At 43.1% G+C, this 57,671-nt stretch carries 57 protein-coding genes and 1 other annotated feature (2 of these 58 cut by a window edge); of the genes, 25 read left to right on the top strand and 32 right to left on the bottom strand.

What is annotated here, in order from left to right; all coding sequences use genetic code 11:
• The 24 genes from EIH25_RS06580 to EIH25_RS06465 all read right to left on the bottom strand — a co-directional run.
• Positions 1 to 691, bottom strand: the start of a protein-coding gene (locus tag EIH25_RS06580; RefSeq protein ID WP_124099924.1) for a SpaA isopeptide-forming pilin-related protein. 3,089 nt of this gene lie to the left of the window's left edge; the window shows 691 of its 3,780 coding nt (coding positions 1-691); its start codon is at positions 689 to 691; the stop codon falls past the left edge of the window.
• A gap of 408 nt (positions 692 to 1,099) precedes the next feature.
• Positions 1,100 to 1,978, bottom strand: a complete 879-nt coding sequence (locus EIH25_RS06575; protein WP_124099922.1) for a hypothetical protein — start codon at positions 1,976 to 1,978, stop codon at positions 1,100 to 1,102.
• Between the two features lie 165 nt (positions 1,979 to 2,143).
• Entirely contained in the window at positions 2,144 to 2,740 is a 597-nt protein-coding gene (locus tag EIH25_RS06570) for a hypothetical protein (protein ID WP_124099920.1), read from the bottom strand.
• A 152-nt stretch (positions 2,741 to 2,892) separates the two neighbouring features.
• On the bottom strand, positions 2,893 to 3,180 hold the full coding sequence (locus tag EIH25_RS06565; RefSeq protein ID WP_124099918.1) for a hypothetical protein: 288 nt from the start codon (positions 3,178 to 3,180) through the stop codon (positions 2,893 to 2,895).
• Positions 3,181 to 3,385: 205 nt separating this feature from the next.
• Positions 3,386 to 4,147: a hypothetical protein gene (locus tag EIH25_RS06560; protein ID WP_124099916.1), complete on the bottom strand. Its 762-nt coding sequence runs from the start codon at positions 4,145 to 4,147 to the stop codon at positions 3,386 to 3,388.
• Complete coding sequence (locus EIH25_RS06555) at positions 4,131 to 4,469, bottom strand: hypothetical protein (protein WP_124099914.1); 339 nt, start codon at positions 4,467 to 4,469, stop codon at positions 4,131 to 4,133. The genes EIH25_RS06560 and EIH25_RS06555 overlap by 17 nt, the downstream gene beginning before the upstream one ends.
• A gap of 15 nt (positions 4,470 to 4,484) precedes the next feature.
• Positions 4,485 to 4,691 carry a hypothetical protein gene (locus EIH25_RS06550; RefSeq protein ID WP_124099912.1) on the bottom strand — a complete coding sequence of 69 codons (207 nt, stop codon included), beginning with the start codon at positions 4,689 to 4,691 and terminating at the stop codon, positions 4,485 to 4,487.
• A gap of 9 nt (positions 4,692 to 4,700) precedes the next feature.
• Positions 4,701 to 5,609 carry a conjugal transfer protein TrbL family protein gene (locus EIH25_RS06545; RefSeq protein ID WP_124099910.1) on the bottom strand — a complete coding sequence of 303 codons (909 nt, stop codon included), beginning with the start codon at positions 5,607 to 5,609 and terminating at the stop codon, positions 4,701 to 4,703.
• 8 nt (positions 5,610 to 5,617) lie between these two features.
• Entirely contained in the window at positions 5,618 to 6,055 is a 438-nt protein-coding gene (locus EIH25_RS06540) for a septation protein SpoVG family protein (protein ID WP_124099908.1), read from the bottom strand.
• Positions 6,056 to 6,071: 16 nt separating this feature from the next.
• Complete coding sequence (locus EIH25_RS06535) at positions 6,072 to 6,413, bottom strand: hypothetical protein (protein ID WP_124099906.1); 342 nt, start codon at positions 6,411 to 6,413, stop codon at positions 6,072 to 6,074.
• Positions 6,414 to 6,425: 12 nt separating this feature from the next.
• The gene (locus tag EIH25_RS06530) at positions 6,426 to 8,519 is read right to left on the bottom strand and encodes a VirD4-like conjugal transfer protein, CD1115 family (RefSeq protein WP_124099903.1); all 2,094 of its coding nucleotides are present in this window, start codon (positions 8,517 to 8,519) and stop codon (positions 6,426 to 6,428) included.
• Positions 8,516 to 9,754 carry a MobP3 family relaxase gene (gene mobP3 / locus EIH25_RS06525; RefSeq protein ID WP_124099901.1) on the bottom strand — a complete coding sequence of 413 codons (1,239 nt, stop codon included), beginning with the start codon at positions 9,752 to 9,754 and terminating at the stop codon, positions 8,516 to 8,518. The genes EIH25_RS06530 and mobP3 overlap by 4 nt, the downstream gene beginning before the upstream one ends.
• Positions 9,747 to 10,238, bottom strand: coding sequence for a ribbon-helix-helix domain-containing protein (locus EIH25_RS06520; RefSeq protein ID WP_124099899.1), 492 nt, complete (start codon positions 10,236 to 10,238; stop codon positions 9,747 to 9,749). Before EIH25_RS06520 ends, mobP3 begins: the two co-directional genes overlap by 8 nt.
• A 223-nt stretch (positions 10,239 to 10,461) precedes the next feature.
• Positions 10,462 to 11,550, bottom strand: coding sequence for a DUF3991 and toprim domain-containing protein (locus EIH25_RS06515; protein ID WP_124099897.1), 1,089 nt, complete (start codon positions 11,548 to 11,550; stop codon positions 10,462 to 10,464).
• Positions 11,551 to 11,556: 6 nt separating this feature from the next.
• Positions 11,557 to 11,952 (bottom strand): type II toxin-antitoxin system PemK/MazF family toxin, encoded by a 396-nt coding sequence (locus EIH25_RS06510; RefSeq protein WP_124099895.1) that lies wholly within the window; start codon positions 11,950 to 11,952, stop codon positions 11,557 to 11,559.
• 86 nt (positions 11,953 to 12,038) lie between these two features.
• Entirely contained in the window at positions 12,039 to 12,335 is a 297-nt protein-coding gene (locus EIH25_RS06505) for a hypothetical protein (protein ID WP_124099893.1), read from the bottom strand.
• Between the two features lie 94 nt (positions 12,336 to 12,429).
• The gene (locus EIH25_RS06500) at positions 12,430 to 13,518 is read right to left on the bottom strand and encodes an ImmA/IrrE family metallo-endopeptidase (protein ID WP_124099891.1); all 1,089 of its coding nucleotides are present in this window, start codon (positions 13,516 to 13,518) and stop codon (positions 12,430 to 12,432) included.
• 1 nt (position 13,519) lies between these two features.
• Positions 13,520 to 13,723, bottom strand: coding sequence for a hypothetical protein (locus EIH25_RS06495; protein WP_124099889.1), 204 nt, complete (start codon positions 13,721 to 13,723; stop codon positions 13,520 to 13,522).
• Between the two features lie 17 nt (positions 13,724 to 13,740).
• Entirely contained in the window at positions 13,741 to 14,814 is a 1,074-nt protein-coding gene (locus EIH25_RS06490; RefSeq protein WP_124099887.1) for a ParB N-terminal domain-containing protein, read from the bottom strand.
• Between the two features lie 5 nt (positions 14,815 to 14,819).
• The gene (locus EIH25_RS06485) at positions 14,820 to 16,721 is read right to left on the bottom strand and encodes a hypothetical protein (protein WP_124099885.1); all 1,902 of its coding nucleotides are present in this window, start codon (positions 16,719 to 16,721) and stop codon (positions 14,820 to 14,822) included.
• Between the two features lie 73 nt (positions 16,722 to 16,794).
• Complete coding sequence (locus EIH25_RS06480; protein WP_124099883.1) at positions 16,795 to 17,106, bottom strand: type II toxin-antitoxin system RelE/ParE family toxin; 312 nt, start codon at positions 17,104 to 17,106, stop codon at positions 16,795 to 16,797.
• Positions 17,090 to 17,392: a type II toxin-antitoxin system RelB/DinJ family antitoxin gene (locus EIH25_RS06475; RefSeq protein ID WP_124099881.1), complete on the bottom strand. Its 303-nt coding sequence runs from the start codon at positions 17,390 to 17,392 to the stop codon at positions 17,090 to 17,092. The genes EIH25_RS06480 and EIH25_RS06475 overlap by 17 nt, the downstream gene beginning before the upstream one ends.
• Positions 17,393 to 17,490: 98 nt before the next feature.
• Complete coding sequence (locus EIH25_RS06470; protein ID WP_164489183.1) at positions 17,491 to 18,339, bottom strand: ParB/RepB/Spo0J family partition protein; 849 nt, start codon at positions 18,337 to 18,339, stop codon at positions 17,491 to 17,493.
• Positions 18,340 to 18,356: 17 nt separating this feature from the next.
• Positions 18,357 to 19,142, bottom strand: a complete 786-nt coding sequence (locus EIH25_RS06465; protein ID WP_124099878.1) for an AAA family ATPase — start codon at positions 19,140 to 19,142, stop codon at positions 18,357 to 18,359.
• 490 nt (positions 19,143 to 19,632) lie between these two features.
• On the opposite strand from EIH25_RS06465, the gene EIH25_RS06455 reads away from it, so the two are divergent.
• Positions 19,633 to 20,361 carry a hypothetical protein gene (locus EIH25_RS06455; protein WP_124099876.1) on the top strand — a complete coding sequence of 243 codons (729 nt, stop codon included), beginning with the start codon at positions 19,633 to 19,635 and terminating at the stop codon, positions 20,359 to 20,361.
• Between the two features lie 240 nt (positions 20,362 to 20,601).
• Here EIH25_RS06455 and EIH25_RS06450 read toward each other — a convergent pair whose 3' ends face one another.
• From EIH25_RS06450 to gpr, 3 genes are all read right to left on the bottom strand, one after another.
• On the bottom strand, positions 20,602 to 23,193 hold the full coding sequence (locus EIH25_RS06450) for a cation-translocating P-type ATPase (protein ID WP_124099874.1): 2,592 nt from the start codon (positions 23,191 to 23,193) through the stop codon (positions 20,602 to 20,604).
• 483 nt (positions 23,194 to 23,676) lie between these two features.
• Positions 23,677 to 25,116 (bottom strand): extracellular solute-binding protein, encoded by a 1,440-nt coding sequence (locus tag EIH25_RS06445; protein WP_124099872.1) that lies wholly within the window; start codon positions 25,114 to 25,116, stop codon positions 23,677 to 23,679.
• A gap of 277 nt (positions 25,117 to 25,393) precedes the next feature.
• The gene (gpr, locus tag EIH25_RS06440; protein ID WP_124099870.1) at positions 25,394 to 26,263 is read right to left on the bottom strand and encodes a GPR endopeptidase; all 870 of its coding nucleotides are present in this window, start codon (positions 26,261 to 26,263) and stop codon (positions 25,394 to 25,396) included.
• A 293-nt stretch (positions 26,264 to 26,556) separates the two neighbouring features.
• Between gpr and rpsT the strand changes: the two genes are divergently transcribed.
• The 4 genes from rpsT (at position 26,557) to rplL (ending at position 29,062) form a co-directional block, all read left to right on the top strand.
• Positions 26,557 to 26,811 (top strand): 30S ribosomal protein S20, encoded by a 255-nt coding sequence (gene rpsT, locus EIH25_RS06435; protein WP_124099868.1) that lies wholly within the window; start codon positions 26,557 to 26,559, stop codon positions 26,809 to 26,811.
• Between the two features lie 276 nt (positions 26,812 to 27,087).
• The gene (locus EIH25_RS06430) at positions 27,088 to 27,825 is read left to right on the top strand and encodes a hypothetical protein (RefSeq protein ID WP_124099866.1); all 738 of its coding nucleotides are present in this window, start codon (positions 27,088 to 27,090) and stop codon (positions 27,823 to 27,825) included.
• Positions 27,826 to 27,935: 110 nt separating this feature from the next.
• Positions 27,936 to 28,068, top strand: a sequence feature (ribosomal protein L10 leader region).
• 49 nt (positions 28,069 to 28,117) lie between these two features.
• Positions 28,118 to 28,627: a 50S ribosomal protein L10 gene (gene rplJ / locus EIH25_RS06425; RefSeq protein WP_124099864.1), complete on the top strand. Its 510-nt coding sequence runs from the start codon at positions 28,118 to 28,120 to the stop codon at positions 28,625 to 28,627.
• A 63-nt stretch (positions 28,628 to 28,690) separates the two neighbouring features.
• Positions 28,691 to 29,062 (top strand): 50S ribosomal protein L7/L12, encoded by a 372-nt coding sequence (rplL, locus tag EIH25_RS06420; protein WP_124099862.1) that lies wholly within the window; start codon positions 28,691 to 28,693, stop codon positions 29,060 to 29,062.
• A gap of 187 nt (positions 29,063 to 29,249) precedes the next feature.
• Here the strand turns inward: rplL and spo0A are convergent, their stop codons facing one another.
• Together spo0A and spoIVB are read right to left on the bottom strand one after the other, a co-directional pair.
• Positions 29,250 to 30,032, bottom strand: coding sequence for a sporulation transcription factor Spo0A (gene spo0A / locus EIH25_RS06415; RefSeq protein ID WP_124099860.1), 783 nt, complete (start codon positions 30,030 to 30,032; stop codon positions 29,250 to 29,252).
• A gap of 372 nt (positions 30,033 to 30,404) precedes the next feature.
• Positions 30,405 to 31,658: a SpoIVB peptidase gene (spoIVB, locus tag EIH25_RS06410; protein ID WP_124099858.1), complete on the bottom strand. Its 1,254-nt coding sequence runs from the start codon at positions 31,656 to 31,658 to the stop codon at positions 30,405 to 30,407.
• Between the two features lie 288 nt (positions 31,659 to 31,946).
• On the opposite strand from spoIVB, the gene EIH25_RS06405 reads away from it, so the two are divergent.
• The 4 genes from EIH25_RS06405 (at position 31,947) to rbr (ending at position 36,999) form a co-directional block, all read left to right on the top strand.
• The gene (locus EIH25_RS06405; RefSeq protein ID WP_124099856.1) at positions 31,947 to 32,573 is read left to right on the top strand and encodes a hypothetical protein; all 627 of its coding nucleotides are present in this window, start codon (positions 31,947 to 31,949) and stop codon (positions 32,571 to 32,573) included.
• Between the two features lie 160 nt (positions 32,574 to 32,733).
• Entirely contained in the window at positions 32,734 to 34,236 is a 1,503-nt protein-coding gene (locus EIH25_RS06400) for an MBOAT family O-acyltransferase (protein WP_279254433.1), read from the top strand.
• Positions 34,237 to 34,253: 17 nt separating this feature from the next.
• Positions 34,254 to 36,236, top strand: coding sequence for a DHHW family protein (locus EIH25_RS06395; RefSeq protein ID WP_124099854.1), 1,983 nt, complete (start codon positions 34,254 to 34,256; stop codon positions 36,234 to 36,236).
• A gap of 223 nt (positions 36,237 to 36,459) precedes the next feature.
• The gene (rbr, locus tag EIH25_RS06390) at positions 36,460 to 36,999 is read left to right on the top strand and encodes a rubrerythrin (RefSeq protein WP_124099852.1); all 540 of its coding nucleotides are present in this window, start codon (positions 36,460 to 36,462) and stop codon (positions 36,997 to 36,999) included.
• A gap of 84 nt (positions 37,000 to 37,083) precedes the next feature.
• Here rbr and EIH25_RS06385 read toward each other — a convergent pair whose 3' ends face one another.
• Positions 37,084 to 37,467 (bottom strand): hypothetical protein, encoded by a 384-nt coding sequence (locus tag EIH25_RS06385; protein WP_124099850.1) that lies wholly within the window; start codon positions 37,465 to 37,467, stop codon positions 37,084 to 37,086.
• A gap of 393 nt (positions 37,468 to 37,860) precedes the next feature.
• Here EIH25_RS06385 and EIH25_RS12425 point away from each other — a divergent pair, with 393 nt between their 5' ends.
• The 10 genes from EIH25_RS12425 (at position 37,861) to EIH25_RS06340 (ending at position 49,265) form a co-directional block, all read left to right on the top strand.
• Positions 37,861 to 38,001, top strand: coding sequence for a hypothetical protein (locus tag EIH25_RS12425; RefSeq protein WP_164489182.1), 141 nt, complete (start codon positions 37,861 to 37,863; stop codon positions 37,999 to 38,001).
• 271 nt (positions 38,002 to 38,272) lie between these two features.
• Entirely contained in the window at positions 38,273 to 40,306 is a 2,034-nt protein-coding gene (gene recG / locus EIH25_RS06380) for an ATP-dependent DNA helicase RecG (RefSeq protein WP_124099848.1), read from the top strand.
• A gap of 32 nt (positions 40,307 to 40,338) precedes the next feature.
• Positions 40,339 to 41,007, top strand: coding sequence for a lactate utilization protein (locus EIH25_RS06375; RefSeq protein WP_124099846.1), 669 nt, complete (start codon positions 40,339 to 40,341; stop codon positions 41,005 to 41,007).
• A gap of 297 nt (positions 41,008 to 41,304) precedes the next feature.
• Positions 41,305 to 41,871 carry a hypothetical protein gene (locus EIH25_RS06370; RefSeq protein WP_124099844.1) on the top strand — a complete coding sequence of 189 codons (567 nt, stop codon included), beginning with the start codon at positions 41,305 to 41,307 and terminating at the stop codon, positions 41,869 to 41,871.
• Between the two features lie 246 nt (positions 41,872 to 42,117).
• The gene (locus tag EIH25_RS06365) at positions 42,118 to 43,314 is read left to right on the top strand and encodes a type II secretion system F family protein (protein WP_124099842.1); all 1,197 of its coding nucleotides are present in this window, start codon (positions 42,118 to 42,120) and stop codon (positions 43,312 to 43,314) included.
• A gap of 26 nt (positions 43,315 to 43,340) precedes the next feature.
• Positions 43,341 to 44,819 carry a pilus assembly protein PilM gene (gene pilM, locus EIH25_RS06360; RefSeq protein WP_124099840.1) on the top strand — a complete coding sequence of 493 codons (1,479 nt, stop codon included), beginning with the start codon at positions 43,341 to 43,343 and terminating at the stop codon, positions 44,817 to 44,819.
• Positions 44,819 to 45,535, top strand: a complete 717-nt coding sequence (locus EIH25_RS06355) for a hypothetical protein (RefSeq protein WP_124099838.1) — start codon at positions 44,819 to 44,821, stop codon at positions 45,533 to 45,535. Before pilM ends, EIH25_RS06355 begins: the two co-directional genes overlap by 1 nt.
• Before the next feature lie 166 nt (positions 45,536 to 45,701).
• The gene (locus tag EIH25_RS06350; RefSeq protein ID WP_124099836.1) at positions 45,702 to 47,888 is read left to right on the top strand and encodes a hypothetical protein; all 2,187 of its coding nucleotides are present in this window, start codon (positions 45,702 to 45,704) and stop codon (positions 47,886 to 47,888) included.
• 12 nt (positions 47,889 to 47,900) lie between these two features.
• Positions 47,901 to 48,602 (top strand): prepilin-type N-terminal cleavage/methylation domain-containing protein, encoded by a 702-nt coding sequence (locus tag EIH25_RS06345; RefSeq protein ID WP_124099834.1) that lies wholly within the window; start codon positions 47,901 to 47,903, stop codon positions 48,600 to 48,602.
• Between the two features lie 18 nt (positions 48,603 to 48,620).
• Complete coding sequence (locus EIH25_RS06340; protein WP_124099831.1) at positions 48,621 to 49,265, top strand: type II secretion system protein; 645 nt, start codon at positions 48,621 to 48,623, stop codon at positions 49,263 to 49,265.
• Positions 49,266 to 49,410: 145 nt separating this feature from the next.
• On the opposite strand, the gene EIH25_RS06335 is transcribed toward EIH25_RS06340, so the two are convergent.
• A complete protein-coding gene (locus tag EIH25_RS06335) occupies positions 49,411 to 50,217 on the bottom strand; it encodes an A24 family peptidase (RefSeq protein WP_124099829.1) in 807 nt (268 codons plus the stop codon).
• 168 nt (positions 50,218 to 50,385) lie between these two features.
• On the opposite strand from EIH25_RS06335, the gene EIH25_RS06330 reads away from it, so the two are divergent.
• The 3 genes from EIH25_RS06330 (at position 50,386) to EIH25_RS06320 (ending at position 53,465) form a co-directional block, all read left to right on the top strand.
• Complete coding sequence (locus tag EIH25_RS06330; RefSeq protein WP_243113107.1) at positions 50,386 to 52,077, top strand: type II/IV secretion system protein; 1,692 nt, start codon at positions 50,386 to 50,388, stop codon at positions 52,075 to 52,077.
• 27 nt (positions 52,078 to 52,104) lie between these two features.
• Positions 52,105 to 52,314 carry a hypothetical protein gene (locus tag EIH25_RS06325; protein WP_124099825.1) on the top strand — a complete coding sequence of 70 codons (210 nt, stop codon included), beginning with the start codon at positions 52,105 to 52,107 and terminating at the stop codon, positions 52,312 to 52,314.
• Positions 52,315 to 52,394: 80 nt separating this feature from the next.
• Complete coding sequence (locus EIH25_RS06320) at positions 52,395 to 53,465, top strand: type IV pilus twitching motility protein PilT (RefSeq protein ID WP_124099823.1); 1,071 nt, start codon at positions 52,395 to 52,397, stop codon at positions 53,463 to 53,465.
• A gap of 39 nt (positions 53,466 to 53,504) precedes the next feature.
• Here EIH25_RS06320 and EIH25_RS06315 read toward each other — a convergent pair whose 3' ends face one another.
• Positions 53,505 to 53,858, bottom strand: a complete 354-nt coding sequence (locus EIH25_RS06315; RefSeq protein ID WP_124099821.1) for a helix-turn-helix transcriptional regulator — start codon at positions 53,856 to 53,858, stop codon at positions 53,505 to 53,507.
• A 144-nt stretch (positions 53,859 to 54,002) separates the two neighbouring features.
• Between EIH25_RS06315 and EIH25_RS06310 the strand changes: the two genes are divergently transcribed.
• From EIH25_RS06310 to EIH25_RS06300, 3 genes are all read left to right on the top strand, one after another.
• The gene (locus EIH25_RS06310) at positions 54,003 to 54,428 is read left to right on the top strand and encodes a hypothetical protein (RefSeq protein ID WP_124099819.1); all 426 of its coding nucleotides are present in this window, start codon (positions 54,003 to 54,005) and stop codon (positions 54,426 to 54,428) included.
• 202 nt (positions 54,429 to 54,630) lie between these two features.
• A complete protein-coding gene (locus EIH25_RS06305; RefSeq protein WP_124099817.1) occupies positions 54,631 to 56,241 on the top strand; it encodes a peptide chain release factor 3 in 1,611 nt (536 codons plus the stop codon).
• A gap of 144 nt (positions 56,242 to 56,385) precedes the next feature.
• Positions 56,386 to 57,671, top strand: the 5' portion of a protein-coding gene (locus EIH25_RS06300; protein ID WP_124099815.1) for a Tex family protein. Its footprint extends 862 nt past the window's final position; only the first 1,286 of its 2,148 coding nucleotides appear in the window; the start codon lies at positions 56,386 to 56,388; its stop codon lies beyond the right edge, outside the window.

Genomic DNA, 57,671 nt, shown 5'->3' with positions numbered 1-57,671 from the left:
TCATTTTTTTATAACACTCTTTCATATCATTCCAAAGTGCGGCGGTTGGAGCTTTAATACATTTAAGCAGCGTATTTTCATTAGCTGAAAGAGTTGTTGTGGAACTGTCAAAATACTTTCCGCTAATTGACCAGCTCAGAGCCTGAGAAGCTACAAGCTCAACTTCCCAGCTGTAGCCGTATTTGCAGGTGCCTTTGTATGCGTAAATAGTTGCATAACGTAAATTACGCAGTTGTGTTGAATCAGGATAATATTTATTTGCATTATTTTCTAAATCCAGTTCTTCCATGGTAGTGCCGTCAACATTAACAGTACCCAGCTGAACGCAGTAACAAAACTTTCCCTCGGCGTTCTTGAAGTAGTAAAAGTTATTTGCCCACTGATAGCGAAACTGGTTATTTGTGTTTGCCTGTGTAAGAGGGTCGTATGCGTTAGGCAAACCCGAGTTACGGAAGTCATAACCCCAGCCGCCGGATAAGGCGTAGGTTTTGTCCGTTGTCGTTTTACCGTCGTTATCACTCTGCGTCTGAGCTTGAACCGATATGGCGTACGCTTCGTCTGTAGTTACTGCCGCAAATGCCGTTATTCCTTCCGATAACATGAAAACGGTCATAACGATTGACATAAGCATAACCCATAACTTATTCGCCAATGGCGAATAAGTCGCTTTTGCTTTTTTTAATTTCTGCATTTTCTTTCACTTTTCCTTTCATATTTGATTTTATCTATGTCAACTCCTTGCGGAGATTATTTAAAACAAAAAAGAACGCCTGAAAACTTCAAGACGTTCTTAATATTGACAATATTCACTTTTTATGATATATTAATTACGGAGCATACCAAAAACGGTAGGCGGTTGTCCTCACTCTTAGGAGGGAGGTGATAGTCATGGTTACATATACTGAACTGTTCCAATTTGTCGGAATCATATTAAGCGTAGTTTCCCTCTGCTATCTTCTTTTTAGTAATAAAAGAAAATAACCGCCAGCGCCTGAGAAACCTGACGGTTATTTAACTTTAAGGCAACAAGGGCAACCGTCTATCGGTATGCTCCTTTTTCTACTTTAAATATATCATATCTGATTTGGTTTGTCAAGTGTTATCTTAACATATATATCTCCCAGTAGTCACCCTTTTCATTTGCCCTTTTTGCAGCATAAACTACAATATGTGAGTCTGGATGAGCTAGATATTGATCATCTATTGCATTTATTAATCTTTTTTTAGCCTCTCCATAGGTCAAATATGCTGAATGATAAGTTTCAGAAGGGTCATACGAGCTGTTGGAAGGGGTATGCCCATAACGTTTTTGAAGATAATCTTCCCAAGAATATCCCTCAGGCAACAAATCCTTATTTTCTTCAATCTCCTTAACAATTCTATCCTTGACTTTACTATTAGAATACTCCTGCATTTCCTTCACAAGCTTATCAATGTCCGACTGAGTAAGCTTAGCCGCCGCAGCTGTGGTGGTTGTTTTCTTTTTAGTCGTAGTCTGCTTTGCTGTTGTAGTTTTCTTTGCAGTCGTAGTTTTCTGCGCTGTCATGGTATTTCCATTACCGCCGTTATCGCTGTTCGGCTGAGTTTGAACTGTAGTCGGCGTCTGAGTGTAAGTATTACCGCTGGAATTACCTCCACCTGAATTGCTGTTACCTCCGCCATTATTCTGGGCCGTGGTAACGGCTTTTTTCGTTGTAGTGGTTTTCTCCGATTTCTCTTTAGAGGTCGTGGTTTTCTTTTTTGTAGTTTCGGCTTTCTTTGTAGTAGTCGTAGTTGCCGCCGATGAGACGGCAGTAGTCTGAGCCGAAGTGATTAATTCAGGCTGCCACTCGTCTTTTGAGGAAACGGCGGTTGTGGTAGTTGTCGTAGTTGTTATCTTAACGTCAGCTGTATCGTCTACAGAACCGCAAGACGTTAATGATGAAATAATCATTGTAAGCGATAAAACCGCTGCTGTAAGCTTCAATGTTGTTTTCATTGTATTTTCCTCCTATAATTTGTTTTCTTTTTCAATTTTATTATACTATCGTTTCCGAGGATTGTCAACATAAATTTTCCAGAATCAGTACGTTTTGACGGACTGCTTATCGCTTACTTGTGATATAACAAAGGCACTTTGCAGTAATTACAAAGTGCCGTAGCTTTATAGCTCTAATTCATCTTCGTCAGTTTCTTCTCTATCGCCCCCTTCTATTTCTTCCAGAAAATTTAAATATGGATCGGGACTATGTGCAACCGAATTCATTTCTCGTAGTAATTCATTTTCTTTACAAAGAGAAGCGTTTTCTTGTTTAATATTTCCTAGACATTTTACCAGGTCAACATTTTTCTCTTTTTCATTATTTAAGCGTTGGGTTAATTCGTTCACTTTATTTAAAAGCATTGTATGTTCACTCTTTATATTTACCCAATCTTCTAAAATGAAATTAACAGCTTCAGCAGTTTTATATATCTCTTTGGAATTAGCATTTAATGTTTTTATCTTTTTGCTGAGCATTTTTTCTCGTCTAGTAAGCTCATCAATTATTTTTTCGTGTTGCTCTGAAAGCGATTTACTTGTTTCCCCTCCATAAAATCCGATAGCGCCTTTGATTAAGTCATCGTCTATAACTGATTTTAAAGATTTATCATCAAAACTACCCAATTTTTGAGATAAACTTATTTTTGATATAATTATAGTCACAATTGGACCAAGGATGGCAGCAGCTGCAAGAATTATGCTTATTATAGTATCTGACATGAAACCTTCTCCAAATCTAAAGAAATAGTAAATAATTATGCATACTTCTGAAAGTATAATAGGTATATATTTCAATTTTTCCTCCATTGTATTATATCATATTATATACAATCAAAAAGCACCTTGCAGTAATGCAAAGCGCTTATTCTGACTTATCGCTCCTCTTCCTCCAGCATAGCTGCCCTCATGATCCTTTTGCGGTCAAAGGTCACAAGCTTTCTGTCGTACAGCTTGTAGTGATTTATCCGATCGGAATTTTTCTTTATGTACGCGAGAGCCTGCATAAGATTGTCTGTCCTGAGTACCGCTTCAGTACCCGGATCAAATTTACAGCGGTAGCTGCTCCGCCGTTTGCAGGAGTAGACTATGTATCTGCTGGTATTCCATGAATCGGATTCGTTAAAGGATCTGATATTTGATTTGTATTTGCTGCTGTTCAATGTAAAGCCTCCGTAATTAAAGTCCAATAAATATTTTAAAATACGGGAGCTAAATTGTCAAAAATAAGATAAGTTTTACCCGAAACAAATTATTAAAATTGAATTATAAATTTGTAGGTAATAAATAAAAGAGGAGCGAGATAATTGTATAAATTGACAATAATATAATATTTTATCTGAAAACTGAAAGCCGCCGTTAATCTATTTACCTAAAATTTACACTTTGATCTAAATACTCGACTATTGGAACGATAAGATATTTTTTGCTTATTTTCAAAGCATACTGTGCCAGATCCGGCCTTTTTTCAATAATCAGCTTAAAAATTTCAGTATCGCCTTTTAGAACCGCAAGACGTATTTCCTTTTTGCTTATTTTCAAGTCAGGAAAATCAGCAAGAATCAGACGGAGTATATCCTTTGAAGCGTAAAGAATTGCTTTTCTGATATGTGCAGCGCCGGGTACAGCTCCGCAGGTAATGCAAGCCTGACCAGTTTTTATATCGTTATCTTCACAGGCTGCAAGAAGCTTTTTCTGAACTCTGTGCAGAGGTCTTGTTCTCTTTTCTATGGCAGGAACAGCTTTGTCAGCTTTGTCAATTTCGGCAGGTTCCGGGATCTCCGCCGTTATATATTCATTCTCAGCTGTAAGCACATTATCTTCTTCAGACTCCGGAATAAAGTCTTCTCCCTCCGCTTCGGGAATTTCACCGAACAGCTTTTCATATTCATCAATTTTCTCATAGTTAATAAGCAGCTCCATTGCCTGCTGCTTTGTTAAGGGTATGATCTTGTAATCATATTTAAGCTCTTTTTCAGAATCATTTTCCTTCTGCAGCATATTCAGACTGAAAAACTTGTATTTGCGGTTACGGTACAGCTCGCCTTTTTCATATTTGTTCAGTAAGTACGACATAACCAATACTGCCGTTTCCGTATCATATTTAAACCCGTCAATTATCGTTTTCATTCAGTTCTCTCCATTCGTCTGAATATTGAAAAAGAAAAACCTTCTGAGCTTTTATGTAAGAAACAAGATTTTTAATCTCGTCAACAATGGATATGTTGGTTTCATGATTCCGTATACAAAACATTCCGCAGCCTATTGAACCTACAGTAAACATTATCATAGAAGACAGCAGATTACTAAATGACATATAAAATATAATCGACAGAACCAGCACGGCAAAGCTTCCCTTAACAGTTCCTCGCATTTCCTTTTTGCCTAATCCGGGAGTATATTCCTTTTCAATAGATACGTCGACCGGAAAATAGCATTTATTTTCATTCAAATCTTTACACCCCCTTCAGTTATAGTAACGCAGGACAAGATCCTTTATTATGCCCACGCAGGACGCTATAACAACGAATTTTATCGTATTGAATATCTTACCCTTTATAGCTTTTTCTTCGTCCTGATTGCTTATCAGAGATACGGCAAGTATCGCTATCCTCAGGGAGCCGCCGAGCGGAATTAAAACTAACAGCCCGTTTATGATACTTGATATAGTCATACGCACACCTTATTTCCTGAAAAACCTTTTAAACGAACCTCTTACGCTGCGAATCATACTGCTTGAATAATACGCTTTCATCAATAAATTTCCTCCGCCTTGTGAAGGGATCATAAACTCACCTAGCATTTTAGGACTTCTTAAAGCGGTTATCAAACAAGCAATTCCTAAAACGCTGCCAAGAAAAAGATTATCGTTATTGTCACCTGCTATCAAAATTGAAAAACCAAGTTGTGTAAGTGTTATCTGTACAAGTATTGTCACCATAACCTTTGAAACACTCATAACATAGTTTTTAAATATACCTTTATCTGAGTTGATAAGTCCTATTGAGCATATAGGCAATGCAATTTTTAAAATCCAAAGTTCTATTCCATTGCTAAGGCATTTGAAATAAAGTATCCAGAAAAGAACCGCAAATATAGCTACGAAAATAAATCCAAAAAGTAAATCGCCTATTAGATCTTCCGTCCAAACCCCAAATTCGTCAACAAGACCTTGCCAAACAGCATCACTGCCTAATGCATTTTCAACTGCTGTTAGCGCAGAATCCGACAAATTAATTACAATATCGGCAAACCAACTTAAGATCGTATTTCCGCAAACGGCTACAACTAATCCTTTGACAAATAAGGTAAGAAAATTGATCGGATCACTCTCAGCATCTCCGTCCGTGTATAAAACATATGTCTGAAAGCCCTTTACCAAAAAGAGAAGCATTAATAGCGATATACCTATTGAAGCAAAAACGTTAGCAATTGAACTTGTTACAGTCGAATTAGTAGTTGTGTTTATTAGTTCGTCTACACAAAATCCAGTTGAAGCCAATTCTTGAACTTTATCCTCAATTTGCTCCAGCAAAACCGGGGCTAAAAGTCCTAACAAGGCGCAAACCGCAATTAAAACCAGTGTCGTCATTTTAAAGCTCACCCCATTTCCAGATCAGGCTCTGTTCCGGCTTCGGCCTGTTGCAGCAAGCTGTTCCAGTCCTGATAATTATAATTCTGATTCAGCTGAGGCTTTAATTCAGCGCTGTTATCCAGAACATTGCTCTGTGCTTTAACCGAAGTGTTCTTCTCAGCCGCCTCCCTCTGCATATGTGAATCATATGCTTTAAGAATAGTACCGCATATTATGCTCCTTGCTTCCGGGGTTATCGGGTATGCTATATCCCTGTACTGTGTTTTTCCGTTTCTGTCCACATAGGACTGCTGAGGCATAAGAACCTTCAGCTGTCCATCGCTGCCCGGCATGATCCTGAAGCCTTGAATCGTAAAAACATTATCTATAGTAATTCTTGCAAGCGCTTTCAGCTTTATTTCAGGCTTATTAAAGCTTCGCTCGATAGAAACCTTTATTTTCATAAAATCCACTCCTATGTTATGTATAATAGCTCAGTATTAAATTAATTATTGTTGCTGCGATCTCGGCGGCAACAGTGGATATAATAGCTGTATTGGTTCTTTTCTGCCAATCCTTCTGATCCTGCTGATCCGCGCCGCCTTTTCTGATCTGAAAATATATTATGAAAAGAGTTCCAAAAGGTATCGCGAGGATCTGGATCCATGTTAAAACATCATTGATCAGTTTCGTAGTTCCGGTAGCTATCTTAGAGCTGCCGAAACCGGTATTGTTTGCCGCGAATACGCAAGGAGCAAATATAACCGCGGATATTAATACGGCGGCAAACGCCAATAATCTTTTTTTCAATATTGCTTTCATAACTAATTCTCCTTATAATCTTTTTTGCTTTTTAAGAAAATCCGTAAAATTTTTTAGCTTCCACATACCGGTATAGCTTGGCGGCTTATCGACATCCTGAAGCTTAGGTCTCTGAGCTTGTCTTAAAGCTCTTACCTTTTCATTATGCTTTCTGTTTCCTAAGCCAAGCATTTTATTAAATGCCCATTTGCTCAGATCTGGCGACTTTGTGATCTTGCAGCCGCTGTCACCGATCACAAGCATATATGGCCTTTTCAGACGCTTCAGCTCGTCGGGATATAGCAGATTACGTTCAGACAGATTCATTGAAGTAGATCCGCTGCTGTTATATTTGCCGCTGTTTGATGAGAGTGAATAGCTTGATGTTGTATATTTACCCAAGCTGTCCGATATAGCTTTGTTTGTGCCGGAATCATCGGTAGATTTAAGGTATATCTGATTTGTACAGTTGCCTTTGATTATTTCGCATATGTTATCGTTGTAATTCTCCTTCATCTGAGCAAAGCTCTGCAGAAACAGATTGAATATAATACCCTTTGAACGGGCTACCGTCAGTTTCATGTTGAAATCAGGGAATGGCGAAAAATTACCGAACTCGTCCAGATCAAAGTGCACTCTGCGAGGCAGCCGCCCTGATCCCAGAACATTGTTGCTGTAATCGTCCAAAGCTTCGTAAATCTGAGATACAAGAAGCGATACCAGCGGATAAAAAGTTGTCTTGCTCTCCGGAAGTATTACAAACATGGCAGTCTTTTTTGTCGCAAGGTCGGTAAGCTTAAAATCCGACTTGCTGCATATGTGATACAGCTGCCGATCAGTAAATACGGTAAGCGCCGTACAGGCTGAGGTATAAAAGCTGCCTCTTGTTTTGCTTGGGGCAACCTTCGCCTGCGCGAAAATAAGATTCGCAGGATGTTCCTCCCCTACGGCTTTCAGATATTCATTCAGCAGAAGTCCCTTTCCCCCTGGTCGCTCGGCGCACATTCGCGTAAGCCACTCATATACATAGCATAAATTCTGATTTTCAGGATGATCCATATTATCATAGGTGCAGGCCATCATTCCGGCAGCCAATACGGCAACCTTTCCATCGTGCCAAAGAGACTCTGTCTGTTCACTTTTCTTTCCGGCAATCATTGTAGCGTAATCGCGGCACAGCTGCATTGCTTTATTCACATCGCCGGATTTAAGCTTATCAATGACGGGCTGTAAAAAATTATAGCTCATTGATTTACTCATATCACGATAATCAAGCACTATTGCATTTACGCCCAGTCTTTCAAGCAGTCTGCATAAATATTGATAAAGTTCACCTTTGATGTCGGATACAAAAACCGATTCACCGGCAAGCAGCTGACATATTATTGACTGTATAACCAGATATCGTGATTTGCCTGAACCTGTTGAGCCTATGCACATAGAGTGAACATCGTTTATCAGAACATTTAACAGTTCTGTATGCCATTTTTTCCTATAACTGACAACTAATCCTCCGCCCGTGTTTTTCAGCGGTTCGGTATCTAGTCTTTTTAGCATTTTTGCCTGCCTTTTAAGATATAGCTCCGAGTGAGTATATTTGTTTAAAAGACAAATATATACCTTTCTGTGCGGCAGTTTTTGAAAAAGCTTTCTTTGCCTGAGTTCTCCATTGGATATGCGGTATTTCTTTACTTCATTTATATCCTGTTTTCCATGCTGCAAAAGATAGCGGAAAACAGGAGCTTTTAAGTTGATCTTTACAATCGGGTAATCCTCACAGAATTTATCGGCGGATAAAAACCACGCGGATCCGTGCTGATACTGCCCGACAGGCTTAGGTATCTGAATGTCAGGAGTAACGCTGTACAGCTCCGCGCGGTAATCGTCCTTTGTGTTTGAAAACAGCAGAAAGTAACACAGTATCAATGCAAATCCGGCAATACATATGAAAAGCATCCGAGCGTCCTTTTCAGCTTTGAGTATCTCAAAACAAGCTTGCGGAGGACAAGCTTTAAATTTATCTGTTTGCTTGGATATGAACAGATAAACGCCCGGAGCCGTAAAAAAGCTGATAGCGCAAGCTATCCCGAATAATATGATCAGCAGCGGTATTTTGCCTTTTTTCAAATTTCCAACCCCCTGTCCTTTCTTTGCTTTATAAGCTCTTTTATAGCTTCCTTTGACAGATCGCCGCTTTTAGACAAAGCGTTATATTCCGCAGCTCTCGCGCTGCTCTGCCTTATAAGCCTAGCCAGATTTGCAAACGCCGCCAGTATCCCTCCGGCTATATACTCCGCCTGCCGCTGTCCGGCTTCTCCGTCCTGAAGGCAGTCTTCAAACTGATAGTCTTTCATTGATTGTAAAAGAGCGTTTGCTATCATTTTTACCGCAATTTTTGAATATTTTCCGGCCTCATATTTCAGTTCGTTGTCCTTTGCCGAATAAAACTTAAAAACCTCAATATGAGCTGAAACAAAATTATCAGCCAACGCTTTTAGCTTATCATTGCTGTTAAGCAGCAGCTTCACAAAATTATCTACCATGACTTTACGCTCCGGCGCCAGACACCTGTACGCTAATCGGCCTTTGTGCTTCATCACTACCATTCTCACACGAAGATATTCCACCAAAATATCCTCCGCGTTAGGAGTGTTGAGAATATCAAAGCTGCTTAACCCGGAAACGTCAAATTGGACCGTTCCGTCAAGATAATCATTTACGTCACAGGTGTTTATCCTCTGAGAAGCTAAATATTCCTCAAATTCTTTAAGAATCGCTCTGCTGTCGGCTCGAAGTACGTTTTTTGCTTCATTCTGCGTCTTGAAAAATTCCTGGAACTCCGGCTTGTATGTTTTCTGAATCAGCTTTCTGCGGGTTTGCTTGTATAGCTTTGTATCAAAACTGTTAGGCTGGATCGCGTTTGATTTGTCCCACATTACTATGTGAGCATGAGGCTGTCCCTTCTTATTGTGAATTGCCGCTTCCCATTCAAGATTTTCATACTTTATCCCTCTTTCCTTGGCAATTACCAGAACCTGTTCCTTGACGTATTTTTTCCAGTCCCCAAGAGTGTTAAGTCCAAGATGAGCAGCCTGCTCTGAGGTAAATGAGATCACATCCCGGTATGTCGTCTTATATTTATCCGTGACCTCGGCAATCGTCTTCATGCCGTCTTCTACGGAAATAACGTTAAGAAACTGCTGATTAAAGCTGCCGAACAGCGCGCTTTCCTGTTCAGGCTCTTTCCACGCTCCCGGTCGGGTAGCTATGTATTCTACATGAGCCATGTTCTTAACGGTTCGGTTGCCGTCAGTCCGCTTGTTATATCCTCTCGCCTTATATATGAGAACGGCGCTACTCATCACTGCCGCCTATCGCGTTAAAATCGAATCCGTAAGGATTATCCTTAAGCCTAAGCGCTTCTTTCAGCAGCTCTGTGTTATTGAGCAGAAATCTTTCAACATCGCTGTCCTTCTGCGACATATATTTTATAGCCAAACGATTACAGCGGTTTACAATTTCAGATATATCCCCGATGTCAGATTTGTTATCCTCGTTTAACAGATTAGCGAGCTGAAGATAATAGCTTCCGCCGGTAATCTTGCCAAGCTTTATGATCAGCTTAATAATTCTCTCTACCTGCGGTTCAAGTATGCCGGATAAAACCGTCTGCATGATTTCAGTTAAGAAATCAATCTCTGTTTTATACCCTTCCATATTAAGCCCTTTGTCAATGTAACGCCTTACAAGGTCTGATACGGTAATATGTTCGGCGGCGGCTTTTTGTTCCAATCTTCCAGCCATATCTGCCGGAACTCTTACTGTGTATCTTTGCGTTTTGTCCATGTTATCCTCCTTTTTTGTAAAGTAAACCGCCTTTACATGATTGTCATACAATTGTCAGACAAAATATATAGTTGTCTGACGCGTCGAAGGCTTTGCCTGCGAGCTGTGCTAAGCTGTCGTATGACAGCTATTCCTGCCCTTTTGGGTAAAAATCTCGTTTCACTTCGATTTTTGCCCTTTCGGTGCGCTGCTCCGCAGCTGAAAAAATTGAAAAGAAAAAGGTTCAGACCTCCATTGTCGAAACCGCTTCGGGCTGAGCTGACTGAGGAAAAAACTCCTCGATCTTTTCAGGAGAATCGTGCTGCATAAAGCATTGACAAGCCTTTTCTCTGCACTGCTGCGCAAATTCCGGGTGCAGTGTTCCGGTCAGATATTCGTTAAAATCTTTGTACGGAACCGGAGGTCTGGAACGGCCGATTACATATTTGCTTTTATATATTTCAACGTATTTTAAAATCGCGTTTTGTCCTACGTTGTTCCAGCAGTGCAGATTCTTATCAAATTTGTAGTAGTCATTATCCAAGCAAAAAATTATCTGTCTGATTCGCGGATTATCGGAAAGATACTGCTTAAGAGCCAGATCGGACGTGCCGCCAAGCGCGAGCCGTGTGTCATTTTTCCAATCCAGGCCTGACAGCTTACACAAGGTTGCATGGCTCATCGCGTCGATTGGCGCCTCAAAAACAAAAAGACGGTCGCTTGTACCGTCTATCCTGAAGCCGTATTTTTTATCGCTGTTTAAAACCTCTCCTTTAAACGGCTCTTTGCCTTTAATTTCAACCGTGCCGCGCACATTCGCATATTTTATAGTACCGCTGTTGTCCTTACCGCAGAAAACTACATTCCGGTGAATATCCTGATATATGCTGCGGTCGTAAAGGCATTTATATACCACGTCTTTATCAATGCAGCGCTTAGTCATCAGAAACCAATAGAGATTACCGAACGTACCGTGAAAAGTTTCCGGCAGCTTTATTTCTCCTTTTGGCTTCGGCGGCTCATTGTTTATGCGCAGCTCTCTGGACGGAGTGATGTTGGCGCAGATAAGCAGCATTTTTATAGCTTCGGTTTTCTTTTGTATACCGCAGTATTTTATCAGAAACTCAACATTGTTTCCTTTTTCGCCTGTGTCATGCTCATACCAGCCTAAGCCGTTGCTCCAGATATATAACCCTCCTGAATAATTTTTCACGCGGAAAACATTGCGTTCGGCTTTAAGCTCATAGCCATACTGCATTGCCAAATCCAAAACGGAAGTTTCATAAGCGGCTTTCATTTCGTCCTGAGTAAAAGGATAATTGTTTCTGTTCAATTTTTATCACTCCATTTCCAGATCAGGCTGCTCCGGTTCTGCTTGATATTGTATTATGCTCCGGTTGATTTCAGAAAGTCTTGAATAATAATTATTGAAGCCGATAATAACGGACCGCAGATCACGATCTGTCAAATTTCCCAGCTTAGCGATCACCTCAGACTGTTTAAAGAACTCGATCTTGTTACAGCGGACAAACGACTGAAAATTCAATCCGGCTGCCTGACTTTCGGCAAGCCTGATACTGTACCTGTCATATGTACGTTCCTTAGACGTTACCTTAAGTCCGGCAAATTCATTATTATCTGAATTAACAAGAATACAGACCGCGGGTCTGAGCTTAGCCATTCCCGTGTTTTCCTCGTAGTGAAAATTCACCAAATATATATCTCCTATTTCCATTGCTTTCCCTCCGAACAAAAAAGGAAGAACACCAAAAATGTTCTTCCTTTAAGGATAAATATTAAGTTTACAGTGACGCAGACAAGTTAATTACGCGTCCGGTCTTTCAGCAGTTCTTCAGCAAGCTTATCGTTTGCCTCCGCTTCATCAGCAGTTTCATCATCTTCCGAATCTGATAAAATCATAAGCTGCATACTCAGATATTCTTTTTCAATCTTGTTCAGCGCAAAGCCTTTTTGCTGTTTTGCAAGCAGCGCCGGAACCTTATATATATCAGGTACGCTTTCCAGAATATCCGCGCCGTTTTTCAGCGCCTCTGCCGCTTCCTCCGATAAAGGCATTCCGTCCTTGAGCCGATTAGCCGCCTCAATATACTTACTCATAAATGTTTCCTCCTTGATTTTTATTCGGAGCCTTGCTCCGTCCAAAAAACTGAGGCGTTATATGTATATATTATGTATCAAAAATTATACGTTGTCAAGCCTCAATTGAATATTCTTCCGCCGTTTCAGCTTTCATTTCAGACACATACAGATTAACATAGCTGTCGATCTCCTGAATTGATTCGTTAAAAGCCCTGCCGGCATTTGAAAAAATTGTTTCAAGATTTTCAAAGGCGTTCTTATCTCCGTTTGCCTTTGACCCCATTTCTGATATAGCCTCTGTATATTGACGATAGCTGCCTGCAAGGTGCGCCTTGCGTATATCGTTTGTTTCTATACCAAAATGAGAATTAAGCATTATGTTATATATGTCCGCTTCAACCTCGCGCTGAGCGGAAAGCTTATTTTCGGCTTCTTTTGTTCTGTGCATAAGAAAATGCCCCAGCTCATGGCATAAAGTAGAAAGCCTCTGGGTATCCTCCAGCCTGTTATTCAAACCTATACCCTTTATCTCCGAGGTATAGCAGAAGCCGCGAAGCGTTATTGAATTATCTATTTCAATTTTTACCGGACAGTCAAGCTCATTTTCGATATATGCTTTTAGTCCCTCAAATATTTCAGCGTGCTGCTCTGAGCTGTAACCCATGGAATAAATCTGCGGATAATACTTTGACGGTATCGCCGTCTGAGAAATATCAAAGACAGTTCCCAGCCTGAACGTAAGCCCTGTTTTTGTTTCAAGCGTCCCTGCTTTGGCCGCGTTTTTTTGCTGTGCTGTCGCTTCGGACATTCTGATCCATTCGTTATTGACTTTATCTACACAAATAAACGTTATTTCAGCCGGCACAAAAATCTTCATACCCGTCTGACCGGCCTTTACTCCGAAATACGGAATATTGCCTTTATCGTCAAACTCGCCGTTTTCAACTGCTATTTCTTTTCCCAGCTCTTTGAACCGCGCATAGCTTCCGATAAAAGAAGCGGCTGGATTCTGAGCATAAATAAGCATGGTGTTTCTGACGCTGTAATTATGGAACCTGGAACGGAACTCGGCAAGCTCAGCAAGCTTTTCCGGACTGTCAGTATAGTTAAGAGCGATATTCTCAATTTCCTTTTGCAGTTTTTCTTTCTGAAGCTGTATATCCTTGGAATGCTGCATTCTTTTTTCATTTGAGACCTTCATGCTATGCCTCCTGTGCAAGATGATCCATTATCGCTATGACTTCATCTGCCGGAAGCTCAGATATATGCTTCAGATCATCACAATTCAGAATCTCTCCTTTGACCGCGTATTCTTCCGGCATTTCATAATAGCTGATCTCGTTATTTTCATCGACTGTCAGAGCCTTTCCGTTGTACCAGCCGATTATTTCATTGTCCTTTAGCATTTTTCGTACCTCCTAATTTATTTTTTTGATTGAAAATACATATTCAGCGCTTCGGTTACTATGCTATCATAATCAGCAACAGCGGAAACATTATGCTTTTGAAGTATTTGAGGTATTACAACCTCAGTAAGTTCAAGTGATTTCTCCACTTTTTCAGTCACAGATTTTTTACTCTTTATGTCGCCAAAATATTTGGTTAGCAACTTTGGTTTCAGCGTAACGGACATTGGCTTTTCTTTTTTCAATTTTTCGTCGCCTGAAATGATTTTTAAAATCTCGTTTCCGTTAGTTATATTCTTTCCGTTTTTGGTTGCATAACGCAGCCTCTGAGCTGCTTTGATCGTTATTGATAAAGTTTTATGACTGTCGTATATAATGTTAAGAGCAAAAAGAGTGTCAGCCGGCACAAACGACAGCTCATATGCTGCGGTGTATGGAATCGTGCCATTATCAACCTTTTCCAGCAGCTGATCGGACAGCTTTGATATGCGGATCAGGCGCTGGATTTCTGCCGCAGATATACCTGTTTTTTCTGAAATATATTCCCGTGCTTCAGACTTCTGTTCAATTTGAACAGAAGTTAAATTTTCCTCGGTTTCATCGGGCTTTGCGGCGTTATTTTCAGTGAAATTTTTTGTGTCTTCAGGAATAGAATAATCAAGCTGTTCAATTCGTTCCAGCTGTGCTATCTCGTCAAGCAGATCTGTCCTCATGCCCTGAGCTTTTATGCAGCTGTACCACTGCGCTATCGCTCTTGCCTTTACCGACACAGGTATTTCTTCAAGCGACCGCTGGCACATATTTGTTTCAATAGCGATCAGCTTTGCTTCTTCCTCGGATTTTGGGATAACCGCAATCGCCGGCACTTCCTGAATCCCTGCGATCCGACAGGCGTGTACACGATTATGTCCGGCAAGTATTTCATAGCTGTTGCCCTTGAAGTCCAGCGCGCGAACTATGATCGGAGTTAATACTCCCAGAGTTTTAATAGATTCAACAAGCCGGTCAAGCCGATCTCCGCTGTACAGAGGAAAAATATGATCCCTATAGCTTTTCAGCTTTGCCGGATCTATATATTGTATGCTGTTCATAAAAATCACCCTATTTCAAATTCCATTTCTTCTTCAATTATTTCTTCGGTAATCCGTTCCTGATACGGCTGAATATCAGAAACATTCGCTTCAGCTGATATTTCACCTTCGATTCTATTTTCAATCGTTTCATTTATTATCTCATCGACCGATTCAATCGCTATATCAGAAATTATAACCTCGACTGCCTCCTGGGGCAGCGGTTCCTTCTGAATAAAAGGATTGACTTCCTTTTCAAATTTTGTTGCTTGTTCCAAGAGCCTTTGATCGCTATAGGCTTTGTAAGCCGCCTCTGTCATAACCACAGGCTTAGTCAGATGACCCAAATAGTCCTTGAAATCCGATTCAGACAGAGGGGTAATATCATGTATGCTGTATAATTGATCGCTGTCATATGATTGTATAACAATATCCGCGGATTTGGTCTTATCATCATAATTTGTGTAAAGCCTTATAACCTCATTCGGTTTTTGTTTATTAAGAACATACATAACGCGGTTGGAGCCGGGACGCTCTATACGTTCTTTTATCAGAGTTTCGGATAAGCTTTCAGCCTCCTGTGCTGTTATTATCCTGGCTTTGTTAAGCATTTTACGGCTCTCGGGTGTAGGCTTGCGCTTTTTTACCTCTTTTTTCACAAACTCTATATCAGACTGCCGCATAGCTGATTTTTTTATTTCAGCCGGTTCAGTTGTCATTGCTGGTTTCCTGTCCGCTTGAAGGTTATCCGGAGACGAAGTCTGTTCAGCTTGGTCTATAAGCTGCTGTATTTCATTAATGGTTTTCTTATGAGCCTCAAGCTCATCTGATTTCATCAGACTTTCAATATATCTTTCCGGCTTTTCATACGCGGACTGCAAATAGCCTTTTATCTGAGCGATGTTCCGCAGATCGGAATAACTGTCAGTTACCGCTATTTCCGTTGATAACGCCTTAAGGTGCAGCTGCACATTTTCGCCCTGCGGAGCGAACCTCTCCCAGTATTCCTGAACATTTTCACCGAATCTTTTAAGAAACAGCGATTCATAAAGCCACTTATATTCCTGACCGTAATAATCGGGAACGGGGAAATCAAGCATATATGCTTTTGCAAACTTACATTTAATTTCATCAGTAAGCAGCATTTTCTCAAAATTCTGCACTGACAAAGCCAAATCGTGCGTTTTACCGTCAATAGTTATTTGCATGACTACAGTTTTTACTCTTGAAATAAAAGTACGTTCCAGCTCACTGCGAATATCGCTTAAAGCGTCTTCAATTACTTTATTATCAATTTTAACCGCTTCGTCAAAGCTTCCGCATACCTTCTGCACATTTTCCTCGTTTATTTCAAGGTTCAGCTCATGCAAAGTCTTTTGAACAGATTTGACGAGGTTCGGAGCAGCTATCAGCAGCCCCTGATTTCTTAACGGAAATTCGCTGCTGCCAATAATATCTTTAATTTTATTGAAATTTAAGATTTCTTCCGCTGAGGCTATCAGGTCCTTTTTCGATCTGCCGGAAAGCTGCTTTTCAAACTGCCGTGCTTCATCGGCAAGCTTTGTCTGTATATCCGGCAACGGTTTTTCCTTTAATATTCCTCTGGCTCGCAGATAATCAGGAATCAAATGAACAAGATTATTGAAATGCGCTTTTGCTTCCTGAAAAGGGAGGTTTAGAAGCCCTTTTTGGTTAAGCTCATACATGGGAATTGACATTCTTCCGTCCTGTTCAGGATAGCCTAAATTGTTTTCATCGTACTCATCGGCTTTTGCCAGCGCCGTCTGAGACAGAACCTGTTGCGCAAAGTCCTTGCCGATGATCAAGGCTCTTAATCCCTTTCCGGCCGCAAGCACAAGCTGATAAATTCCATGCGCCAGTTCGTGGCGTATTGTAACCTCGCCGTAAATTCCGGTTTCAATTGCCATTCTTTTCACTCCTTTTTTAGTGCGACATCATGTCGCATAAAAAAAGACGACTGATAATTCAATCGCCTTTTCTCTACATATTATAATTTGTTCTTCCGTCTATAACCCTTACGATCTTAACGGTTTTCATTTCATCGTAAACTAAGTAGAAAACAATATACTTATCTACGATCAGCTTCCGGTAATTGCTTCCGTCATATGCTTTAATTCTTGTTTCTACACCTTTCTGCGGAAAACTGCTCAGTCCTAAAATTGATCTGCTTATTTGCTGAACTATTCGTTTAGCGGCTTTTTCTGCGGTTAAAGCATTGCAGATATATTCAAACAAGCAGTCAATGTCTTTCTGCGCTTCATCAGAAATTACTACTTCATAATTTGAAATCATACTTGTCACTCATTTTTTTCAAAAATTCATCTGCCGGCGCCGTATTTCCCTCTTTTAAAGAACGCTCTCCCTCGGCAAGCTTTTCAAGCAGTTCACTGTAGCTGGCTGCCTGAAGTCTTTGCGGCGCGTCGAGGGTAGGTCTGAACGGAAGTCCGTTTTCAATGATCGTCTGGCGGATAAACATATTTATTGCCGTTGACATATCAAGACCCAGACTGTCAAAGATCATTTTTGCATTATCCTTATCCTGCTTATTAATCCGAACGTTGATCGTTGTTTTTTCCATAACTAACAGCTCCTTTGGTTTTGTTACTTTTATTATATCATTATATCAAGCTGTTGTCAATACATTGTGCGCACATATCAATTATACATAATGCAACATTATGTCGTGTTTTTATGATTTTTAAAATATTCGTCTAAAATGTTGAGTATGCTTTCTTTTATCTTATCAGGCTCTAGGGTGTCGGAAAAATATTTTGAAAAATCCTCTCTTTTAAAAGTTATCTTCTTCTTTTCAATTTTATTAGGATTAAAAATTGAAAAAAGAAAATCTTCGGTTAAATTAAAGTCTTGGCATTTGAGTTTTAAGATTTGTGAAATTTTAGGTGTAACCTTATATTCATTCTCATCTATAAACTCAGTGAGAAATTGCTGATTTAATTGTGAAAGATACGAAAGATTAACGCCTGCCACAAAGGTTATTTCACCACAGTCAACTTTTTCAAGCAAAGGTTTGATGAGATATGTAAGCCGTATATATCGCTGAATCTGACGTCTGTCCTGGGATTCTTTAAGCGCTATGCTTTTTACGCTTGAACACTCCTTCTGAATTTTATATGCGTAAGCACGTTCCGATGGCAGCAATTCCTCTCGCTGGATCAGGTTTGAATTAACCATGATAAGTTTTGCGGTTCGCTCGTCACAGTCTTTGATAATGCAAGGAATTGTATTAAGTCCTGCAAGCTTTCCGGCATTTGTTCGATTATGACCCGACAGGATCTGATATTTTGTGTTAAAAGGCCGCACGATCACTGGCGACAGAATGCCGTTCTCTTTAATATCCGCCGCAAGTTCCGCAAGCTTTTCAGCATGATATAGCTTAAAAGGCTGATCTTCAAATGGGATAAGCAAATCTACAGGAAGCTGTTTGATATTCTCGTTTTCAAAAAGTGTTTCAAAGCTTGAAAAGCTTGCGCGTGGTTTACTTTCTTTTGAGAAATCTATTTTCATTGCAAACACTTCCTTCATCAAATGCGACATAATGTCGCACTTTCAATTTCATTTGCAAGCGACTTATATTCTTCGCCTAATTTATTTTTGTAAAGCACGAGAGCTTTTTCTGTATATGTGCTATATGTAGCAGAAACTGATTTGCTTATGCGCGTTGAAAACAGCTTATCGTTAAATTGGTGTTTAAGCTGTTTGATAACAGCTTTTGACATATTTGTGTTATCGGCCATTGTAACAACTACTCCTGCAAGCTTCAGCTGAGGATTGAGGGTTTGCTGCACCTGCTGAGTCACGTCAAGCAAAAGATTTATCCCGTCTAAAGCAAATTTTTGAGCCTGCACCGGAACTACCAGACTATCTGCCGCAGCTAAAGCGTTCATCAGTAAAATTCCTAGCGAAGGCAAGCAATCAATAATAATATAATCGTACTCAAGATTTTCTTTCATCAATATTCTTTTCAAAACTGTTTCACGGCTCAAGGTCTGAGCTAAAAAAAGCTCAGCTGAAGACAAGTTAATGTCAGCCGGAATGTAGTCAACATGATTTGCTTCACTGTTACATATTGATTTATAAATGTCAAAAAAGGAGTTGTGGACTACAGACAGCATAAGTTCTGTAATTGTTATCTGATCTGCTGAATATTCATATCCTAAGTAGCTGCTCAGATTTCCCTGCGGATCGAGGTCTATAAGCAAGACTTTATATCCTTTCATTCCCAGAGCGGCTCCCAGATTAACGGCAGTTGTTGTTTTTCCTACTCCGCCTTTCTGGTTGGCGATTGCGATTACTTTTGTGTTCTTCATAAGATCAAGTCCTTTCAAATTCTTTGTGTTCTTCAGTTTTGGCATAGAAAAAGCAGCAGGGAAGAACACTTAACCTGCTGCTCAAGGAGCGACCTTGTCTATGCTGATGATAATATATCATCAAGTATGCCGGCGATCAGGATCACCGGCACAGTTCATGATATTTCAAATTTTATATTCAACGTCAATTGTTATTGATATTTTCATATGGTTTACCTCATTTCCCAAAATATTTATCTTAAATTACTTGAATTATTATAAAGTATTAATTTATACTTAGTGCTGGATAGAGTGACTGGCTACGAACCAGTAGGTCAGGGGTTCGAGTCCCTTGCAGCGCGCCATATTGAGAACCCTAACGCAGTTTGAACCTTAAAGTCCAAGCTGCGTTGCTTTTTTTTCGAAAATTCACAACAGTGAAGGAACTGAATACGCGCTGAACGCAGCGATGATTTATGCGCAGGTGAAAAGGAGCAACTGAAATAAAATTATGAAAACCGCAAAACTTTCATTAAAAGCTGTTATAATAAGAATAATCGGTTCAATTGCCCTATTGTGTATAATCGCTTTTTGTGTTTTTTGTATTTTATTTTTTAAAGGATTGATACCGATATATCCCGCAATAGACAAAAAGAATGTGGATGAATTCTGCGGAGGCGATTTATGGAGTAATGTTATCAACGAATTTGAAAATGTAGAAATAGACAGCATTTCGCCGCTGCACAGTCCCTCTAAAAATGATGTAAAAGAAAACTATTCTGTCAGGTTAGAAATTCAGGAAAAAGATAAAGATCAATGGATTGAGGATTCCATTGCAGTTTCTTCATATGTTTCACAATATCTATCTGATAATCCGCAATGTGAAATTAATGATTTTAATGGAATTACCGTAGAAATAGTATATGGTATGGACGCGAATTATGTATCCTTCAGCAACATATATAATATGGGTAAAAACAAAGAAAAACTTGATGATTTCAGCTGCATACGGATAACTTCATTGAATGAAGATTCACTATCCTTTTCAGATATAGCATATTTTAATAATGCAGAGTACCTTATAGTGAACGTTCCAATTGACGGCGATACGGATTTTTCAATTCTTGACGAATTGGATTCGGTTAAAGAAATGTATTTATTTGTCGGTGATGACGATGTGACGACTGTAAAACAGCAGGTGGAAGCTATGCGGCTGCCTTATACAGTTAATATTATATGAGCTTATTTTGTTTACCGCTCTGTTTTGTTGGCAGAGCGGTATTTTTATCTTGTTTGATATAATATATAATTCGCATAAAAATAAACGGACTGCTGCATTCAGGGATAATGCCCTCAATTGTTATTTTCATTGTCTGAATCACCGTTTAAAGTGTTTTGCTCTTACTTTTAACAGACGCCTTTTCAAAATATCACCAAATAAATTTCTGTGCCTCAACTAAAATTACTGCCTCATAAGCGGTTATTTTTTTATCCTGTAAAACACTGCTTTAATGATCTGTATTATTATCATAGAGCCGAAGCTTAATCCGTAGGTCGCGGCAAGAAGTCCGCCTGTGAGCTTTACGACCTTGAATAATCCCGATAGGGCAGGGATAAGAAGCACGCAGTTTATAAGGATCATTCCAATGACAAACGCAAGTATTCCGAACGAGTTATTGAACATTCTTCCGGTGAAAATAACAGGCTCGTCGTCCTTGCAGCTGAAGCCATGGAAAAGCCTTGACATACAAAGAGTTGCAAACGCCATGGTGCTTGCGGCTCCGGCGCCCGAATAATGATTGCCCAGCAGGAACGCCGCAATGGTCGCGATGCTTATAACCAATCCGGAATAGCCTATTCTCAGCATAAATGGCTTTGTAAGAATAGTTTCTCCTGCGCGGCGGGGCTTCTGCTTCATAACGTTGTCGGTGTGAGGCTCAAGTCCCAGAGCAATGGCAGGAAGCGAATCGGTAAGAAGGTTGATAAACAGCAGGTGTATAGCCGCGAACGGAACCGGCAGAGCGCACAGAGAGCAGAACAGAACCGTAATGATTCCCGCAAGGTTGCCGGAAAGCAGGAAAAGAATAGCTTTTTTAATGTTCTCATAGATATTTCTTCCGTTTTTGACGGCTTTGATTATAGTAGCGAAATTATCGTCTGCAAGAACCATGGAAGCGGCGTCCTTAGAAACCTCTGTTCCCGTGATTCCCATAGCTACTCCTACGTCGGCCTGCTTGAGAGCGGGAGCGTCGTTTACTCCGTCGCCGGTCATGGCAACTATCTTGTCGTTGCTCTGCCATGCCTTTACTATTCTGATCTTATGCTCCGGAGTAACTCTGGCGTAAACGGATTTATCCTTGACAAAATCGACCAGCTGCTCGTCTGTGAGCCCGTCGAGTGCCGAGCCCTCGACCGCCTCTGAATAATCGCTGAGGATACCGATCTCCTTAGCTATAGCCGACGCGGTTACGATATGGTCGCCTGTGATCATGACGGGCTTTATTCCCGCCGTCTTACATTCCTCTACAGCCTGCTTGGATTCGGCTCTCGGCGGATCCATCATCGCGATAAGCCCTATAAAATCAAGCTCGTACTCGTCCTCAACCGTTATGTCAGCGGCGTTGTACTTTTTGGAAGCGAAGCAGAGAATCCTGAGTCCCTGAGCGGAAAGCTCCGATACCTGAGACTTTATCTGCTCCTTTGTTTCATGAGAGCAGGTCATTCTGTCCGTCAGAACGTCTGCCGCGCCCTTTGTAAACATTATATTCTCTCCGTTTACAACGTTCAGGGTAGACATAAGCTTTCTGTCGGAATCAAAGGGTATTTCGCTGACCCTCGGGAAATTTTCTCTTATCTTGGCGTAGCTCAGACCTTTGGAAGCGGCGAAGTTTATAAGCGCGGTCTCGGTCGGATCTCCGATCTCAACCCCGTCCTTGCACTGGGAATCGTTGCACAGAACTGAAGCGATCATGAGATTTTTTTCTTCGGCAGTTTCCGGGTCGGAGTCCTCAGCGGAAATTATATGACCGTCTACTACGATTTTTCTTACAGTCATCTTGTTCTGGGTGAGAGTACCTGTTTTGTCGGAGCAGATGACGGACACCGAGCCTAGCCCTTCCACCGCCTGAAGCTTGCGGATGATCGCGTTTTCTCGGGACATTTTCTGCGTGCCGAAGGAAAGCACTATCGTTACTATAGAGCTTAACGCTTCGGGAATGGCCGCAACGGCAAGGGCTATCGCGAACATCAGCGAGTTCATAACCTCGCCGGAGTTTATCTTATCTGCCTGAATAAGGCTCAGTCCGAAAACAAGAGCGCATATTATAAGGATCGCAATAGACAGCTTTTTGCCGAAAGAATCCAGTGAATTTTGCAGGGGAGTTTTTCTTTCCTCAGCGTTCTGGATAAGAGAGGCGATCTTGCCGACCTCGGTATTCATGCCTATGTCGGTAACAATAAACTTTCCGCGTCCGTAGGTAACAAAGCTGCCTGAAAAGACCATATTAACCCGGTCGCCCAGAGGACATTCCCTGTCGATATCCTCAACGCTTTTGTCAATGTTCAGGCTTTCGCCAGTAAGAGCGCTTTCGTTTACTTGAACGGAAGCACATTCAATAAGACGTCCGTCCGCAGGTATCTGATCTCCCGCTTCAATAAGTACGATGTCGCCTACGGTAACTTCCTCGGAAGGAATAATTACAGCCTCGCCGTTTCTCATTACCTTAGCGTTGGGAGAGGATAGCTTTTTCAGATTGCTGAGGGACTTTTCGGCTTTAAGGGTCTGAACGGTGCCGAGTATCGCGTTCATGGTTATAACTACCAGAATAACTATCGTACTTTCAGCGTCCCCCATGCAGGCGGATACAACTGCGGCAATTATAAGTATTATTACAAGAAAGTCCTTGAACTGTTCCAGAAAAATAACCAGGGTGCTTTTTTTCCTGCCCTCTGAGATCTGATTTTTTCCGTACTTTTCAGAGTTTTTTTCTGCCTGCTGAGAGGTAAGACCGTTTTCGGAGGAACCGAACTCCGAATAAAGCTCTTCCGGTTTCTGGCGATAGCGTTCGCTCATTAACAACATTCCTTTCAATATTGATCCGCCGGTAATATTTTTCCCGTAAAACTGCCGAATAGTCGCGGCAGGGCAATTTATTGACGGACAGATGTCAGCGCAGTTTCCGCATAAAAAAACGAGACGTTTATTGGAAAAACTGCGCAGCGCAATTATTTCAATAAAAGTCTCGCTGTTTAGATATGCAGCGGGTCGGCAGACCGACCGTATTGACGCAAACATAAACAGAATTTTTTATAAAAAATTCCGCCAGCTACTCTCTTTTACTTTATTATTATATAGTAACCGTTTGATTTTGTCAATAGTGTTTTATAAAAAATAACTTTATAAAAATCGGGCTCAGCGGTATTCGGAACATGATACATACAGGCAGACAAAAAATTTCTGAGCCCTTTCCTGTTCCGCCGGTGTTTTCCGGCTGTAATACTTAATGCGCAAAAAAAGAGCCGCAGAATCGGCTGCGGCTCCTTGGAAATGGTTTTATTAGTCCTCGGTAGGAATTGCGGAAATGCTGGTGTTTGCTTCATTGATAAGATACTCAACAGCAACTTCGTTTTCTGAACGGCAGGCTGCCCATGTGGTTTCTCCGCCGCCGGAAATCATTGTTGCCTGAGAAACAGTCATCATAAGAGAGGAAAGATCGTCTGAAACGCCGTCCTGAAGATCGAATACAGGAGTTTCTGCCGCCATCTGGTAAAGCGTTTCACGCATTTCGATCATTTCATCAGTCCACTTATACTCGTTTTTAAGTGTATCGGTTGTGATCTGCTTGATATCCTCGGCCTGATTTGTAACCTGCTCGCAGTCAAGGTATGCCGCTACTCCCTCGGGATTAGGCGCGCCTGTGCAGATAACATAGCCGTGAACTCTGGCGGAAATGTAGGTAGTATCCGAATCCGGATCCTTAGGCATAGGAACAAACATTACCTCGCCTGCTTCAATGTCGCCGAAAGGCGTGCAGGACTCAGGAGGACACTCAATAGCGTAAAGTCCGATAGGAACAAACAGCGTCAGATAAGAGCCGAGACCTTCGCCGTTGGCGCCGTCGCCTCTAGTCTTCCAGTTGTTTTCGGAACGCGGGAATACAACGCCGTTTTTCTGGAGATTGTACATTCTTTCCTGAACCTTTTCTATCGCGGGATCAGACATATTCTGAACAAGCTTTCCGTCCTCAAGACCTATCATAGGAACGCCGCTGGTTTCGGAAAGAGCCTTGTTGTACCAGTAGCCGTCGAGAGCGTATTTATCCTGATCCGGGTCGGTGAAATCAAGGCACATCTCGGTAAATATATCCCAATCCCACTCTCCGTTTGCAAACAGCTCAGCAGGATCGTCGTAACCGTTTTCATTTATTGTAGTTCTGTTGTAAACACAGGCATATGTAGGCTGAGCCTCGATTGCGGCTATGTAATGCTTTCCATTAAACATAAAAGAGTCGCAGACGCTCTTTGAAGCCGCCCACAGCTCGGAATCGAGATCGATATAATCGTCGACAGGCTGGAACATCGCCTTGATAGCGCCTTTGGGGAATGTGTCCATATCGTCGGCAGGGAAGAAATCCGGAGATTCATTAGCCATTACAGCCGCGGCAAGATCATTATAGCGGTTTTCCCATGTTGTCTGCTTATATGCTATCTGACCGCCGTATTTCGTCTCAAAAAGCTGAATTGCAGGAGACTTTACTTTTCCTTCGGTCGGGTTGATATCATAGTGAGCCATCCATGTGATCGTTTTGTTTGACAATTCCTTGTCGGGAAGTTCGCCTGCGTGAGCGTCTACTATCTGCTTCTGGCTGTCGTCAAGATCCTTGCCGGGAGCAACAGAGCTGCCGTTAGAAGAATCTTCCTTATCACCGCAGGCAGCCATACCGGCGGCCATTGTCAGCGCAAGCGCAGCAGCCATAATTTTTTTTGCCAATTTCATTAAAAAATACCTCCTTAAAATATGGACCCATTGTCCTGCACAAAACACTATATTATACGCAAATATATACATAGATATTTCGTCTATTTCAATAATAACAAAACAATTATTTTTAGTCAATCAGCAACTTGCAATATAAATGGCTTGGATTTTTGTGGATAATGACAAAAGAATCATAGAAAAATATATGGTTACGTTTTCAGAAAACGTTTTCGGAAACGATTTCAAATTAATTCACAAAAAATTTACCGGATTGAAAACGGTCTGAATTCAGTATTTACATTATCAATGACTGTATTTCCTCGAACGTCAGAGTAGGATGAAGAGCTTTGTTGACAGAAGCCGCGATCATGGCGGAGGTCCTGCGGATAAGATTGTCGATGGTTTTGGGGGTTACGATCATGCCCTGGAATTCTTTCGGCAGCGGGTCCAAAGACGCCGCCTGCGCGATGGTAGCCATATCCGTAACGGTAGGCACTCCTACGGCGACGCACGGGATTCCCAGAGTTTTTTCGGAAAGCTCCTTCCGCGCGTTTTCAACGCCGCTTCCCGGAGATATTCCGGTATTGCACAGCTGCACGGTAGTTCCGAGGTGGCTCAGCTCCGAGCAGGCAAGAGCGTCTATAACGATCACCAGCTGGGGAGATATCTCATTGCAGACCGCCCTGACGGAAGCCGAGGATTCAACGCCCGTCTGCGCCATTACTCCGGTTGTGAGCACCGCGACGTCGGACAGGTCGGAGGTATCAAGATCCTTTGCAAGCTTCTTGATATGTCTTGTGGCAAAAATCTTTTCCGCCGCGCACGGTCCCAGGCTGTCGGGAGTAATCGCTCTGTTTCCGAGACCGACTACCAGCACTCTTTCCGGAATTTCGCAGAGTCTTTTGATCTCGTTTGCAATGCATTTTACTCTTCCGTCAAAAAAATCGCTGTATGAGGAAAAATGGCCGTCGGCGCTTTCGACGGTTATATATCTGCCCGCCGGCTTATTTAAAAGGCGCGCGGCTTTTTCGCTTTCGACCGTTATTTCCGTTACCTCAAGCTTTATGCTTTCATAGCTTCTCCTGAGCTGGGAAACTCCCTCAAGCTGTGTTTGCAGCGATACCTGCTGGGCTGATTCAAGCGCTAAGTCTGTGCGGAGCGACATATAAATTCCTGCCTTTCATTATAATATGTATACAGACATATACGGTTTTTGAACGGTCAGAGAGGCGGCGAGCCGTTTTCGTCCGGCATAAATAACAGTATTTCTGCATAATGCACAATTTTTTGTGCCTGAATCGGTGAAAATTTTTGTTAAAAGCCCTTGCATTTTAATTTGGTTTGTGTTATACTAAATCACAAGGCTTGTTTAAATGACTGCTGCATTTTCCTCTCAGTCGTGCAGTTAGTTTATCCGAATAAGTGCAAAATTATACAATGAATGAGGGAGGTGCCGATATGCCGAACATTAAGTCCGCAAAGAAGAGAGTTAAGGTTATTGAAGCAAAAACGCTGAAGAACAAGATGATCAAATCTGATCTTAAAACAGCTCTGAAAAAAGCTGACGCCGCTGTTGCCGAGAACGCTGACAACAAGGCGGAGGTTGTCAAGGCTGCTATTAAGAAGGTTGATATGGCTTGCACAAAGGGAATTCTGCACAAGAATAAGGCTGCAAGAAAGAAGTCCCAGCTTGCTAAGTCGCTTAACGCTTAATTTCCGCAAATCAGGAGCTGCTTCGGCAGCTCTTTTTTATTGTTATAAAATTTATAAATAATTTTATTATAAGCGAAATATTTTACGAAAATTTTTCGCCGCAGTTATAGCGTCTGCGGAGTTTTCAGTCTGACATTCAGAATAAAGGGTTTATTTCTTAAATATTTTATATAAAAATTGCGCCGATCTTATTGACTTTTATATATAAATATGATATACTTAGCAAAAGAAAATGGAAATGTTTATAAGCGAAACAATTTCGGAGAGGTAATGAATATGGCTGAAATGACTGAGCTTGAAAAAATCGATCAGGCGGAAAACTATTTCGCGCGTTACTATGAATTTGAGGACGCTATAAGAATAAACAAGGAAAACAGCGAATATCTGAAAACATATATACATGACAACGCTTATGTTGAAAAGAATTTCAATCTGAAAGCCAAAAGACTGAAATCCGTGGGTCTTTGCTTTGCCGCGGGCGCGTTGGTATTCGGAGTCATGACTGGGCTTCTGGGCTTGGATATGCTGTTTATTTCCGCGATAGGCGGAGCGTCGGCGTTTGTTCTTCTGGCGGTTTTCGGCGTATGCCTTCAGCACTTCCGGCTTTCGGAGGCAAAGAAGCGTCAGGCGGAGGTCAACGAGGGTATCGGCGAGCAGCTGGAGCTGCTTGATATCAGGGACGGTCAGCTGGTGCGTCAGAAGGAGGATTATTACAGGGAGCTTGAAAAGCGCGTGGACTTCATGTCCCTTGACTATATGAAAAATATAGGGCAGATAAGGTCTTATCTTGAAAGCGGAGAAGCCTCAACCTGCGAGGAGGCTGTGGACTGCTTTGAAAAAAATATGCTTATGCAGGAAATGTCCAGCCTGACTATGCACAGTGACAATATCTCCGAGCCGGCTGTCAATACCGAGGCGGCAAAGGAACGCCTGGGAGATCCGCTTATGCTTATAAAGAAAAACAGGAAGAGAAAAAAGAAAAAGGAAAGCGTTAAGAAAGAAAAATCGGCTTGAAGCTTTAAATAAGGCGGCGCAGCGAAATTTTCCACCGCCGCTTTTAATTTACAAAAAATTAATATTTGTTTTTGAAAATCTATTGACAGTCTGATTTTAATTTGATATAATATTTTTTGCATTCGTATCTAAAGACAGTCGGCGGCTGGAAAGCGGAAGTCCGACCGAGGAGGAATAGCAAATAATAGTTTTGCTTATACGTTCCTTTTGTCTTTTGACGAAAGGAACTTTTCTTTTTAGTGCGCTGCGAATATACGTCGTTTTTACGGCGATTCAAAGAGGTGAAATTATCATGCCAAGTGAAAAGGTTCTGCTCGCAAAGCAGGAAAAGGTTGAAAAGCTGACCGAGCTTCTCAAGAATTCCGCGGCCGGCGTACTCGTTGACTACAGAGGAATTACCGTTGAGGAGGATACAAAGCTTCGTAAGGAGCTGCGTGAGGCAGGCGTAACCTATTTTGTAGAAAAGAACACAATGCTTCGTTTCGCAATGGATAACGCTGGTCTTTCAGGACTTACAAACGTTCTGGAGGGTACGACGGCTATCGCCGTTTCCAGTGAGGATCAGACTGCTCCTGCAAGAATTCTCGGAAAATTCTCCGAGAGCTGCAACGGTGAAAAGTTCAACCTTAAAGCCGGATTTATCGGTGAGGAAATCTACGACGAGGCAGGCGTAAAGGCTCTTTCGAAGATCCCTTCAAGAGAAGTGCTGCTCGCTCAGCTTGTCGGTTCGCTCCAGGGTCCTATCCAGAAGCTTGCCGCTACATTGCAGGCTGTTGTGGACAAGGAGAACGACGCCGCTTGATTTGCGCGGCGTAGGCTAGGGGAATATTCCCGGAAATTTTAAATTAAAAAGGAGATTATTATCATGGCTTCAGAGAAGATTATGAAATTTGTAGAAGATATCAAGACTCTTTCCGTTCTCGAGCTTGCCGAGCTCGTTGACGCTATTCAGGAAGAATTCGGCGTAACAGCCGCTGTTGCTGCCGCTCCTGCTGCCGGCGGCGCAGGCGCTGCTGCTGAGGAGAAGACTGAGTTCGATGTAGTTCTCGCTTCCTTCGGCGACGCTAAGATGGCTGTAATCAAGGCTGTTAAGGAGATCACAGGTCTTGGTCTTAAGGAATCCAAGGAGCTTGTTGAGGGCGCTCCTAAGGCTATCAAGGAAGGCGTTTCCAAGGCTGACGCTGAGGAGATCAAGGCTAAGCTTGAGGATGCCGGCGCTACTGTTGAGCTTAAGTAATTCGGCAGTTTGAATATTGCAGATCAAGGGACGGTTATTCCGTCCCTTTTTTGTTGCATGGGTCGGCTTTGCCAGGCTGATTTCTAAATTCTGAAAAATCAAAAATAACGGGCGATTGATACTCGTTCCCGCGGAATTATCTGCGGAAACGGCTGTCAGTCGCCCGTTTTGCGTTAGCTCGTATAGCTTATGCCGGCATGGTGGTTTTATATTTCAGGCATATCTTATCCGTGATAAGCGCGATAAACTCGGAATTTGTAGGCTTTCCTTTTCCGGTGTTTACAGTGTAGCCGAAAAAGCTGTTGAGAGTGTCAATATCGCCTCTGTCCCATGCGATTTCAATCGCGTGTCTGATGGCGCGCTCAACTCTTGACGGCGTCGTGCTGAATTTTTTAGCAACCGCGGGATATAATAGCTTTGTAACGCTCTCAAGCATTTCCTTGTCATTGACCGACTGAATTATCGCTTCTCTCAGATAATGATAGCCTTTGATGTGGGCGGGAACTCCGATCTGATGGATAATGTCGGTAACTATGATCTCCAGATTAGGATTGGACTTTGCTCTTGAAAAGGACATATCGGAAACGATATCGGTGTCGATGTCCAGCATGGCTTTTATGCGCTCTCCGAGAATTTTTACGTCGAAAGGCTTAAGCATAAAATATGCCGCGCCCGCGGTCATTACCTGCTGTTCGATGAATGAATTTTCATAAGCGCTGGTAACAATAAACAACGGCTTTTTATAGGAAGAAGCCTGAAGCTTCTTTATAAGCTCGATAGCGTCCAGATTCGGCATTACCGCTTCTATGATAACCACGTCCGGAACTTCGTTTTTGATGGCGTCAAAAATAGTAAGACCGTCTTTGGGGCGGGTGATCACAAAGAAGCCCATTGATCTGAGGGCAGAAGCGCAGCTTACTCCGTACTGAGCGGAATCGTCACCGATAAGAATCTTGATTTTGTTTGTCATAATTATTTCCTCCGTAAATTTAAATGTCAGATTAAAGCTTGGGTCAACTGCATTGCTGTAAAATAAAATCGTCGACTATTTTGTAAATACAGAATGCTCAGTGCCGTTATCTAGGAACTTTACAAGAAAATATCAGCTGAGTTATTTCTTCACTAGAAATATTTTAGCACAGGTAAATATAAAAATCAATACTTTTTTAGAAAAAACGTCAATTTTTTATCGACTGCTTTGTGCAAAAATAACAACTAATCAGCAAGAAATATAACAATAATTAATAATTCTTGTTTATAAGACATGGTATAGTATTAACCGACAAAATTCTAACTTCAGAAAATGATAAGATTTGAGGGATTTCACGCTGTTGCGCGGTTGTCAGCCTGCAAGTCCAAGCTCCGTCTTTGAGCATTTTGACGAATTGCTGTACATTGAGTCGGCAAATATTCCGTAGCCCTGCTGAGGGTCGTCAATAAATACGTGGGTTACCGCTCCTACCAGCCTTCCGTCCTGAATAATGGGACTTCCGCTCATGCCCTGAAGTATACCGCCTGTTTTTTCAAGCAGCTCCGGATCGGTGATCTTAACTATCAGGTCATGCTCCGCGTCGTCGCTGAGATCGACCTTTTCTATGCTGATTTTATATTCTCTGGTTTCTCCGTCGTCTATCGTAGTATAAATCGACGCTTCGCCTGTGTGGACCTCCTGACGAAAGCCGAGTTCTATTGCTTTATGCTCGCTGGGAGAGGCGTTGAGCGTTCCGAAAACGCCTGATTCGTTGTTTAAAGCTATGTCTCCGACCGACGCTGACGAGGAAAACTCGCCCAGCAGCTGACCGGGGTCGCCCTTTACGCTTTTGTTGAAGCCGGTTATTTTCACCTCTCCGACAGTGCCGTGGGAAAGAGGCAGAGGAAGCTTTGTATCGGCGTCGCAGATGGGATGACCCAGCCCTCCGAAGGCTCCCGAGCTTGGATCGTAAAATGTAAGCGTTCCGATTCCGGCTGAAGAATCTCTTACCCATATTCCGGCTTTGTATGTGCCGTCGTGGTAGACCGGAGTAAGCGTGGCGGTTTTTTCATCGCTGCCGCTTCTGTACTCGACTGTGCAGGGCTTTCCCTTTGAACCGGATATAATATCGCTTATTCCTTTGTTGGTGGAAACGCTTACTCCGTTTACGGAAATTATAACGTCTCCTTTTTTGATGCCGCATTCCGCCGCGGGACAGCCGCCCTCCAGCTTTTCAAGGTCGATGACCATTACGCCGTCAGTGACGAGTCTTATTCCGAAGGGTTGTCCGCACGGAACAAGCTTTGGCCTTGATATCTGACCTGTTTGAACGTCCTTGATCGGAATCGTGCCGAAAAGCATTAAGGTTTTGTCCTCAACCTTTGTTACGGAAGCCTCCGAGCTTTTAATATTCACCTCTGTTTTTCCCTCCAATGATTCTGCTGCCTGAACCGATTGTCCGGAGGATTCGGCAGAAATTGAAAACATTGAATTGACTGTAAGCTGACCGCCGTCTGAAACATAGTAAAAATCCGGCAGCGCGCTGGAATAAAATCCGACCAGTCCCATGATTCCGAGCGTAACTATCCCGATCGCCGCTGCCGCGCTTTTTATTAACCTGCCCATTTTGATCATTCCTTTCTTTTTTCAGATTCCGTTTTTTATCCTTTATGATTTTATTGTTGACTGCGTCCGGTTTTTAATTCAGAGAGTCAGGCAAGTATATTTTTCATTGGAAGAACTGAAAAAAGTTTCTTTGGGATTTATTAATGGCGGTGTCAGAAAGCTAGGTTCTGCGGGTATGAGCGGGAGATTTCTTTAAAATTACCCTTGGACTTGATATTTTCGGGTATGTGTGGTACAATATTAGGGCGATACCGTATAAATATTTTAATACATATACAGAGGTGTATTATGTCAAAAAAGGACAGACTTAAAGCGCAAAGCGAAAAACAGCTTATTCTTAAAAAGGAACTGGAGCGTCAGGAGCTTGCCGAAAGGGAAGAGGCTTTTGCGGGCTCCAGCAAGGCTGGAGAAAAGCTGAGAAGAAAAGCCAGAAAGGGAGATAATATAATTACCCTCATATTAAAGCTGCTGATGATTCTACCGTTTGGATACTCGGCGTTTTACTACGGAGGAATATTTATTGTGGGAATAGCTACCGGCGAAATGGTAGGTATGCCTAAAAGGATCGCCGTATTTCTGGGGATCGGAGCGGCGCTGTGCCTGGCAGGATTATTTTTGGCGTTTTTCAGCAGATATATACTTCAGTTTGCCTTTGTCGCCGCCGGAACGGTAAGCTTTATGTACTCGGCGGAATATATAATTTCCGAAACGCAGAAAAAGCTTGAGCTGAATTATGTGTCCGATGCCGAGCTCCAGAAGCTGGATAAAACGTATATGACATATTTTTATCCTCTGATTATAATGACGGTCATTTCAGCGGCGCTGCTTGCTATATATATCGTTAAGCGTATCAGGAAAAAACGCGCGGAACAGAGGGAGAAGGACAACGCTCCTGTAAAGAGCATAATCGACTGACTTTTATCAATTTAACCTATCTGCGATGAACAGCGGAGCAGCGCTCCGTTGTTTTTTGTTTTAAAATATGTCAAAAATCATGAAAACTGCGGCGCAAAACTGTGTGATTTTATGGACTTATTTCTATTGACGGCAGAACCCGGCGGTGATATAATAAATTGTGTATCGAAATTTGGGGAAATACAGCGCCAGTATGACTTTCGGCTGGTTTTCCGGCATTGATATTGTAAGGAGTGTCGTCGTGGTTTTCGCGGATTTGTTTTTTATTTATTTCTTTCTGCCTCTGTGTCTGATTTTTTATTTCGCCACCAGAAAAACGGGTATCAGAAACGCTGTTCTAATTGTGTTTTCTCTGGTTTTTTATGCGTGGGGCGAGCCGGTGTGGCTTTGCCTGCTGGTAGGATACTCTCTGATAAATTATTTGACGGGACTGCTTATAGAGCGTTTCAGGGGAAGAAAGGGAGCTAAAGCGGTTCTGGCGCTTTCGCTTATAATCGACCTGGGAGTTCTGGGAATTTTCAAATACAGCGGATTTTTTGCCGATAACATAAACGTCTTATTCGGCGTCTCGCTGAAAGTACCTGATATTGCCCTTCCTATCGGAATTTCCTTCTATACGTTTCAGACTATTTCCTATTCTCTGGACTGCTATTGGGGAAAAGTAAGCGCCCAGAAAAGCTTCGCTAAGTTTCTGCTTTACGTTTCGATGTTTCCGCAGCTGGTCGCGGGGCCTATCGTAAGGTATTCAACTATCGCCGCGGAGATAGATTGCAGAAAAACAACCGCTAAGGATCTGTCCGACGGCTTTTCGAGGATAATACTGGGCTTAGGAAAAAAGGTCGTAATAGCCAACAGCCTTAACAGCGTGGTGACCGCCTGCTTCGGAACCGCCGACAACGGCTATGAGGCGATAAAGACTCTTTCGATTGCGGGAGCATGGTACGGAACGGCGCTTGTGGCTTTGTGGTATTATTTCGATTTTTCGGGATATTCTGATATTGCAATCGGTCTGGGCAGGATATTCGGCTTTCATTTTGAGGAAAACTTCAGATATCCGTTTGTATGCAGGAACATTACTGAATTCTGGCAGAGATGGCATATCTCTCTAGGCTCGTTTTTCAGAGATTATCTTTTGTATGTGCCTATTTTCGGAAAGAGAAGAAAATACGGGGGACTGTTCCTTGTATGGTTCTGCACCGGACTGTGGCATGGGGCAAGCTGGAATTTTATTTTCTGGGGACTTTATTACGGACTGTTTATCTGCATTGAAATGTGGATAGGAAAAAAACGCATGAAAAAGTGGCCGGCGGCGGTCAGTCATATTTACAGCAAAATCGTTATTGCGGCAGGCTTCGGAATTTTCTATTTTGAAGAGCTCGGCGCTCTCGGCACGTTTTTTAAAGCTCTTGCGGGAGCAAACGGAAATAAGCTGACCGACCCTGTGACAAATAATCTGTTTATGAATAATATTTTTCTCTTTGCGGCGGCGATTATTCTTTCCTGCCCTGTTATACCCAAAATAAAAGAGCTTGCGGCGAAAAGAGCCGGAACGCACTATGCTGCGAGGACGGCTGGAATTGTCTGCAATATCGCCGTTCTCTCGGTAAGCAGTCTGCTGCTGCTTAATAATACCAACAATCCGTTTCTGTATTTCAGATTTTAATTGGAGAGAGTATAAATATGGAAAACAACAAGGATAAAAGCATAGATAAGAATAAAAGAGATTTCAAAGAGCCGAATATAGAAAAGCTGGAGCAGGCGTACCGTGAAAGTCTTGAACGGCTGGGTCTGACCGAACAAGCTTCCGAGCCGGAGAAACACGGAAAATCAGACGAGGAGTCCGAAGAGGTATTTGAAAAAATGCTTGAGGAGGTTGCAAGGCGCCGCAGAGCTAACAAAAGCATATGGACTGACGAGCCTGTGATACCTGTCAGAAAAAGCATATGGCTTGACGGCGGCGAGGATGCTGATGAACCAACTTCGCCGGAGAGGAATGAACCGCCTCAGAAGCCGCTCAAGCCGATAACCGCGGAAGAGCCCAAGGGACAGCCGGCAAAGAAAGCTTTTGTGCTTAAGATTCCCAAGGAGTATTACGAGGGCTTCGGAGTGCCCGGTACTCAGGATATTCAGCGCAATACGGAGGAATATAAACAGACGAGGGCAAGCGGCTTTAAGCAGACGGTTGAAATAAATATAGGAAAAACCGCGTCCGGCGCGGCGGCTGAGGAAGAACCTGCGAAAGCTGACAATGCGGGAAGCGACAGGTCGGCCAAAGCTGAAAAGGAAAATGAAGGATATAAGGATCATGACCTTGAGTTTAATTTTATAAATTCGGTGCTTTGCATACTGCTTATATTTGGTGTGGGAATCGCGCTGGTGGTTATGCATCGTGAAAGCGGATTTATAGATTCCGAAAACCGCAATCTTGCTGAATTTCCCAAGTTCAGCATATCGTCGTATCTCAGCGGAGAGTTTACAAGCGGAATAACCGAGTATTATACGGATACTATACCGAACCGTGAAAATCTGAAAAAATTCAGCAGCGTCTTTTCGGATATTCTGGGAATACACATAAACGACGTTAAAATAAAAGGCGATGTTTCCGTTGTGGAAAAAGAACAGCTTGATGAAAACAAAAAGGCGACCACCACAACGGTGACCGCTTTTACGGGAAGCGTTACTACAAAGAAAACATCGGAAACTACGACTACGGCGTCCAAAAAGAAGACCACAACGAGCAAAAAGAAAGAAGAGCCGAAGCTTGACGACGGCGCGTGGGCGGGAAATGTAGTAGTTGCAGGTTCTGGAAAAAATGTAAGGGCTATGAGCGCTTTTTACGGAATTTTTGAAAACGGGGAAAAATACGCTCAGGCGGTAAACAGCTATAAGGAGGCGCTGGGCGGCGGAGTAAACGTGTATAACATGAGCATACCGCTTTCGTCGGCGTTCTATATGCCGGATAATCTCAAGGATTCCTTTTCCGATCAGAAGGACTGCATTGAAAATATCGGGCTGAATCTGAGCGGAGTAATAGACTGCAATGTTTACGCCGCTCTGGAAAAGCACACGGACGAATATATCTATTCAAGGACAGATCATCACTGGCAGCCGAGAGGAGCTTATTATGCGGCTCAGGTATTCGCTCAGAAGGCGGGAGTTGATTTTCCTGCTTTAAGCGCCTATGAAAAATGCGAAATAGAGGGCTTTGTAGGCACGATGTACGCCTACAGCGACTATGACGAGGAGCTTAACGAAAATCCCGATACGTTTATTTACTACAAGCCGGATAACGATTATACTGTAAAATATTATGATACCGCCTTTGAAAACGGCTACGAGGGCTCGCTGTTCTTCGACTACGCCAGCGGAGTAAACTGCTATTCGGCAATTCTCAACAAGGACGAGCAGATAACGGAGATCACGACAGACTGTGAAAACGGCAGAGTGCTTGTCATAATGAAGGACAGCTACGGAAACGCTCTGGTTCCGTTCCTCACCCACAGCTTTTCAAAGATTTATGTTTGCGATTTCAGATATATGGATATAAACGCAAAGGAATTTATGGAGAATGTCGGCGCGACGGACGTACTGTTTTCAATTTCGCTGTCGGCCTGCTATACTCCTTCGCATATCGAGGCGCTTGAAGAGGATCTGATCAAATAACTGAAAAAGCTGTGTATCAGCATTTACACAGCCAAAAGAGCGCGGCGCCGCACAAGGCTTCAGGACAGCCCCGTGCGGCGCCTTTTTGCAGGCAGATATAATTAAGTCAAACAAATTAATTAATATTTGCAAAATTTATTTCATTTCTATAAAAACTTATTGACCATTAACAAATTATCTGGTATACTATGTACAATAAAATTATGCAAAGGAGTGTTTGGTTATGGCAGAGTTAAAGGGTTCCAGAACGGAACAGAATCTGATGACTGCGTTCGCAGGCGAATCACAGGCAAGAAATAAATATACATATTACGCCAGCAAGGCGAAGAAGGACGGCTATCAGCAGATAGCGGCGCTTTTTGAGGAAACCGCAAACAATGAAAAGGAACACGCTAAGATTTGGTTCAAGCTGCTTCATGACGGTATTCCTTCTACTCCTGAGAATCTGCTTGACGCGGCGGAGGGAGAGAATTACGAGTGGACTGATATGTACGCTGAGTTTGCAAAAGTAGCTAAGGAAGAGGGTTTTGATCATATAGCATATCTTTTCGAGAAGGTTGGGGATATCGAAAAGACCCATGAAGAGCGTTTCAGAAGGCTGCTTAAGAACGTTGAGGGAGATCTGGTGTTCTCCAAGGACGGAGATCAGATCTGGGAGTGCAGGAACTGCGGACACATTGTTGTAGGAAAAAAAGCTCCGGAGATTTGTCCGGTTTGCAGCCATCCTCAGTCGTATTTTCAGGTTAAGGCTGAAAACTATTAAGGCGGTACTGAAAGGGTATCGGCTCAATTTTGTTTTTAATAAATTTTCTCCTCTTAGCGGGTCCGGCGTTTTCCGGTCCCGCTTTTATTTTCGGGTTCTTTTCTCAACGTTTTTAATGGTGAGCCTTGCAAGTCTTTCAACTGTTTTGTCAGAAAGACTGCAAATACAGGTTACGGCGTCGTTTTCGGCGTCCGGCTCGGCGATTTTCATGAAGCGCGAAAGAAATTCATGGATTATTACCTTGTTGGTGTAAAGCTTTCCCGCGCAGGCGATTCCGGTTGGAGTAAGGGTTATTTCTGAATAATAGGGCTTTGAAATAAGCCCGTGAAGCTCCAGCTTTGCTGTCATTTTCGCAGTCGAGGATTTTGTAACGCTGAGCTTTTTGGAAACCTCCGCCGATTTGACCGGCTTTCCTCCGTCGCTTAATTCGTATATTGCCAGCAGGTATCTTTTCAGTGCGTCTGTCATTTTTTCGGCTTTACGCCCTGCTCCTTTCTGTTTTATGATATAGTTGCTTATTGCTAACTTAATTATATAACCTGAAGCGGCAATTGTCAATATGAATTTTATGGAGTTTTGTATTGTGTGCGATATGCACAGCTTTAGTTAGCGTGTGATAACTTAAATATGTGCAAATATACAGTTTTTTTAGTTTTGCTAAATTTGATATTGACTTTTGCGCAGGAATGTGTATAATAATACTTGTGATTAGCAATTGCTAACCGCACACAGCTTTCGTTTCGCCGCATAATATAAAATATGCTTCAGGCTTTAGGCGGCGGAAAGCTTCCGGCGGCTTTGAGAAAAAGCCTGTGAAAAATCCCAAGGAGGTATGCTCCTTCAGGGAGCAAAATAAAAGTTATGATCTTTGTGCTGCTGTTATGCGTTTTTATTATTGCTTCGGTAACGGCTGTAAGGCTTACGGCGTTGAAAATGTATTATAAGCTGACTGAAAAGGACAGCCGGCAGACAGAAGCCTTGGAAAACGACAATACTGTTTAATATGCTTTAAATTGATTCAGGAAATTCAGAGGGAGGGCGGCTTTTATAGAATATTGTGTTTAAGGCACGAGCCTTGCCTCTGAATTTCTTGCATCTAAAGAACATATCCTTCTCAATACGAAAAACCCTTCGGTCCGACTAGCCGAAGGGTTTTTTGTGAGTTTTGGAAACGCGAGGCGGTATCGCTTGAAGTTTTTATAAAAATGTGCTATTATTTATTTAACGCGGCGCAGGGCGACTGTGCTGATGAGTAATGCAGGGAGGGAACGTAATGCCGGCTGAGCTTGAAAGGTCTGTGACATATTTAAAAGGAGTAGGACCGAAAAGGTCGGAGCTTTATCAAAAGCTGGGGATAAGCAGCGTTTACGACCTGCTCAACCATTTTCCCAGAGATTATATTGATTATACGGCCACGGCAGATATAAAAAGCTGTCCCGTCAATGAAAGCCGCGCGGTAAAGGGCAGAGTGGTGAAAAAGCTTCCTCCGGCGCGTATCAGAAAAGGTCTTACCGTTTACAAGGCGATTTTTACCGACGATACCGCGGATCTTACGATCATAATATACAACAGCGGCTTTGCGTTCGATAAGCTGTCGGTAGGCGCCGAATATATCCTGTACGGCAGAATAACGGGAAATATGGTGCGCAAGGAGATCAATTCGCCTATGTTCATACCGGCGGACAGCAACGAGAAGATACAGCCGCTGTATTCTCTTACCGACGGGCTTTCTCAGCAGCTGGTAAGACAGGCGGTCCGAAGCGCTCTTTCTTCCTTTGACAAAAAGATATATGAACCGCTTCCCAAGTGGATAATGAAAGAAAACGGGCTTTGCTCCCTTGATTTCGCTTATGAAAACATTCATTTTCCAAAGGACGCTCATTCCCTTGATATTGCCAAGCGGCGGCTGGTTTTTGACGAGCTTTTGTCGCTTCAGCTTGGAATGAATCTGCTGAGAAGAAAAAACCGCAGCCGTACGGGCTGTGTAATGCACAGCGTTTCCCTTAAGCGGTTTTATGATTCGCTGCCCTTTGAGCTGACGGAGGGTCAGAAAGCGGCTATAGAGGACTGCGCGGGGGATATGTGCAGGGACTACCCTATGAACAGACTTATTCAGGGGGACGTTGGCTCGGGAAAGACCGCCGCCGCTGCCGGAGCCGCTTATTTCGCGGCTGCCAACGGATATCAGATCGCGCTTATGGCGCCTACGGAAATACTTAGTATTCAGCATTACGAAACCCTGACGGGATTTTTTGAGAAGCTTGGCATCAAGGTGTGCCTGCTCACCGGCTCTCTCTCGGCAAAGCAGAAAAAAACGCTGAAGGAGAAGATAGCGTTCGGAGAATATCAGGTTATAGTGGGAACTCACGCCCTTGTTCAGCAGTCCACGGAATTTAATAATCTCGGGCTTGTTATTACCGACGAGCAGCACCGCTTCGGCGTGGAACAGAGAGCCATGCTGGCTGCCAAGGGGGAAAATCCTCACCGTCTGGTCATGTCGGCGACGCCTATCCCCAGAACGCTTGCGCTGATGATATACGGGGATCTGGATCTTTCCGTGCTGAAGGAGCTGCCGAAGGGAAGGCAGCCTGTGGAAACCTATGCCGTAACCGGAAAGCTCCGCAAAAGGGCGTTCGGATTTGTGAAGGAGAGGCTTGACGAGGGGCGTCAGGGATATATAGTCTGTCCCGCTGTAGAGGAAAGCGAGCTTGACGTTCAAAGCGTAAAAAGCTATGCCGAAAAGCTTGCGGCGGAGGATTTCCGCGGTTACGCCATAGGGCTTCTGCACGGCAGGCTTCCGTCCGCTGAAAAGGAATCGGTCATGCAGAGATTTAAAGACGGAGAAATTGACCTGCTTGTATCGACGACTGTGGTGGAGGTGGGAGTAGACGTCCCGAACGCGGCGGTTATGGTAATAGAAAATTCGGACAGATTCGGTCTGTCGCAGCTTCATCAGCTCAGAGGGCGCGTAGGCAGGGGACAACATAAGTCGTATTGTATTCTGATAACCGACAATGTAACGGAGGAAATAAGGAAAAGACTGAGGATACTTTCCGGCACTTCGGACGGATTCAGAATATCCGAGGAAGATCTGAAGCTGCGCGGCCCGGGAGATTTTTTCGGGAGCCGTCAGCATGGGCTGCCCAGACTCAAGATAGCCGATATGTCGCAGGACACCGACATTCTGTTGCTTGCTCAGAAAACCGCGGGGCTTGTAACGGAGAGCGATCCTGATCTTGAAGCGCCTGAAAACAAGGGTCTGAGAGAAGCGGCTCAAAGGCTGTTTTCACAGAAGACGAGCGACTGATAAATATTTTATATGGAAGGGATATGTTGTATATGGACAGAAATATGGAAGCGATTATCGAAAAGAGGATCGAAAAAACGGCGGAAAATCTCCGTAAGAATAATATGGAGGTGTTTGTAGCTGAAAACAGCGCCGAGGCGGTAAGGCTTATGGAGGGTATTCTCAATGATGGCGAAACGATTACCTGCGGCGGCTCGGCGACCCTTGCCGAAAGCGGTATGACGGAGCTGATGAAAAGCGGCAGGTATGATTTCATTGACCGTTCTAAGGCTGAAAGCAGGGAGGAAACCGAGGAGATGTACAGAAAGGCGTTTTTTGCAGACGCTTACCTTACGTCCGCCAACGCTGTTACCGAGAGCGGCCAGCTTTATAATGTTGACGGAAATTCAAACAGGGTCGCGGCAATATGCTACGGTCCGAAATCTGTGATTTTTGTGGTGGGGATCAATAAGCTGGTGAGAGATCTTGACGAAGCGGTAAAAAGGGTCAAAACCTGCGCGGCGCCGGCTAACTGCATCCGTCTGGGCTGTGAAACTCCCTGCTCGCAGACGGGAGAGTGCGTGTCGCTGAAAAACGGGGGAGATATGCCTTCGGGCTGCGCCTGTGAGGGCAGAGTATGCTGCAATTATGTAGTGTCGGCGTGGCAGAGAAAGAAAAACCGGTTCAAGGTCATTATAGTTAAGGAAAGCTTAGGATACTGACGCAGGCTTTGTAAACAGAAGCTCCTGCCCGAATATCCGTCTGTGGAATCGGACGGATATTCGGGCTTTTCGCTGCAGCGGACTTATGAAATCGGCGGCGGTATGCAGCATAATACTGGAATCAATTGCTTGAAACAGAAAAAATTTTCGGAATAGCAGTAAAAAAACTGTTGTATTTATTAAGTATATATGGTATAATAATTTTGTTGAATTATTTGTATTTTAAGCAGCGGCAGACGTGCTTCTGCTGATTGTTCCAATAGAATTAATAAATTAAGTAAAACTGGAGGCAAGGCAATGGATTCGCTTAAATTTCTGCTTTATACGCTGGCGAGAATAGGTCTTATGCTAGCGTCGCTTGTGCTTGCGCTGATTTTCGGAAAGCTGTTTTTTCCGATACTGTCATCATTTGTGCCCGATTCCATGAGCGGTATAAACAGCTTTTTTACCAGCTCGGATAACGGTTCTATAGTTGCCTGGATCACCATGCTGGCAGTGCTGGGAATAATCTTTCTTGACGACGGAAAGCGTCACGCGGCGTACGAGTCGTGGAGCAGCGTAAACGTAACTATTACTTTGATACTAATGCTGCTGATTTATTTTGTGCCTGCAATATTCCGGGATTCCTTTCATTCCGAAGGAAAGGGAAAGATTTTTTACGAGTTTTTTTATTTCCCCTGCAGATGGCTTAATCAAAGGGCGGGAGTTGAGTATACTTTGAGCGTGGCGCTCGGCATAGGCGTTATTCTGTTATTCTGCTTTCTGATGTATCTTCTTTCCTTTAAGCTTTATGTAAAAAAGCATCCGGTTATCCTCCGCCGGCTGGAACCGGCGGAGCCGGAAGCTGAGACGACGGAAGAATAAGGCTTATTGTTAGGGATAGGCGTTTTTATTGTTTAATTAAAAGAAGCTATTAATATTTATTTTATTCAATTTGGTTAGATTGAATAAAAAACGAGTGGATATTTTGTCAATGAAATTGCAAAAAATATTCACTTATTTATTGATTATTATTATGAAAAGTGTTATAATAATAAAAATGCGTTTTGTGTTGGTTTAGTGAAAACGGCCGCCGGAATGCGTTTACACAGTGGAGGTGTAACTGGAAAAATGAAAAAGTTTACCTATGTTGCTAAGGATACCACCGGAAAGACCATGAAAGGTGTTATTGAGGCGGAGAACGAGCAGGAGGTGCGTGACAAAATTCACGAGCAGGGCTGGTTCTGCGTCAGCTACAGCGAGGCTTTAGGCGGATCCAAGAAGAGCGTTTATAAATTTAAAACCAAAGCGCTGGCTTTTTCCTGCCGTCAGCTGGCGGCGATGATGTCGTCAGGACTTACGATCGTCAAGGCTTTGGATATTCTGTATAAAGAGGAGGAAAACAAGGGCGCGAAGGAAACCTGGCTTGGCGTTTATGAGGACGTTAACAAAGGTTCTACCTTTACCGAGGCTCTTGAAGCGCGCAAGGGAAGCTTCCCCGATTTCTTTATAAGCATGGTGGACGCGGGCGAGTCAGCCGGAAACCTTGATATAACCATGCAGCGTCTGAGCGATTATTACGCTAACAGCAACAAGCTGAACAACAAGGTAAAGAGCGCGATGACCTATCCTATTATTCTCGGAATTCTGTGCATAGTAATGGTAATCGGAATGTTTACGCTTATCCTGCCTCAGTTTGCGGGAATGATGGGCGAGGAAAACATGAACGCGCTTCAGAAAGGAATGTTTGCGTTCAGCGATTTTATAAAGGAAAGATACTACATACTGATAGCGGCGATAATCGTTCTGATAGTCGGCTGGATCTATGCTCTCAAGGTTGAATCGGTAAGGCTGTGGTTCGACAGAATTAAAATAAAAATGCCCGCGGTAGGACCGCTTATGGTGAAGATATACGAGGGAAGGTTTGCGAGAACGCTTTCTTCGCTTTATTCAAGCGGTATCTCAATGGTGGAATGTCTTGAGCGTTCGTCAAGGATACTTGGAAATTCATATGTAGATAAATTGTTCATTCAGGTAATCGACGAGGTCAAGCAGGGCGCTCCGCTTTCCCAGTCGTTGGCAAGGACGGAAATATTCGAGGGTATGTTCTGCTCGATAATTTACGTCGGCGAGGAATCCGGCGCGCTTGACGAGATTCTTGAAAAAACCGCGGATTACTACGAAGAAGAAGCCGACGCCGCGGTCGAAAGACTTGTAGGCCTGATGGAGCCTCTTATGATCATTATCATGGGTCTTGCCATAGGTCTTTGTCTGGTAGCTATATTCCCGATGCTTTACGGCGGAATGGAAGGAATCGAAAACAGTTAATATTTTTAGAATGAGGTGAAGGATAGATGCTGTCATTTGACATATCTGATAGACAAATCAATATTGTTATGGGCGATAACTCCGCCAATAAGATCAGAATTGAAAAATCTCTGACCGTAGACGTTCCGGAGGATATGATTATCAACGGAGAGGTTATCAACCTTTCCGGTCTTGCCGAGCTGCTTACGACCAATCTGAAGTCGGAATTGATGGACGACAAGGACGCGATAGTTACTTTTTCGTCCAGCAATATCGTATTTAAGGAGCTTGTCGTGCCTAAGGCAAAGGGCAACGAATTTCTGACAATGGTTCAGAACCACATGAGCCAGGAGATGGGTATCACTGATGAGTATTCAATTTCGTATACTATAGTAGGAGAGGCCGGAGAGGAAAATCCGGGTGCTCTCAAGGTTCTGGCGACCGCCTGCCCCAGCTCTATAGTGGAAGCCTTCAGAAAGCTGTTCAATATAATGAGCCTGAATCTGAAATCGGTAAATATCAGCTGTAACTCAATTTCAAGAATCGTTCTTGCCGACAAGTCAAATATTGAAAAAATGCCTTTGCTGGTTTGTCAGCTTGATAATAACTTCCTCGGTCTTACTTTGTTTGAAAACGGACAGATGGCGTTTGCAAGATACGTCCCCATTTCGCCGGAGGATTACGAAACGGAGGATTATCTTATTGAGGCTCTTAATGAGAATATTTTCAGAATGGAGCAGTTCAATAAGGCGAGAGGCGGTCCGGGACTTGACAATGTAATTTTGTACGGACAGATCGACGATTACATAAAGCTTGTCGACGCTCTTGACGAGCTTGATATCAAGGCGTCTATCCTCGGAGTTCCCGCTCAGATCACGGGATATGAAAATTTTGAGTTTACGGTTTTTGCCAACGCGATAGGAGCGCTTTACAGAAGAAATAAGCAGACTGAACGTATTAATCTTCTGGAGGTCGATTCGTCTACCGGAAAGTCCAGCGCCGGAGTCAGCTCGCTTCTGGTTACGGCAGGCGTTATAATATGCGCTTCGGCGATCGCGATAGCTGCGATTACGCTTTTTATAGGAATCAGAGAGGACGGTATCCGGGACGATATAGCCGCGGTGGAAAATGATATTTCCCAGTGCGATGAAATAATCGAGGGAAATAAGGTTTATCACGCGTACCTGACCATGGCGGAAAGCTATAAGACAATGGTTGAAAACGCAAAGAGCAATCTTTCATCTCTTCCTGTGCTGAAAAAGCAGGTGTTTGATCAGATCGATTCGGCAACAGGCTCGGAAATTGAGTACGAAGGCTTTACTTACGATGAAACTCAGGGTCTTGTAACGATCTCGAACGTAAAGCTTACCGAGCAGCTTGAGGCTCCTGAATTTGTAAGAGCTATAAAGAATCTTAACTATTTTGCCGACGTTCAGTTTTCCGGCTACACCGGAACGGGCGAGAGCGATGATCCTGTTATTATCACATCGCTTCAGCTTTACATGAAAGGACAGGGTGAGGAATAATGAAGCTTACATATCGTGATAAAGTTATTTTGATTTCAGTTTTGGTCGTTGCTGTGTGGGTTGCCGGATTTATGCTTATCATCAAGCCGGCGTTCGCGGATATGAACAGCGCCAGCAAGACGCACACTGAAAAGGTTATAGAATATGAGAATAAGAAAAAGCAGGTTGCGGATGAAGAGAATCTTCGTCAGCAAGCCAATCAGGCTTACGACGATGTTTCCAACATAGCGGGAAATTTCTATGGAAAGCTTTCTACCGACGATGTCGCGGAAACGATCGACACTCTCCTTGATGTAGATAACATCAAAAACGACAGCCTGACTATTTCGGCTTACTCTTCGGTAGCGCTTGACAAATTCAGCTACAGCGGCACGGTATTGCAGACGGATATAGATATAGTGCTGGAGGGTCAGGGCGACAGCTCGGCTGACGCCGCGGCGGCAAATACTCAGGTTCAGGAATCTACCGCGGAGACAATTCCCTGCTATACGGTTTCGTTCGGATATACCTGCGAGTTTGAGGATCTTAAGTCTTTCCTTGATAAGCTTACCACAAACAACGAGAAGAGCCTGGTAGTTACAAGCTGTACTATCACGGACGTAAACGCCGATGAGATAGAAGGAACCATGACTATGAATCTTATGATGCTTCCGCAGATACTTTCTCCTGAGGAAATGTTTGAGATGGAGGAGGCTGCTGATTCGGCGGCGGAATAAAATTATAATACATTTTTTGGCAGGCAGAAGGCTGAAAAAGCCCCTGCCGAAAAGTGTTATATAATAATTAAAAATTTTATTATAGTCAATTGAATGTAATGTTTTATTTTATGGAAAGGTGGTAATTATGAAGAGGCGAATGAAGAAGAACCGCAGGGGTTCCGTTTTGCTTACGGTAATATGCTTTACTACCGTATGTATGCTGATCGCCAGTCTCGCGCTTTCGCTGGCTAATTATTCCGCAAAGGTGTCCAATAACAATATCCGCAGTACGCAGGCGGAGATTACTGCGCAGAATTATTTGCAGGAGTATATAAACAGCTTTAGCGGCAAATATGATGATCTTGCAAGCCTTGCCGGTACGAGCGAATCATCTCCTAATATCGTCAATGTCAGTATGCGGGATTCAGCCGGTAATACTGTATCGGACGCCGGAACCTGTCAGATCAAGATTTATAAGAGCGGCAGCGGAGTTGTTGTAAAGTCTGAGGCTACTTATGCGGGGGAAACTGAGGTTGCTAGCGCTTATTTTGATGGAACTGCCAGTAATCCGTATGAATCAGTTGCCGCTATTGAAATTAATGATGCATATAATATTAATGATATAGCAGCACCAGTTTCAGGCGATATAACGATTGAAAATTCAGATATAACAAAAATAACTACTTTTAAGAATAATAACGGTTCCTATAAAAGCAATGTTTATTCAAACGGAAATATAAAATTAGGCGACGGAACGACTACACAAACATTTGAAGATACTCTTACAGGTAACGCTCCTACAATCACAGCTCTCGGAAATATATACATTAATAAGTTGGAAATGACCACAAATGTGGGCAAAACTGACAAAAATGGTAAAACATCTCTGGATGCTACTTATGATAAGTCTGCTTTATTAAATAAGAACGGATATATAAATACTGATTCAAAGATAATTATAACTAATGGTAATCCTACTATAGGTGATTCAGAAAATGATATTGATATATATTGTCGTGGAGCATTTATAGGCAAAGTCCCGGAATATTATGGTAACAAAGATAATAGCGCATTGTACTCGACAATAGAAAATGACTATGGTGGAAGTAATACTAATGATGTAGGTCAAATTATTAATGGTAATTTTTATTGTATAAAAGGATCATCATCTGCTCAAGACGGAGATTTTGTTGTTTATGCAAATAATACAGTCACAATTAATGGCGATTTAATTGTTGATGGTGGGGACATATATATTTTTAACCAGAATGGTACCCGTTTAAATGTTACGGGGAAGATTTATTACACTGGTTCAATATATGATCAGAATTTAAATAAATATGGTGATGCAAATTTTGATATGTCAAGGCTTAATAACATGGATACAAATAAAATTATTAATTCAATGCCAACTGATGCTGATGAGTTAGTACGTGCAGTTAAACCGGCAATGGACTATGCTCCTGGTTTGTATGAATATGGAGTCAAAGATAATCCTACTTTGAGTTTACCTTCTTCGTGTATAACCGCTTCACCAAATGCAATGTATGCTGCTGGTACTTATACAAACTCAGACACTGAAAAAGCCAAAGCAGCTAAATATATACAGGATAAATATAATGACGCATTAATGCATAATCTTTATTCATCATATCCAACTGGAGAAAAAGTTTCAGATAATTATATTGATAATGATTCATTAAAAAATGGAATAACTGTTAAAAAAAGTTGCTATTTGACTACCGACCAAGCAGAAATGGAAGGTGGAAAAATAACAATAAAATTAACTAATGAAGATATTGTTGTATTATTACCTTTAACTAATATGGAGGGTAACTTGAATACGCAGTTTAGAATTGATAATGATGATAAAACTGGAGACTATTTTTGTTACTTTATGTTTTATGATCCCAATGACACTTTAAATAACTACTATACTAAAAACAATGAAAATCCTGATGGTACAACTCCTATTTATAATCTTAATGGTAGGAATGTACAGTCGCCTTTGATTTGCGATAAGGAGTTTGCCGAGTTTAATAAAAGTGATTTATATACATCTTCAACAACTACAAATATCTTTATTTTGTTGCCTGACGGTATTACTTTAAAGCATGGCACAGCAGGAATGAAACAGCCGTTGCAGGCAATAATATATGGACCCAATGCATATTATGAATTGCCAAATAACGCCGGCAGTAAAGTTTATGGTCAGGTGAAAACAAAGTCAATTACTGTTGCAGCTAATCAGAATGCTGCTTTTATAGAAAGGGTGCTTCCTGCTGATAACTCAATTCTTGGTTTTATAAATTCTGCATTACCTCTTTCTGGTGTGTTAAAACTTGAATACTTCACCAAATACAAAAGCTAAGGAGGGATTTTCATGAAAAAAATCAAGAAGCTCTCCAAAGGAATGACCCTTGTAGAGGTCATAGTTTCAATGACAATATTCGCGCTGGCGGCGGCTTGCATAATGTCGGTCGTCGGCGCCGCGATGAAAATGTCAAACCGCAGCAGAAGACGCGATCTGGAAACCGCGCAGCAGGCTAATGCAATTGGAAAAAAGTCAGATCAGGAAACGGCTGTAATTGGTTCTGAGAAAGATTATACCATTACTTTTACTCCTGTAGGCGGAGGATCTATCAAAACCGTTAATGATATTTCGTTGTATGCCGCCGACGCGGCTCAGTTCGGAGCAGATTTTGGTTTTCAGATAAAAACGTTCACGTCAGGTACAATAAATAGCATATCAACAGACAATTCTAAAGAAGATGAATATAAATTAAATATTGAAAACAACTCATCGGAAAATATAACTGCATATGTTGAGATAACTGACGGATATATTTACGAAGGAAGTACCACAGATGGATATAAACATTCGTCGAAAAGCTATGTGAGAACGGTACAGGCTAACAAGTCTGCTGATTTTGGTTATTATAATTCGTCGTTTACTGATGGAGCTATAACGATTAGGTTTGTTACAGATTCCGGCACAACTTACGGAACATATAGCCTAAATAAAAGCAGCTTTGATTCTGACAGGAAAAAAACCTACAAATATGATGATACCGGAATGAAGTAGTCATAGGAGGAAAAACACATGAATAAAAATCAAAAAGGTTTTACTCTTGTCGAGCTAATTGTAGTAATGGCGCTGATGGGAATTATAATGGGCGCGGTAATGGCAATAATGTCGCCGACGGCGAAATTTCACAATAAGGTTGAAAACACCACAAATCAGGAAGCTGTTTGTATTGCTGTGGGCGACGCAATAGCTGATGAGATTCAGTATGCGAGAAAGGTTGCGGTATACTATAACGATACTAACCCCAGTACTCCGCCAAGTGGCTGCACTAAGCTTCTTAAAATAGACAATACAGGATCAAGAAGCGGCAGCAAAAAAGGAGCGCCGGGAGTTGTTATTAAAAGTGATGCTGACGGAACAAATTCGTCGGTAATAATGGGCGAACCTTTTTATGGAGAGGACGCTTATAGCATTACTGTAGGCGAATACAATTCTGATTCGGAAAAATGCTTTTTAATGCTGGATTTTGAGGGCTGTCCTATGAAATATGAAGGGGGAGCATATGTAAAGAATACAGATGTAATTTATAATTACAGCAAGTCTATTACATTTACCAATATTAATAATGGGGATATGCTTAAAAACACAAACGTATCATTTTCAGTAAATGAAGGGACAGATGACAGCGCAATTTATATTTATTACGAGCCTATTTCATAATAATTCCAAGCAGGCCCATACGGGTCTGCTTGCTGAAAAAATCCCCTTAACAGAACACATAACATTCTATTAAGAGGATTTTTTGAGCAAAACAAACCGCCCTCGTAAAGAGAGCGGAATTTTGTGACTTTTTTGCCTCCGCGCGTTACGCCAGAAGCTCGGTAAGTCCCGTAAAGGTCATGTACCACTGCACAAGCCTGTCGCCGTAAAGCGCCGATACCGCGATTCCAAGCGAAAGCCACGGACCGAATGCAAATACGGAATTTTCAGTTTTGTACTTGATTATAAGTCCCGCTATCGAACCGCTTATCAGTCCGATGAAAAGCGCGGCTAAAATGTTCTGTACGCCGAGGAACAAGCCTCCGGCAGCCATCAGATAAACGTCGCCTCTGCCCATTGCTTTTCCTTTAGATAAAAGCTCAATCAGCAGCAGCGGCACGCTTACGGCAAAGAATCCGATTATATGAGAGCTAAGCTCGGTTCCCATAGCTTCGTGGCAGAATATGTAGTTGGGTATTGAAAGCAGACCTATGAAAATTACAACATAGGTTGAAATAAGCTGAGTGTCCCAGTCCATGAAAAACACTACTATCAGCGCCGAGAACAGCAGGGCTGTGAATATGAATCTGACAGGCTGTATCAGAACGTCGAAATGCCAGGCGACATAAAGCCAACATAAAGCGTTGAGCAGTTCGACTACGGTATATCTGGGTGAAATTTTCGCTCCGCAGCTGCGGCATTTTCCTTTGAGAACACACCAGCTTATAATTGGTATAAGATCCCGGCGTTTTATCGGTTCTCCGCAGCTCGTGCAGTGAGATTTTCTCCTGATAAGCGATTCTTCTTTCGGAAGCCGGTATATACATACGTTAAGAAAGCTTCCGACCGCCGCGCCGAATAAAAATATAAAAATGTAGATTATCGCGACGTAAATATAATACTGCGTGTCCAAGGTGAAATCCTCCTAAGCTATTTTATATTTTTATTTTAACATAATTAATGTTCAATTACAAGTGGCATAAAATATATTTTTGTGCTTATTTTTATTAAGCCTATTTCCATACGGAGCGCTGCCGTCCCGCAGAACGGCAATGTCCATGATAATCTGTTTCTGCGGAGAATGGAGTTTTATGGTATGAGAAACGGACCGATAGGACAATATCTTGTTGAGAGAAACCTGATTACCGAAGAACAGCTTCAGCAGGCGCTTGCGAAGCAGAAGGAAAGCAAGGGCAAGCTGTTCGGCGACGTAGTGATCGAAATGGGACTGGTTTCGGATATTCAGTTTACCCAGTGTCTTGCCGAAAGACTTAACGTTCCGTTTGTCGATCTCGACAATACGCAGCTGATGCCCGATGTAGTAAAGAAAATTCCGGAGGCTGTTGCAAGGAAATATAACGTTATAGCCGTAAATAAAATAGGCAAGCGGATTACGGTCGCGACAAACGATCCGGTCAACTTCTACATATTCGAGGATATACGCGCTATAACCGGCTGCAACGTTTCTTCAGTGCTTTCCACAAAGGCGGCTATCAACAGAGCTATCGGTAAAATGTATTCTGAAGGACAGGTAAGCACAGTTGTAGACGAGGCGACAAAGCAGAAGGAAGAAGAGCTTAATCTGGATGAGCTCAAGGATATTTCCGAGGACAGAATCGAAAACGCGCCTATTGTTAAGCTCGCTACCGCAATAGTAGAAAACGCTTACCGTCAGGGCGCGACGGATATCCACATCGAGCCTTTCAAGGACCAGACAAAGGTCCGTATCCGTGTAAACAGCGACCTTATCGAACTTATGACGCTTTCTCCGGCGCTTCACGTTTCGCTGGTAACGCGTTTCAAGATATTAAGCGGCATGAACATTGCCGAAAAGAGAATCCCGCAGGACGGACGTATGTCGCAGATAGTTGACGGCTCGAATATCGACCTCCGTGTATCCAATCTTCCTATGGTTTACGGAGAGAAGGTAGTTCTGCGTATTCTTGCCGGCGACGAGTCGGTAAGAAGGATTCAGGATCTCGGTATGACCGATTATAACTATGAACGTTTCGTTTCATGCCTTAAGGTTCCGCAGGGCGTTGTGCTGGTAACCGGACCTACAGGTTCAGGTAAATCTACGACCCTTTACGCGGCTCTGGGAGAAATCGCCAAGCCAAATCTTAACGTTATAACCGTTGAGGATCCTGTCGAAAAGAAAATAGCTAACATTAACCAGTGCCAGATAAATGAAAAGGCGGGAATGACCTTCGGCGCGGCGCTTCGTTCAATTCTCCGTCAGGACCCTGATATTATAATGATCGGAGAAATGCGTGATACCGAAACCGCGGAGATTGGTATCAGAGCCGCTATCACAGGTCACCTGGTGCTTTCAACTCTGCATACCAACGACGCCGCTTCGACGGTAACGCGACTTGTTGATATGGGTATCGACGCTTACATGGTAGCGACTTCGCTAATCGGCGTAGTTGCCCAAAGACTTGTTAAGGTTCTCTGTCCGGAATGCAAAAGACAGAGAATGTCTACAGAAAGTGAAAACGCTTTGATGGAGATTGACCATTCGGTAAATATCTATGAAGCTGTAGGCTGTTCTAAATGCATGAACACAGGATATAAGGGAAGAACCGCTATTCACGAGATTCTGCTGGCGACTCCCGAAATGAAGGAGCTTATCGCCGCGGAGGGTAAATCTGAGGCTATTCAGGAGCTTGCAAGAAAACAGGGCTGTATGCTGCTTCGCGATAATGTTTCAAAGCTGGTTCAGGAGGGAAAGACCTCTATGGACGAGCTTGTCCGCGTAACCTACGCTATCTGATACTGATACGAAAAAAGAGGTACTGCAATGACTGAGCTTGAGGATATAGTAGAAAAATTTATAAATTCCGGCTGGGAGCTGATCTCAGAGCCGTCGCAGGATTGGCTTGACGGAAAAATAACAAGCGGCGAGCTTATTAAAGCTGTCAGAATCGCAGATAAAGAGTGCGGAAGCTGCGGCTGCGAATTTGATCCGCTCTATAAAAGAGCGGTGGAATTGCTCAGTATATACGGTTAAATTAAGCAAAGAAAAGAGTGCGGCGTTGAAAAAAGCTTGAGCAGGGCTGCGCGGTGAGAAATATAGGAGGTTAATTAACTATGTCAGTTGATATTAACAAGATACTGGACGAATCAAGGGCTTTGGGGTGTTCCGACCTGCATTTTACCGTAGGTATTCCCCCTATCGTAAGACAGGGAGGAAATCTCAGAAAGCTGTCGTCATATCCCGATATGACGGAGATTGATATTCTCAAGATATGCGAGGATATGTGTACCGACAAGCAGAGACAGTCTATCAAGGATCATATTGACACCGACTTTACGTTTGTTTCGTCAAGAGGCTTCCGTCACCGTGTCAATGTATACCGTCAGAGAGGAAATACCGCAATCGCTATCCGTCTGCTGAGAAACGATATACCCACGCTTACGGACCTTAATCTTCCTCCCGTGCTTGCTGAATTTGCAATGCGCCCCAGAGGGTTGGTGCTTGTAACGGGTCCTACCGGTTCCGGTAAGTCAACGACCCTTGCGGCGATGATCGACCATGTAAATATACATAAATCGGCTCATATAATTACAGTCGAGGACCCTATCGAGTATATGCACGCTCATAAAAGATGTATGGTAAACCAGAGAGAGATAGGTCCCGATGTTCCCAGCTTTTCTATGGCGCTGAGAGCCGCGCTTCGTGAGGACCCGGATATTATCCTCGTAGGAGAAATGCGTGACTTTGAAACTATCGAAGCCGCGGTAACCGCCGCTGAAACTGGACACCTTGTAATGAGTACGCTGCATACTACCGACGCCGCTTCAACTATCGACCGTATTATCGACGTTTTTCCGGCGCACCAGCAGCACCAGATAAGAACCCAGCTTGCTTCGGTTCTGGTCGGAATATGCACCCAGACGCTGTGCCGTACCTTCGACGGAACAAGCCGTATCGCCTGCTGTGAAATACTTAACGCTACGGATAATATCAAGGCGATGATACGCGACGATAAGGTTCATCTCATAAATTCGGCAATGCAGACAGGTAAGAATGTGGGAATGCAGACTCTTGACCAGGAGCTTGCTAAGCTTGTGCGCGATAAGAAGATATCCATGGAGGTCGCCGTTGAGAAGTGCCTTAATGTCGGCGAGCTGAAGAGATTCATAGCCTCGGCAAGGTAAAAGCTGATGATAAATTAAAATATTAAAAGGACGGCTCCGTCAGGGTCCGTCCTTTTTGTATTTTTGTGTTCTGCTGTCCTGAAGCTCCAGAAGTGTCTGGATCCTTTCAAGTATCCTAAGCTTGTTGTTTTTATCAAGCAGGTTATACAGCGACAGAATGTTATCGGGATCATTCTCGTTTGCGCGGCTGTTTCTGCCTAGAATGTAGTCTACGCTGACGCCGCAGCAGTTGGCAAGGTCTATTATATAATTTATAGGCGCTTTTACTTCGCCGTTTTCATATCTGCTTATTTCCTGCTGAGAAATCCCTATCAGCTTAGCAAGCTCAGACTGCGTCATCTTGCTTTTCCTTGCTTTAACAAGGTTGGGATACAAATATAAGTTACTTTGCACAATAAACCTCCGAAAATCTGCCGCGTATCTATAACATAATTATACATCATATCTGTAGTATTGACAAACAGCAAAACAGGTGTTAAACTGATATATAAACTACATATATGTTGTATTAATATGATGATACAGGAGGCAGAAAATATGTATTTGAGATATTCGGGAAAAATAGGACATTATTTTAAGCTCCTTGCCGCGGCAGCAGGCGTAATGCTTGCAATGACGGCTTTTGCCGGCTGTTGCGATAAAAGGTCTGCTCCTGACAGCCTGATATTGAATAATGCGGAAACGTTGTGCACGCTGCGAAGGTGTCAGAATGTAAATACGGGAGAAACGGAATATTTATTGATTTGCAAGAACAGATATGCCTATATGCTTCGTAACGTGTATACATCTGCTCCTGAGATCCTGCAAACAGAAAAATACATATTAAGAAGCGCATATAAAAATGCGGGAGGCGCTGAAAAAATAAAAAGAAGCGCGGCTGTAAAGCGCTGCCGCTATGATACGGATTTAACAGCGTTTTATGATAACTCGCAGGACGAATTATATATTTTTGAAAAGAAATGATCTCCAAAGTCTCTGCTTAACAGGCTGAATGTTTAAAAGCAGACAGCTTAGAGCTTTGAATAATTACCGGACCGCTTCGGCTGTTTTTAAATATTCGCTTGCATTTTCGCCGCATATGCTGTATAATAATACGGATAGAGATTTAAGGACAAAGCGTCCGCGGGCCGGCTGTAATACGGCTTAAACGGCGGCTTTGACAGTAATGGAGGAAAATAATTTGAGCAGCTTAGAACATGAGATCAAACGCAGGAGGACCTTTGCGATCATTTCACATCCCGACGCCGGAAAAACCACGCTTACTGAAAAATTTCTGCTTTACGGCGGAGCGATCGCTCAGGCGGGAGCGGTAAAGGGCAAAAAATCCGCTCGTCACGCCGTTTCCGACTGGATGGAGATTGAAAAGCAGAGGGGAATCTCCGTTACCTCGTCGGTAATGCAGTTTCAGTACGAGGGCTTTTGTATCAATATTCTCGATACCCCCGGACATCAGGACTTTTCCGAGGATACCTACCGTACTCTTATGGCGGCGGATTCGGCGGTAATGGTAATAGACGCTTCAAAGGGAGTAGAGAACCAGACCAGAAAGCTTTTTAAGGTATGCGCGATGAGGAATATACCTATATTCACTTTCATAAATAAAATGGACAGGGAATCCCGCAACCCTTTCGACCTGATCGAGGAAATAGAAAACGAGCTGGGGATCCCGACCTATCCTGTGAACTGGCCCATAAGCTCCGGCAAGGATTTCAGAGGAGTCTATGACCGAGCCAAAAAGCATATAATTTCATTCGAGGCGACAGGCGGGCAGAACCGTGTAAATTCTGTGGAAGCCGATCTCAGCGACGAGAGCCTTGGAGAGCTTATCGGCGCTGATAACAGGGAACAGCTGCTGGAGGATATCGAGCTGCTGGACGGAGCAAGCGAGGAGTTCGATCTTGAAGCGGTTCACGGCGGCAGGCTTTCTCCCGTGTTTTTCGGCTCGGCGCTGACAAATTTCGGGGTCGAACCCTTTCTTGAAAGCTTTTTGGAGATGACCCCTCCGCCGCTGCCGAGAAATTCCTCCGCAGGGCTTATCGATCCCTTTGACAGCAGCTTTTCGGCGTTTGTATTCAAAATCCAGGCGAATATGAATAAGGCTCACCGCGACAGGATCACTTTTATGAGGATATGTTCCGGAAAATTCGATAAGGAAATGGACGTGCTGCACGTTCAGGGGAACAAGAAAATGCGGCTTTCACAGCCTCAGCAGATAATGGCTCAGGAACGTGAGATAATAGACGAGGCTTATGCCGGAGATATAATCGGAGTTTTTGATCCGGGAATTTTTTCTATAGGCGATACCGTATGCAGTCCCGGAAAAAAATTTGAGTTTGAAGGCATACCTACCTTTGCGCCCGAGCATTTCCAGAGGGTGCGCCAGAAGGATACGATGAAGCGCAAGCAGTTTGTGAAGGGAACGACCCAGATTGCTCAGGAGGGAGCTATTCAGATATTTCAGGAGCCCTATACAGGTATGGAAGAGGTTATCGTCGGCGTTGTCGGCGTGCTTCAGTTCGACGTTTTTGAATACCGCATGAAGAATGAATACAATGTGGAGCTTATAAAAGAGGGACTGCCGTATTCGTATATCCGCTGGATAGATAATAAGGACATTGATCCCAAGACGCTGAAGCTTTCCAGCGACACTAAGCTTGTTCAGGATTTCAAGGGAAATTATCTGCTGCTGTTTTCAAGCGAGTGGAATATACGCTGGGCGCTGGAGCGCAACGAGGGACTCGAGCTTTCCGAATTTAACCGCGGCGAGCTGCAGTAAAAATCCCGGGCGGTAATACGCGGCAGGATATGCTCTGAAATGTAAGCGCGGAGCCGCGTAAAGCTGTAAACGCGGTTTTGCGCCGTGATTACGCTCTTTTACAGGAAGGAGGATATGTCCGCTGAGGCGGCATATTGAAGCTTTATGGATATAAACAGTATTCTTGCACAGGAATTCAAGCTCAGAAAGGAGCAGATAGACAATACCGTCAGTCTTATAGACGACGATAAGACGATCCCCTTTATCGCCCGTTACCGCAAGGAGATGACCGGTTCTCTGGACGATCAGATCCTGCGTGAGATCTATGAAAGGCTTTGCTATCTGAGGAATCTTGAAAAACGCAGGGAGGAGATAATTTCCTCCATTACCGAGCAGGACAGAATGACGGACGAGCTTATGGCGGCTATCCAAAAGGCTTCGCAGCTTGTGGAGCTGGAGGATATTTACCGCCCGTTCAGACCCAAGCGCCGAACGAGAGCAAGCGCCGCGAAGGAAAGAGGGCTTGCTCCTCTGGCGGAAGTTATCATGGAGCAGGCATTGCATACCGAGCCTTTAAGCGAGGCGGAAAAATACGTTAGCGCCGAAAAGGGCGTTGAGTCCGCTCAGGAGGCGCTTCAGGGGGCTATGGATATAATTGCCGAGGACGCCTCGGACAATGCCGCTCTGAGAAAATATCTTCGGGAGATGTTCAGCGGAATCGGAAAAATAGTTTCAAAGGCGGCGGACGAAAACGCCGAGTCGGTCTATGAGAATTATTATGATTTTTCAGAGCCGGTAAGGAAGATAGCAGGTCACAGGATACTTGCTATAGACAGAGGCGAAAAAGAGGGCGCGTTAAAGGTTTCCGTCGAAGTTCCGGAGGGCGCGGGAGAAAGAGCCTGCGTTTCAAGGTATGTCAGAAACGATTCGGAGTGCGCAAAGTACGTTGAGCTTGCCTGCGTTGACGGATACAAGCGCCTTATCTGTCCCTCTATTCAAAGGGAAATAAGGAGTATGCTTTCTGAAAAGGCGCAGGAGGGGGCGATAAAGGTATTTTCGTCAAACCTTCGTCAGCTGCTTATGCAGCCCCCGGTAAAGGGCGCCTGCACCCTCGGGCTTGATCCCGCGTACCGTACCGGCTGCAAGATAGCGGTGGTAGATAAAACGGGAAAGGTGCTGGATACGACGGTGGTTTATCCTACTCCGCCCCAGAATAAAACGGCGGAGGCGAAGAAAAAGCTTGCGGCGCTTATTGAAAAGTACGGAGTTACCGCTGTCGCTATAGGAAACGGCACTGCAAGCCGCGAGTCGGAGGCGTTTGTGGCGGAGCTTATCAGGGAAATCCCGCAAAAGGTGGGGTACATGGTGGTATCCGAGGCGGGCGCGTCCGTATATTCGGCGTCAAAGCTTGCGGCGGAGGAATTCCCCGAATATGACGTTTCGCTTAGAAG

The sequence above is a fragment of the Ruminococcus sp. Marseille-P6503 genome (assembly GCF_900604945.1).
Taxonomy (GTDB): domain Bacteria; phylum Bacillota; class Clostridia; order Oscillospirales; family Ruminococcaceae; genus FB2012.
Note: the sequence above shows the minus strand (reverse complement) of the source record. Positions and strands in the feature narration are given on the sequence as shown.

What these genes read in the sequence shown, in the direction of transcription:
- EIH25_RS06575 (WP_124099922.1), bottom strand. Translation starts at nt 1,978, where the DNA reads ATGAAAACAACATTGAAGCTTACAGCAGCGGTTTTATCGCTTACAATG.
- EIH25_RS06570 (WP_124099920.1), bottom strand. Translation starts at nt 2,740, where the DNA reads ATGTCAGATACTATAATAAGCATAATTCTTGCAGCTGCTGCCATCCTT.
- EIH25_RS06560 (WP_124099916.1), bottom strand. Translation starts at nt 4,147, where the DNA reads ATGAAAACGATAATTGACGGGTTTAAATATGATACGGAAACGGCAGTA.
- EIH25_RS06550 (WP_124099912.1), bottom strand. Translation starts at nt 4,691, where the DNA reads ATGACTATATCAAGTATCATAAACGGGCTGTTAGTTTTAATTCCGCTC.
- EIH25_RS06545 (WP_124099910.1), bottom strand. Translation starts at nt 5,609, where the DNA reads ATGACGACACTGGTTTTAATTGCGGTTTGCGCCTTGTTAGGACTTTTA.
- EIH25_RS06540 (WP_124099908.1), bottom strand. Translation starts at nt 6,055, where the DNA reads ATGAAAATAAAGGTTTCTATCGAGCGAAGCTTTAATAAGCCTGAAATA.
- EIH25_RS06535 (WP_124099906.1), bottom strand. Translation starts at nt 6,413, where the DNA reads ATGAAAGCAATATTGAAAAAAAGATTATTGGCGTTTGCCGCCGTATTA.
- mobP3 (WP_124099901.1), bottom strand. Translation starts at nt 9,754, where the DNA reads ATGAGTAGCGCCGTTCTCATATATAAGGCGAGAGGATATAACAAGCGG.
- EIH25_RS06520 (WP_124099899.1), bottom strand. Translation starts at nt 10,238, where the DNA reads ATGGACAAAACGCAAAGATACACAGTAAGAGTTCCGGCAGATATGGCT.
- EIH25_RS06510 (WP_124099895.1), bottom strand. Translation starts at nt 11,952, where the DNA reads ATGGAAATAGGAGATATATATTTGGTGAATTTTCACTACGAGGAAAAC.
- EIH25_RS06505 (WP_124099893.1), bottom strand. Translation starts at nt 12,335, where the DNA reads ATGAGTAAGTATATTGAGGCGGCTAATCGGCTCAAGGACGGAATGCCT.
- EIH25_RS06500 (WP_124099891.1), bottom strand. Translation starts at nt 13,518, where the DNA reads ATGAAGGTCTCAAATGAAAAAAGAATGCAGCATTCCAAGGATATACAG.
- EIH25_RS06495 (WP_124099889.1), bottom strand. Translation starts at nt 13,723, where the DNA reads ATGCTAAAGGACAATGAAATAATCGGCTGGTACAACGGAAAGGCTCTG.
- EIH25_RS06490 (WP_124099887.1), bottom strand. Translation starts at nt 14,814, where the DNA reads ATGAACAGCATACAATATATAGATCCGGCAAAGCTGAAAAGCTATAGG.
- EIH25_RS06485 (WP_124099885.1), bottom strand. Translation starts at nt 16,721, where the DNA reads ATGGCAATTGAAACCGGAATTTACGGCGAGGTTACAATACGCCACGAA.
- EIH25_RS06480 (WP_124099883.1), bottom strand. Translation starts at nt 17,106, where the DNA reads ATGATTTCAAATTATGAAGTAGTAATTTCTGATGAAGCGCAGAAAGAC.
- EIH25_RS06475 (WP_124099881.1), bottom strand. Translation starts at nt 17,392, where the DNA reads ATGGAAAAAACAACGATCAACGTTCGGATTAATAAGCAGGATAAGGAT.
- EIH25_RS06470 (WP_164489183.1), bottom strand. Translation starts at nt 18,339, where the DNA reads ATGAAAATAGATTTCTCAAAAGAAAGTAAACCACGCGCAAGCTTTTCA.
- EIH25_RS06465 (WP_124099878.1), bottom strand. Translation starts at nt 19,142, where the DNA reads ATGAAGAACACAAAAGTAATCGCAATCGCCAACCAGAAAGGCGGAGTA.
- EIH25_RS06455 (WP_124099876.1), top strand. Translation starts at nt 19,633, where the DNA reads ATGAAAACCGCAAAACTTTCATTAAAAGCTGTTATAATAAGAATAATC.
- EIH25_RS06450 (WP_124099874.1), bottom strand. Translation starts at nt 23,193, where the DNA reads ATGAGCGAACGCTATCGCCAGAAACCGGAAGAGCTTTATTCGGAGTTC.
- EIH25_RS06445 (WP_124099872.1), bottom strand. Translation starts at nt 25,116, where the DNA reads ATGAAATTGGCAAAAAAAATTATGGCTGCTGCGCTTGCGCTGACAATG.
- gpr (WP_124099870.1), bottom strand. Translation starts at nt 26,263, where the DNA reads ATGTCGCTCCGCACAGACTTAGCGCTTGAATCAGCCCAGCAGGTATCG.
- rpsT (WP_124099868.1), top strand. Translation starts at nt 26,557, where the DNA reads ATGCCGAACATTAAGTCCGCAAAGAAGAGAGTTAAGGTTATTGAAGCA.
- EIH25_RS06430 (WP_124099866.1), top strand. Translation starts at nt 27,088, where the DNA reads ATGGCTGAAATGACTGAGCTTGAAAAAATCGATCAGGCGGAAAACTAT.
- rplJ (WP_124099864.1), top strand. Translation starts at nt 28,118, where the DNA reads ATGCCAAGTGAAAAGGTTCTGCTCGCAAAGCAGGAAAAGGTTGAAAAG.
- rplL (WP_124099862.1), top strand. Translation starts at nt 28,691, where the DNA reads ATGGCTTCAGAGAAGATTATGAAATTTGTAGAAGATATCAAGACTCTT.
- spo0A (WP_124099860.1), bottom strand. Translation starts at nt 30,032, where the DNA reads ATGACAAACAAAATCAAGATTCTTATCGGTGACGATTCCGCTCAGTAC.
- spoIVB (WP_124099858.1), bottom strand. Translation starts at nt 31,658, where the DNA reads ATGGGCAGGTTAATAAAAAGCGCGGCAGCGGCGATCGGGATAGTTACG.
- EIH25_RS06405 (WP_124099856.1), top strand. Translation starts at nt 31,947, where the DNA reads ATGTCAAAAAAGGACAGACTTAAAGCGCAAAGCGAAAAACAGCTTATT.
- EIH25_RS06395 (WP_124099854.1), top strand. Translation starts at nt 34,254, where the DNA reads ATGGAAAACAACAAGGATAAAAGCATAGATAAGAATAAAAGAGATTTC.
- rbr (WP_124099852.1), top strand. Translation starts at nt 36,460, where the DNA reads ATGGCAGAGTTAAAGGGTTCCAGAACGGAACAGAATCTGATGACTGCG.
- EIH25_RS06385 (WP_124099850.1), bottom strand. Translation starts at nt 37,467, where the DNA reads ATGACAGACGCACTGAAAAGATACCTGCTGGCAATATACGAATTAAGC.
- EIH25_RS12425 (WP_164489182.1), top strand. Translation starts at nt 37,861, where the DNA reads ATGATCTTTGTGCTGCTGTTATGCGTTTTTATTATTGCTTCGGTAACG.
- recG (WP_124099848.1), top strand. Translation starts at nt 38,273, where the DNA reads ATGCCGGCTGAGCTTGAAAGGTCTGTGACATATTTAAAAGGAGTAGGA.
- EIH25_RS06375 (WP_124099846.1), top strand. Translation starts at nt 40,339, where the DNA reads ATGGACAGAAATATGGAAGCGATTATCGAAAAGAGGATCGAAAAAACG.
- EIH25_RS06370 (WP_124099844.1), top strand. Translation starts at nt 41,305, where the DNA reads ATGGATTCGCTTAAATTTCTGCTTTATACGCTGGCGAGAATAGGTCTT.
- EIH25_RS06365 (WP_124099842.1), top strand. Translation starts at nt 42,118, where the DNA reads ATGAAAAAGTTTACCTATGTTGCTAAGGATACCACCGGAAAGACCATG.
- pilM (WP_124099840.1), top strand. Translation starts at nt 43,341, where the DNA reads ATGCTGTCATTTGACATATCTGATAGACAAATCAATATTGTTATGGGC.
- EIH25_RS06355 (WP_124099838.1), top strand. Translation starts at nt 44,819, where the DNA reads ATGAAGCTTACATATCGTGATAAAGTTATTTTGATTTCAGTTTTGGTC.
- EIH25_RS06345 (WP_124099834.1), top strand. Translation starts at nt 47,901, where the DNA reads ATGAAAAAAATCAAGAAGCTCTCCAAAGGAATGACCCTTGTAGAGGTC.
- EIH25_RS06340 (WP_124099831.1), top strand. Translation starts at nt 48,621, where the DNA reads ATGAATAAAAATCAAAAAGGTTTTACTCTTGTCGAGCTAATTGTAGTA.
- EIH25_RS06330 (WP_243113107.1), top strand. Translation starts at nt 50,386, where the DNA reads ATGGAGTTTTATGGTATGAGAAACGGACCGATAGGACAATATCTTGTT.
- EIH25_RS06325 (WP_124099825.1), top strand. Translation starts at nt 52,105, where the DNA reads ATGACTGAGCTTGAGGATATAGTAGAAAAATTTATAAATTCCGGCTGG.
- EIH25_RS06320 (WP_124099823.1), top strand. Translation starts at nt 52,395, where the DNA reads ATGTCAGTTGATATTAACAAGATACTGGACGAATCAAGGGCTTTGGGG.
- EIH25_RS06310 (WP_124099819.1), top strand. Translation starts at nt 54,003, where the DNA reads ATGTATTTGAGATATTCGGGAAAAATAGGACATTATTTTAAGCTCCTT.
- EIH25_RS06305 (WP_124099817.1), top strand. Translation starts at nt 54,631, where the DNA reads ATGGAGGAAAATAATTTGAGCAGCTTAGAACATGAGATCAAACGCAGG.